The sequence below is a fragment of the Vibrio sp. MarTm2 genome (assembly GCF_027587055.1).
In the GTDB taxonomy this organism is placed as follows: Bacteria; Pseudomonadota; Gammaproteobacteria; order Enterobacterales; family Vibrionaceae; genus Vibrio; species Vibrio sinaloensis_D.
This window is the reverse complement of sequence record NZ_JAPPTK010000001.1, coordinates 516617-573017: the sequence shown is the minus strand read 5'-3', so window position 1 is coordinate 573017 and position 56401 is coordinate 516617. Positions and strand designations below refer to the sequence as shown.

General features: G+C 46.5%; 59 protein-coding genes and 5 tRNA genes (2 of these 64 cut by a window edge). 32 read left to right on the top strand and 32 right to left on the bottom strand.

Translation table 11 applies throughout. The annotated features are described in order from the left end of the window. Positions 1-161, bottom strand: the 5' portion of a protein-coding gene (locus OH458_RS02670; protein WP_269977180.1) for a flagellar assembly protein FlgT. 934 nt of this gene lie to the left of the window's left edge; the window shows 161 of its 1095 coding nt (coding positions 1-161); it begins with the start codon at positions 159-161; its stop codon lies beyond the left edge, outside the window. A 202-nt stretch (positions 162-363) separates the two neighbouring features. Between OH458_RS02670 and OH458_RS02665 the strand changes: the two genes are divergently transcribed. Both OH458_RS02665 and flgP read left to right on the top strand, forming a co-directional pair. Then, the gene (locus tag OH458_RS02665) at positions 364-999 is read left to right on the top strand and encodes a FlgO family outer membrane protein (RefSeq protein ID WP_038139387.1); all 636 of its coding nucleotides are present in this window, start codon (positions 364-366) and stop codon (positions 997-999) included. Between the two features lie 8 nt (positions 1000-1007). After that, on the top strand, positions 1008-1439 hold the full coding sequence (gene flgP, locus OH458_RS02660; RefSeq protein WP_005474707.1) for a flagellar assembly lipoprotein FlgP: 432 nt from the start codon (positions 1008-1010) through the stop codon (positions 1437-1439). A 78-nt stretch (positions 1440-1517) separates the two neighbouring features. Here the strand turns inward: flgP and OH458_RS02655 are convergent, their stop codons facing one another. The 3 genes from OH458_RS02655 to flgA form a co-directional block, all read right to left on the bottom strand. Continuing rightward, entirely contained in the window at positions 1518-1943 is a 426-nt protein-coding gene (locus tag OH458_RS02655) for a flagella synthesis protein FlgN (RefSeq protein WP_005474767.1), read from the bottom strand. 17 nt (positions 1944-1960) lie between these two features. Further along, entirely contained in the window at positions 1961-2275 is a 315-nt protein-coding gene (flgM, locus tag OH458_RS02650; RefSeq protein ID WP_005474802.1) for a flagellar biosynthesis anti-sigma factor FlgM, read from the bottom strand. A 94-nt stretch (positions 2276-2369) separates the two neighbouring features. Continuing rightward, on the bottom strand, positions 2370-3116 hold the full coding sequence (gene flgA, locus OH458_RS02645) for a flagellar basal body P-ring formation chaperone FlgA (RefSeq protein WP_269977179.1): 747 nt from the start codon (positions 3114-3116) through the stop codon (positions 2370-2372). A 79-nt stretch (positions 3117-3195) separates the two neighbouring features. Here flgA and OH458_RS02640 point away from each other — a divergent pair, with 79 nt between their 5' ends. From OH458_RS02640 to OH458_RS02570, 15 genes are all read left to right on the top strand, one after another. Next, positions 3196-4122: a chemotaxis protein CheV gene (locus tag OH458_RS02640; protein ID WP_269977178.1), complete on the top strand. Its 927-nt coding sequence runs from the start codon at positions 3196-3198 to the stop codon at positions 4120-4122. An 11-nt stretch (positions 4123-4133) separates the two neighbouring features. Continuing rightward, a complete protein-coding gene (locus OH458_RS02635; protein ID WP_005474806.1) occupies positions 4134-4961 on the top strand; it encodes a protein-glutamate O-methyltransferase in 828 nt (275 codons plus the stop codon). A 233-nt stretch (positions 4962-5194) separates the two neighbouring features. Then, a complete protein-coding gene (gene flgB / locus OH458_RS02630) occupies positions 5195-5593 on the top strand; it encodes a flagellar basal body rod protein FlgB (RefSeq protein WP_043887246.1) in 399 nt (132 codons plus the stop codon). Continuing rightward, positions 5594-6010: a flagellar basal body rod protein FlgC gene (gene flgC / locus OH458_RS02625; RefSeq protein ID WP_269977177.1), complete on the top strand. Its 417-nt coding sequence runs from the start codon at positions 5594-5596 to the stop codon at positions 6008-6010. It begins immediately after the preceding gene. A gap of 17 nt (positions 6011-6027) precedes the next feature. Then, positions 6028-6738, top strand: a complete 711-nt coding sequence (gene flgD, locus OH458_RS02620; protein WP_005474714.1) for a flagellar hook assembly protein FlgD — start codon at positions 6028-6030, stop codon at positions 6736-6738. A 43-nt stretch (positions 6739-6781) separates the two neighbouring features. After that, positions 6782-8098, top strand: a complete 1317-nt coding sequence (flgE, locus tag OH458_RS02615; protein WP_269977176.1) for a flagellar hook protein FlgE — start codon at positions 6782-6784, stop codon at positions 8096-8098. Positions 8099-8312: 214 nt separating this feature from the next. Continuing rightward, entirely contained in the window at positions 8313-9062 is a 750-nt protein-coding gene (gene flgF, locus OH458_RS02610; protein ID WP_005474764.1) for a flagellar basal-body rod protein FlgF, read from the top strand. Positions 9063-9082: 20 nt separating this feature from the next. Beyond that, complete coding sequence (flgG, locus tag OH458_RS02605; RefSeq protein ID WP_269977175.1) at positions 9083-9871, top strand: flagellar basal-body rod protein FlgG; 789 nt, start codon at positions 9083-9085, stop codon at positions 9869-9871. A gap of 24 nt (positions 9872-9895) precedes the next feature. Continuing rightward, the gene (flgH, locus tag OH458_RS02600; protein WP_269977174.1) at positions 9896-10678 is read left to right on the top strand and encodes a flagellar basal body L-ring protein FlgH; all 783 of its coding nucleotides are present in this window, start codon (positions 9896-9898) and stop codon (positions 10676-10678) included. A 65-nt stretch (positions 10679-10743) separates the two neighbouring features. Continuing rightward, on the top strand, positions 10744-11835 hold the full coding sequence (locus OH458_RS02595) for a flagellar basal body P-ring protein FlgI (RefSeq protein WP_005474791.1): 1092 nt from the start codon (positions 10744-10746) through the stop codon (positions 11833-11835). A 10-nt stretch (positions 11836-11845) separates the two neighbouring features. Then, positions 11846-12760 carry a flagellar assembly peptidoglycan hydrolase FlgJ gene (gene flgJ, locus OH458_RS02590; RefSeq protein ID WP_005474787.1) on the top strand — a complete coding sequence of 305 codons (915 nt, stop codon included), beginning with the start codon at positions 11846-11848 and terminating at the stop codon, positions 12758-12760. A 124-nt stretch (positions 12761-12884) separates the two neighbouring features. After that, on the top strand, positions 12885-14759 hold the full coding sequence (flgK, locus tag OH458_RS02585; RefSeq protein ID WP_269977173.1) for a flagellar hook-associated protein FlgK: 1875 nt from the start codon (positions 12885-12887) through the stop codon (positions 14757-14759). Positions 14760-14768: 9 nt separating this feature from the next. Beyond that, positions 14769-15962, top strand: coding sequence for a flagellar hook-associated protein FlgL (flgL, locus tag OH458_RS02580; protein WP_269977172.1), 1194 nt, complete (start codon positions 14769-14771; stop codon positions 15960-15962). Between the two features lie 360 nt (positions 15963-16322). Continuing rightward, entirely contained in the window at positions 16323-17462 is a 1140-nt protein-coding gene (locus OH458_RS02575; protein ID WP_269977171.1) for a flagellin, read from the top strand. Positions 17463-18001: 539 nt separating this feature from the next. Then, positions 18002-19135: a flagellin gene (locus OH458_RS02570; protein ID WP_269977170.1), complete on the top strand. Its 1134-nt coding sequence runs from the start codon at positions 18002-18004 to the stop codon at positions 19133-19135. Between the two features lie 136 nt (positions 19136-19271). Here the strand turns inward: OH458_RS02570 and OH458_RS02565 are convergent. The 10 genes from OH458_RS02565 to lolB all read right to left on the bottom strand — a co-directional run bounded on the left by OH458_RS02565 (position 19272) and on the right by lolB (position 24432). After that, positions 19272-19356: transfer RNA gene (locus tag OH458_RS02565), tRNA-Leu, on the bottom strand. Positions 19357-19408: 52 nt separating this feature from the next. After that, positions 19409-19485: transfer RNA gene (locus OH458_RS02560), tRNA-Met, on the bottom strand. A 78-nt stretch (positions 19486-19563) separates the two neighbouring features. Continuing rightward, positions 19564-19638: transfer RNA gene (locus tag OH458_RS02555), tRNA-Gln, on the bottom strand. A 28-nt stretch (positions 19639-19666) separates the two neighbouring features. Beyond that, positions 19667-19751 (bottom strand) — tRNA-Leu (locus OH458_RS02550). Positions 19752-19788: 37 nt separating this feature from the next. After that, positions 19789-19865, bottom strand: a tRNA-Met gene (locus OH458_RS02545). Positions 19866-20132: 267 nt separating this feature from the next. Continuing rightward, positions 20133-21224: a redox-regulated ATPase YchF gene (ychF, locus tag OH458_RS02540; protein ID WP_038133789.1), complete on the bottom strand. Its 1092-nt coding sequence runs from the start codon at positions 21222-21224 to the stop codon at positions 20133-20135. Positions 21225-21234: 10 nt separating this feature from the next. Next, the gene (gene pth / locus OH458_RS02535) at positions 21235-21825 is read right to left on the bottom strand and encodes an aminoacyl-tRNA hydrolase (protein ID WP_038133790.1); all 591 of its coding nucleotides are present in this window, start codon (positions 21823-21825) and stop codon (positions 21235-21237) included. Positions 21826-21971: 146 nt separating this feature from the next. Beyond that, positions 21972-22916, bottom strand: a complete 945-nt coding sequence (locus OH458_RS02530) for a ribose-phosphate pyrophosphokinase (protein ID WP_038133791.1) — start codon at positions 22914-22916, stop codon at positions 21972-21974. A 29-nt stretch (positions 22917-22945) separates the two neighbouring features. Next, on the bottom strand, positions 22946-23818 hold the full coding sequence (gene ispE, locus OH458_RS02525) for a 4-(cytidine 5'-diphospho)-2-C-methyl-D-erythritol kinase (protein ID WP_269977169.1): 873 nt from the start codon (positions 23816-23818) through the stop codon (positions 22946-22948). Then, positions 23815-24432, bottom strand: coding sequence for a lipoprotein insertase outer membrane protein LolB (gene lolB / locus OH458_RS02520; protein WP_038193280.1), 618 nt, complete (start codon positions 24430-24432; stop codon positions 23815-23817). Before lolB ends, ispE begins: the two co-directional genes overlap by 4 nt. 160 nt (positions 24433-24592) lie before the next feature. On the opposite strand from lolB, the gene hemA reads away from it, so the two are divergent. The 8 genes from hemA to ybaK all read left to right on the top strand — a co-directional run bounded on the left by hemA (position 24593) and on the right by ybaK (position 32672). Further along, a complete protein-coding gene (hemA, locus tag OH458_RS02515; RefSeq protein ID WP_269977168.1) occupies positions 24593-25849 on the top strand; it encodes a glutamyl-tRNA reductase in 1257 nt (418 codons plus the stop codon). 43 nt (positions 25850-25892) lie between these two features. Continuing rightward, positions 25893-26981 (top strand): peptide chain release factor 1, encoded by a 1089-nt coding sequence (gene prfA, locus OH458_RS02510; RefSeq protein ID WP_005476361.1) that lies wholly within the window; start codon positions 25893-25895, stop codon positions 26979-26981. A 3-nt stretch (positions 26982-26984) separates the two neighbouring features. Then, positions 26985-27845 (top strand): peptide chain release factor N(5)-glutamine methyltransferase, encoded by an 861-nt coding sequence (gene prmC, locus OH458_RS02505; protein WP_269977167.1) that lies wholly within the window; start codon positions 26985-26987, stop codon positions 27843-27845. A 10-nt stretch (positions 27846-27855) separates the two neighbouring features. Next, positions 27856-28239 carry a SirB2 family protein gene (locus OH458_RS02500; RefSeq protein ID WP_038133797.1) on the top strand — a complete coding sequence of 128 codons (384 nt, stop codon included), beginning with the start codon at positions 27856-27858 and terminating at the stop codon, positions 28237-28239. A 19-nt stretch (positions 28240-28258) separates the two neighbouring features. Beyond that, positions 28259-29068: a SirB1 family protein gene (locus tag OH458_RS02495; RefSeq protein ID WP_038193287.1), complete on the top strand. Its 810-nt coding sequence runs from the start codon at positions 28259-28261 to the stop codon at positions 29066-29068. Between the two features lie 43 nt (positions 29069-29111). Continuing rightward, positions 29112-29963 carry a 3-deoxy-8-phosphooctulonate synthase gene (kdsA, locus tag OH458_RS02490; protein ID WP_269977166.1) on the top strand — a complete coding sequence of 284 codons (852 nt, stop codon included), beginning with the start codon at positions 29112-29114 and terminating at the stop codon, positions 29961-29963. A gap of 488 nt (positions 29964-30451) precedes the next feature. Further along, on the top strand, positions 30452-32113 hold the full coding sequence (ushA, locus tag OH458_RS02485; RefSeq protein ID WP_269977165.1) for a bifunctional UDP-sugar hydrolase/5'-nucleotidase UshA: 1662 nt from the start codon (positions 30452-30454) through the stop codon (positions 32111-32113). 82 nt (positions 32114-32195) lie between these two features. Further along, on the top strand, positions 32196-32672 hold the full coding sequence (gene ybaK / locus OH458_RS02480; RefSeq protein ID WP_005476383.1) for a Cys-tRNA(Pro) deacylase: 477 nt from the start codon (positions 32196-32198) through the stop codon (positions 32670-32672). 50 nt (positions 32673-32722) lie between these two features. On the opposite strand, the gene OH458_RS02475 is transcribed toward ybaK, so the two are convergent. Continuing rightward, positions 32723-33967, bottom strand: a complete 1245-nt coding sequence (locus OH458_RS02475) for a uracil-xanthine permease family protein (protein ID WP_269977164.1) — start codon at positions 33965-33967, stop codon at positions 32723-32725. Between the two features lie 251 nt (positions 33968-34218). On the opposite strand from OH458_RS02475, the gene OH458_RS02470 reads away from it, so the two are divergent. Next, positions 34219-35493, top strand: coding sequence for a DUF2066 domain-containing protein (locus OH458_RS02470; RefSeq protein WP_269977163.1), 1275 nt, complete (start codon positions 34219-34221; stop codon positions 35491-35493). Positions 35494-35541: 48 nt separating this feature from the next. On the opposite strand, the gene OH458_RS02465 is transcribed toward OH458_RS02470, so the two are convergent. Genes OH458_RS02465 through OH458_RS02450 form a run of 4 tightly spaced genes read right to left on the bottom strand, consistent with a single transcriptional unit; the run spans position 35542 to position 38351 of the window. Further along, positions 35542-35970 (bottom strand): DUF2069 domain-containing protein, encoded by a 429-nt coding sequence (locus tag OH458_RS02465; RefSeq protein ID WP_005476385.1) that lies wholly within the window; start codon positions 35968-35970, stop codon positions 35542-35544. Positions 35971-35972: 2 nt separating this feature from the next. After that, complete coding sequence (gene wrbA / locus OH458_RS02460; RefSeq protein ID WP_038193298.1) at positions 35973-36542, bottom strand: NAD(P)H:quinone oxidoreductase; 570 nt, start codon at positions 36540-36542, stop codon at positions 35973-35975. Further along, complete coding sequence (arsC, locus tag OH458_RS02455) at positions 36539-36883, bottom strand: arsenate reductase (glutaredoxin) (protein ID WP_269977162.1); 345 nt, start codon at positions 36881-36883, stop codon at positions 36539-36541. Before arsC ends, wrbA begins: the two co-directional genes overlap by 4 nt. 16 nt (positions 36884-36899) lie before the next feature. Further along, entirely contained in the window at positions 36900-38351 is a 1452-nt protein-coding gene (locus OH458_RS02450; RefSeq protein ID WP_269977161.1) for a beta-barrel assembly-enhancing protease, read from the bottom strand. 235 nt (positions 38352-38586) lie between these two features. On the opposite strand from OH458_RS02450, the gene OH458_RS02445 reads away from it, so the two are divergent. The 3 genes from OH458_RS02445 (at position 38587) to OH458_RS02435 (ending at position 41962) form a co-directional block, all read left to right on the top strand. After that, entirely contained in the window at positions 38587-38820 is a 234-nt protein-coding gene (locus tag OH458_RS02445; protein ID WP_269977160.1) for a sulfurtransferase TusA family protein, read from the top strand. Beyond that, positions 38821-39891, top strand: coding sequence for an AI-2E family transporter (locus OH458_RS02440; RefSeq protein ID WP_269977159.1), 1071 nt, complete (start codon positions 38821-38823; stop codon positions 39889-39891). A gap of 199 nt (positions 39892-40090) precedes the next feature. Further along, positions 40091-41962 carry a methyl-accepting chemotaxis protein gene (locus tag OH458_RS02435; protein WP_005476358.1) on the top strand — a complete coding sequence of 624 codons (1872 nt, stop codon included), beginning with the start codon at positions 40091-40093 and terminating at the stop codon, positions 41960-41962. Between the two features lie 62 nt (positions 41963-42024). Here the strand turns inward: OH458_RS02435 and bcp are convergent, their stop codons facing one another. Next, entirely contained in the window at positions 42025-42495 is a 471-nt protein-coding gene (gene bcp, locus OH458_RS02430) for a thioredoxin-dependent thiol peroxidase (RefSeq protein ID WP_269977158.1), read from the bottom strand. A gap of 12 nt (positions 42496-42507) precedes the next feature. Further along, positions 42508-43050, bottom strand: coding sequence for a glycine cleavage system protein R (locus OH458_RS02425; protein ID WP_005476377.1), 543 nt, complete (start codon positions 43048-43050; stop codon positions 42508-42510). A gap of 286 nt (positions 43051-43336) precedes the next feature. Here OH458_RS02425 and dapA point away from each other — a divergent pair, with 286 nt between their 5' ends. Both dapA and bamC read left to right on the top strand, forming a co-directional pair. After that, positions 43337-44215, top strand: coding sequence for a 4-hydroxy-tetrahydrodipicolinate synthase (gene dapA, locus OH458_RS02420; protein WP_039482894.1), 879 nt, complete (start codon positions 43337-43339; stop codon positions 44213-44215). A gap of 54 nt (positions 44216-44269) precedes the next feature. Next, positions 44270-45298 carry an outer membrane protein assembly factor BamC gene (gene bamC, locus OH458_RS02415; protein WP_038133823.1) on the top strand — a complete coding sequence of 343 codons (1029 nt, stop codon included), beginning with the start codon at positions 44270-44272 and terminating at the stop codon, positions 45296-45298. A 72-nt stretch (positions 45299-45370) separates the two neighbouring features. Here bamC and OH458_RS02410 read toward each other — a convergent pair whose 3' ends face one another. Further along, positions 45371-46696: a Na+/H+ antiporter family protein gene (locus OH458_RS02410; protein WP_269977157.1), complete on the bottom strand. Its 1326-nt coding sequence runs from the start codon at positions 46694-46696 to the stop codon at positions 45371-45373. Positions 46697-46722: 26 nt separating this feature from the next. Then, positions 46723-47382, bottom strand: coding sequence for a ribonuclease T (gene rnt, locus OH458_RS02405; protein ID WP_038133829.1), 660 nt, complete (start codon positions 47380-47382; stop codon positions 46723-46725). A 226-nt stretch (positions 47383-47608) separates the two neighbouring features. Here rnt and motY point away from each other — a divergent pair, with 226 nt between their 5' ends. Further along, on the top strand, positions 47609-48490 hold the full coding sequence (gene motY, locus OH458_RS02400; RefSeq protein WP_269977156.1) for a flagellar protein MotY: 882 nt from the start codon (positions 47609-47611) through the stop codon (positions 48488-48490). A gap of 48 nt (positions 48491-48538) precedes the next feature. Here the strand turns inward: motY and OH458_RS02395 are convergent, their stop codons facing one another. The 9 genes from OH458_RS02395 to rsxA all read right to left on the bottom strand — a co-directional run. Next, positions 48539-48976 (bottom strand): DUF2753 domain-containing protein, encoded by a 438-nt coding sequence (locus OH458_RS02395; RefSeq protein WP_005476910.1) that lies wholly within the window; start codon positions 48974-48976, stop codon positions 48539-48541. 113 nt (positions 48977-49089) lie between these two features. Further along, on the bottom strand, positions 49090-49506 hold the full coding sequence (gene gloA / locus OH458_RS02390) for a lactoylglutathione lyase (RefSeq protein WP_269977155.1): 417 nt from the start codon (positions 49504-49506) through the stop codon (positions 49090-49092). Positions 49507-49517: 11 nt separating this feature from the next. Then, positions 49518-50159, bottom strand: coding sequence for an endonuclease III (gene nth / locus OH458_RS02385; RefSeq protein WP_269977154.1), 642 nt, complete (start codon positions 50157-50159; stop codon positions 49518-49520). A gap of 30 nt (positions 50160-50189) precedes the next feature. Further along, a complete protein-coding gene (locus tag OH458_RS02380) occupies positions 50190-50879 on the bottom strand; it encodes an electron transport complex subunit E (RefSeq protein WP_269977153.1) in 690 nt (229 codons plus the stop codon). Continuing rightward, positions 50872-51507 (bottom strand): electron transport complex subunit RsxG, encoded by a 636-nt coding sequence (rsxG, locus tag OH458_RS02375; protein ID WP_269977152.1) that lies wholly within the window; start codon positions 51505-51507, stop codon positions 50872-50874. Before rsxG ends, OH458_RS02380 begins: the two co-directional genes overlap by 8 nt. Before the next feature lie 8 nt (positions 51508-51515). Further along, on the bottom strand, positions 51516-52562 hold the full coding sequence (gene rsxD, locus OH458_RS02370) for an electron transport complex subunit RsxD (RefSeq protein WP_269977151.1): 1047 nt from the start codon (positions 52560-52562) through the stop codon (positions 51516-51518). Beyond that, positions 52562-55291 (bottom strand): electron transport complex subunit RsxC, encoded by a 2730-nt coding sequence (gene rsxC / locus OH458_RS02365; protein WP_269977150.1) that lies wholly within the window; start codon positions 55289-55291, stop codon positions 52562-52564. Before rsxC ends, rsxD begins: the two co-directional genes overlap by 1 nt. A gap of 8 nt (positions 55292-55299) precedes the next feature. Next, positions 55300-55881, bottom strand: coding sequence for an electron transport complex subunit RsxB (rsxB, locus tag OH458_RS02360; protein ID WP_038133845.1), 582 nt, complete (start codon positions 55879-55881; stop codon positions 55300-55302). Then, positions 55881-56401: the 3' portion of an electron transport complex subunit RsxA gene (gene rsxA, locus OH458_RS02355; RefSeq protein ID WP_005476911.1), read on the bottom strand. 61 nt of this gene lie beyond the right edge of the window; 521 of the gene's 582 nt are visible here — the last part of the coding sequence; its start codon lies off the right edge, out of view; the stop codon is at positions 55881-55883. Before rsxA ends, rsxB begins: the two co-directional genes overlap by 1 nt.

Here is a 56401-nt window from a genome sequence, read left to right as displayed (position 1 = left end):
AGGTTTGAAATGCTGCCAATGTCTGCCCCAGAATATTTGAATGCTTTATACAGAGCATCTTCTAAAGCGTGCACACGGGCGACTTCCTCCGAAGAAACCACCGTTGCCGTCCCCGTTACTTCGTACCAGCCAGCAGAGGCAATATGAGTGAAAGTACTCATAAATAGGCTAACTATAGCTAGGAGAAATGTTCTTTTCATATCTGTGTACCAAGTTGGTTCATTTTTTGCTTGTTAATATTTAGCTAATTTTGGTGACGCTTTTCTTAATCGTTGCACAGTTGAGGAAAGCAAAGAGCGTTCCACTTTTAGAAGAGAGCTAAAAGATCACTCGCTCGAGCCATAATGTATCGGAGATTAGAGAATGAAAAGATGGTTAATGTTAGTGCCGGTGGTGTTTTTGACCGCATGTGCCTATGCGCCAATATACAACGGTAAAGAACCTTATCCCGGTTCCCAGTTTATGTTGATGGAGAGTCCGCGTCATACTCTTGACTTTTTTATTGAAAGTATGACGGAAGACTTAATGATTTCGAATACCAGTGTGTCTGCCCGCACGCCTATTGCGGTCACCTCATTTGTTGACTTGCAAAATATGGACGCGACGAACTGGCTAGGAAACTCTGTATCCGAAGGTTTTATCCATCAGTTTCAGAGACGTGGATTCAAAGTCGTTGATTTTAAAACGACAGGGTCGATTCAAGTGACTCATCAAGGTGATTTTGCCTTTAGTCGCGATTGGAAAGATTTGGCTCAAGAGCAAGACATTCAGTATGTTTTGACAGGCACTATGCTCCGCCAAGAAGGTGGTGTTCTCGTGAATGCTCGAGTTGTGGGAATGCAGTCACGAGTGGTTGTGGCAACAGCGCAAGGATTCTTACCTGCTGATCGCATTGGTCGCGATTTGGATACGCTTAATAGCATCCGTACGCAAGATGGGGTGCTTATCCGCTCCGATCCAACCATTACTCAACCATACACCGTAATTCTACGTCCATAGGAGCTAATATGAAGAAGGTATTTCTACTCGCGATTGTGATGATGATGGTTGGTTGCCAGCCGTTGGGCACCATGCGAGCTGAAGATTGGCTTACGGCGGTCGGTTATGCCAGCATTAGTGAGCAAAAAGGGCGTAACGAAGAAGAGAAGCAAGTGCGTGCGATGCGGGCATCCAAAATTGATGCTTACCGAGAGTTGGCTGAGCAAGTCTATGGAATGCGCGTTAGCGGGCGTGCTGATCTAAAAGATCAACGATTAGGTACTGAACTTACTTCGGGAGCGGTTGATGGCGTTATCCGTGGTGCAGAGGTTGTGCGAAGCTATAAAGTTGGAGACAGCTATGTAACAGAGCTTCGTTTGGATATCCAAAAAATGAATAAACTGCGCGATTACGGCGAAGTCCAACAAGTTCCAGAAAAAAGGCAGCAAACCTTGTTTTAAAACTCTCTACCTCTCCGATCAAAAAAAGCGGCAATTTTTGCCGCTTTTACTTTTTAATGTGTGGAAGCTGTAAGGAGATCAGGCTTTAATGTTGGTACCCAGCGTCGATACATTTCTCGTTTGACCTTCCGCTGTGTATGTCATCCCAAGTTTTCCTTGCGATTGCTGCATCAAATTATTGAGTTTGTTGAAGCTAAGCTGCGCTCGTTGTAGCGCCTCACCATTTATGGCATTGGCTTGCTGACACTCAGTGATTGTCTGACGGATTTTTTCTACCAGAGGGCTCAACTCTGGATTGGTCGACAGGCTTTCAACGTCTGGGTGCTTTGCGATACGCTCATCAGTCGAGCGTAGCTGCTCGATCAACGTTATTTTCTGCTTGGCAATCCGCTCAATATCTTTAGAGATTCTATTGGTAATGGCGACTTTCTCCTTCCCAAGAAGTTGAGAAAGCTCTTCCGCGTTTTTGAGTTGAAATTCAACTAATCCTTGCAGTGCTGCCATAAAAGAAAATCTCTAGATTACAAACCACCGAGTTCTTTTTCGAACTTCATCATATTGTCAGCGAGTTTTTCAGGATCAACTGTGTAAGACCCATTTGCAATCGCTTCTTTAATCGCCGCTACCTTTGCTTTATCAAAGCTAGGCTGACTGGCCATTTGTGAGTGCATCTCTCCGACTGCTTTGCCCTGTGTACTTAATGAAACAGAGTCTTGGGCAACGGTGGATTTTTTTGCCGATTCGGTATCTGAAGTGGGTTTGTCATTTCGTACTGCACTTCGACTTGTCGACGTTGTCATCGTTTGACCAGAACGAATATTATCTATGCCTGCCATATTTGAGCCTTTTCAATATTAAAAACCTGTACCGTCCATATCGACTTTACGGGAAATAACTTTAGCGTTTTTTAAGGATGTTAGGGAAATAACGCTAGAATACAACAGTGACTTCAGATATTCCGGTTACGCGTCCTTCTATTATACGATTTGATTTGCTGTTTTTCACTCTAATCTGTTCGCCATGAGATCCATCTGTCAGTGCGACCCCTTTTGTCGTGATCACCATTCCTGACTTGACCGCTTTGATGGTGACCGTTTCATTTCGGCAGACGACACAAATATCATTTTCTTCAATTACTTCGCCGCTACGCAGATTTTTTTTTGTTTTTGCACCAATTACGGCATCTAGAGTGGAAAAGCCTTGCCGCCTATAGCGTTGCAAGTCTACCATACTAATAGTGACATCAGTGGAAGCAATGATTTGCCCCCTTGAGAGTGGCGTGGTCAAGGTTACTTGCGGCCCAGTTCTTGTGAGGCGCACTGGCACATAGACTCGCCAGTTATCGTTTTGACACTCGACCAAAACCGTAATATTGCTGGCATTTGGGTTTGTCGAAGTAGAAGAGGTTTGCAAACCAGTCGGGCAATCTGTGGCAAAGATCCTACTATCTATAGAGGCGGCTTTTGCATTTAGATTGCCGCCAACCGGGCTCTCTATGTTATCCAAGATATGTTGCTCGGCGGCTTGTTGAATGAGAGAAATTTGACTTTCTGTTGCTGATGTCGCTGAAAAACTCAAGAAAAAGAGTAAAAAGCCGATAGACTTATAAAACTTTTTATAGAAAGCTCTACAATTAGTTATGGAAAAAGAGCACAAGTGTGATTTTGAATACATCATTCTGTTTCTCTGGTTTTTTTCATGGTCTTCAGTAGACTACCATTTTTTTAGCATGAAAGTTTGAGATGGAGATGAGCTTATGACGGGTATTCTTGATTCCGTGAATCAGCGTACACAACTCGTCGGTCAAAACCGATTGGAACTGCTAACGTTTCGTCTAGTGGGGCGTCAGCGTTACGGTATTAACGTATTTAAAGTAAAAGAGGTACTGCAGTGCCCTAAGCTTACTTCAATGCCAAACTTACACCCTCTCGTTAAAGGTGTTGCCCACATTCGCGGCCATACCGTTTCGGTGATTGATTTAAGCTTGGCCGTCGGTGGTAGGCCAACCACAGATGTCGACAAAGCGTTTGTCGTTATTGCCGAGTTTAACCGTACCATTCAAGCGTTTCTTGTGACTTCTGTTGAACGTATCATCAATATGCACTGGGAAGCAATTCTTCCACCGCCTGATGGTGCGGGTAAAGCCAACTACCTAACGGCAGTGACCAATATCGACAACGAACTTGTCGAAATTCTTGACGTTGAAAAAATCCTTGCGGAAATCGCACCAGTTGACGAGACCATGGATTCAGCGATCAGCGAAGAAATTGCTCAAGTTGAAACAGAGAAAGAGATTGTTCGTCGTATTCTTATTGCGGATGACTCAACGGTGGCACGTAAACAGGTAGAGCGAGCTATTACCTCGCTGGGTTTTGAAGCCGTCTCAGTCATTGACGGTAAGAAAGCCTATGAGAAGTTGATAGAAATGGCCGCCGAGGGCAGTATTTACGATCAAATCTCACTTGTTATCTCCGATATTGAAATGCCGGAGATGGACGGCTATACATTAACTGCAGAGATCAGACGCAATCCGGATCTGAAAGATCTTTATGTAATTCTTCACTCTTCACTCAGTGGGGTGTTTAACCAAGCGATGGTCGAGCGGGTAGGCGCGAATTCGTTTATTGCCAAGTTTAACCCAGATGAGCTTGGTAATGCGGTAAAAGCTGCACTCACAAAATAAAAGAGAAATTAATGACAGCGATAACTATAAGCGATCAAGAATATCGTGATTTCAGCCGTTTTTTAGAGTCTCAATGTGGCATCGTATTGGGTGATAGCAAACAGTACCTAGTGAGAAGTCGTTTGAGCCCGTTAGTGACTAAGTTCAAATTGGGCTCATTGTCTGACTTGTTACGAGATGTCGTGACGGGACGTAATCGAGAGTTACGCGTTGCTGCCGTTGACGCAATGACGACTAACGAGACGCTTTGGTTCCGTGATACTTATCCTTTTGAAGTGCTTGCGAATAAGCTATTACCGGAAGTTGCGGCTAACAAGCGCCCAATCAAAATCTGGTCTGCGGCAAGTTCTTCTGGTCAAGAGCCGTATTCAATGGCGATGACTATTTTGGAGACCCAACAGCGCAAACCTGGCATGTTGCCGAGCACGTCGATAACGGCAACCGACATCTCTGCCAGTATGTTGGACATGTGTCGAGCGGGGATTTACGACAACCTTGCACTAGGTCGCGGCCTTTCACCCGAGCGCCGTCGCAACTTCTTTGAAGACGCAGGCGATGGTCGAATGAAAGTAAAGGATAACGTCAAGCGTTTGGTGAACTTCCGTCCTCAAAACCTGATGGACAGCTACGCCTTGCTTGGCAAGTTCGATATTATCTTTTGTCGAAACGTGTTGATTTACTTTTCGCCAGACATGAAGTCTAAAGTTCTCAATCAGATGGCTAATAGCCTCAACCCAGGTGGTTACTTGTTGCTTGGTGCTTCTGAGTCATTGACCGGGCTGACTGATCGTTTTGAAATGGTTCGCTGCAACCCAGGTATCATTTACAAGCTCAAATAAACCGACATGCAAAATTATTAAGCCCAGCCTGACGTGCTGGGCTTTTTTGTTGCTGTCGATAAATAACTTGTATACTCAATGATGACATTCCAATCTTTTAGCAATCTAAACTTGGCGTATTTTTTGCTGGATTACTTGTCGAGATCGAAGTGAAGTATCTTGTTCCTTAAAGTTGGTACGCTACTTGCTTTGTATTTCATTAGTAACGGTCAGTTCTTTATGTAGAGGTTAACATGGCTATTTCATTCGACAATGCTTTAGGTATTCACCAACACACTGTTGGGCTTCGTGAGCGCAATGCTGAGGTTATTTCAACCAATATTGCTCAAGCGAATACGCCTGGGTATAAGTCGAAAGGAATGGACTTCCAAAGGGCTTTGCAGGCGGCAACATCAGAGGCAAGCGTTGGTCTTAGCCGTACTGATAGTCGGCATATTCCTGCCTCTACTCGCGTGACAGGGGAAGTGATGTATCGTCTTCCAACCCAACCTGACACAGGTGATGGCAATACTGTGGATGTTGATTTGGAGCGTAATCTATTTATGCAAAACCAAATAAGACACCAAGCCTCACTTGACTTCCTAGGAAGTAAATTCAAGAACTTAACGAAAGCTTTAAAAGGGAGTAACTAGATGAGCTTATTCAACGTCTTCAATGTTACTGGCTCTGCCATGAGCGCTGAGTCTGTTCGTCTAAATACGACTTCAAGTAACTTAGCCAACGCAGACAGTGTGTCTAGCTCGGCCAAAGATACTTACAAAGCGCGCCACGCTGTATTTGGTGCAGAGTTAAGTAAGGCTAAGTATGGCAACGATCATACTGTGCCAGTCAAGGTTATGGGGATCGTGGAAAGCGATAAACCGCTCAGTGCGGAGTACAACCCAGATCACCCACTCGCAAATGAAGAAGGCTATATCTACAAGCCTAATGTCAATGTGATGGAAGAAATGGCAAACATGATTTCTGCTTCTCGCTCGTACCAAACGAACGTGCAAGTGGCAGATGCAAGTAAACAAATGCTGCTGCGTACGCTGCAGATGGGTCAATAGGGATAAGGGGGTAACATATGGCCGATGGCATTAACAATGTTGGTCAAAGCAGCTTGTCCTATATCGACCAGCTTAAACAGCTTCAGGACAAGAATAAGCCAAATGAGACCACGGGTAAGCAGGATCTTAAACAAGAAGACTTCTTATCTTTGCTCACGAAGCAACTTTCTCAACAGGATCCGTTTAAGCCGGTCAGCAATGACCAGATGATTGCACAAATGGCGTCATTCGCGACAGTAGACGGCATCGGCAAAATGAATAACCAGTTTGAAAGTTTGAATGCTTCGATGACTTCAAATCAAGCGCTTCAAGCCTCTTCCTTGGTTGGACGTGATGTGTTGATTCCGGGTGCTGCTGGTGTGAAAAAAGATGACGGCAGTATGGCTGCCATGGTTAAGCTACCTCAAGCCGTTGATAACTTGATGGTTCGAATAGAAGACCAAATGGGGCAGCTCGTTCGTACCTTTGACGCGGGGTCTAAGCCTTCGGGTGATAGCCGCGTCGAATGGGACGGCAAAGATTCAAACGGTAATCCATTGCCGGCAGGTAAGTACAAAGTGAGAGCTGCGGGCTTACTTGATGGAGAAAGCAAAGAGTTTGAAGTTTCGACTTATGCAAACGTCAACAGCGTTCTTCTGGGTAAAGGTGATGGTAACGTACTGCTCAATCTGGCTGGCTTTGAGTCGCCAGTTCGACTTGCTGAAGTACTAGAAGTTGGTAAAGCGTAACGCTTGTAAAAGCGACTATGCTAGCTAGATAGGAGAATTTGGAATGTCTTATGTTGCATTAAGCGGTATTTCCGCTGCTCAATTAGATTTGAATACAACCAGTAACAACATCGCAAACGCGAACACATTCGGCTTTAAAGAGTCGCGTGCAGAGTTTGGTGATGTTTACTCTAACTCACTGTTTACAAACGCTAAAACAACACCAGGTGGCGGTGTTCAAGCGCAAAAAGTAGCTCAGCAATTCCACGAAGGGTCGAGCGTTTACACGAACAATCCGATGGATTTGCGTATCAGCGGTACAGGCTTCTTTGCAGTAGCAAAAGATCGTTTAACACCGACGACTAATGAGTTAACGCGAAACGGTGCGTTTCACCTGAACAAAGACAACTACATGGTAACAGCGAACGATGAATACCTGTTAGGTTATCAAGTGAATGGCGATACGGGTGACGTTCTCTCATATGAGCCTTCGCCAATTAACATTCCAAAAGAATTCGGCAAACCAAAGCAAACGGCCAATATCGAAGTCGGTGTAAACTTGCCAGCGGGTGGAGATTTAAAAGATCCAGCCCTGTTTGACTACTCCGATCCTGAAACGTACAACCGTTCAACTTCATCGACAATTTACGACTCTATGGGTCAGTCGTATAAGTTAACAACCTACTACTTGAAGGATCAAACACAAGCGAACACGTGGCAAACCTACTACACCGTGACCGACAGTGCGGGTGAAAAGCCTGTCAACATTCTTGGTGGCGATGCAACAACGCCAACAGGTCATGTGGGTCACACAATGAAGTTCAACAACGATGGTACATTAGCCAGCCTTAACAGCGGCAATAATATCGTTTCTGGTCCATTAGGTGGTACAGGTCCTGATGATCCAAATGCGATTAACTTAAATGGTGCTGATGTTAGTCAAACGTTGTCCTTTGGCCTTGATAGTGCGACACAATTTGCCGCTCCTTTCGAGCTAACCAAGTTTGATGAAGATGGTGCAACCACTGGTTTCTTAACCAAAGTGGATTTTGATGAAAATGGTAGCGTCCTTGGCACATACTCAAATGGTGAAAATATCACCTTGGGTCGTGTCGCTATGGTTCGCGTTGCGAATGAGCAAGGTCTTGATAAGAAAGGTGGCACTCAGTGGGATTCCACTCAGTTCTCTGGTGACAAGATCTGGGGTGAGTCTAACAAAGGCTCTTTCGGTTCTATCAACAGTGGTACGTTGGAGCAATCCAACATTGATATGACCCAAGAGCTAGTGGATCTCATTACGGCTCAACGTAACTTCCAAGCGAACTCTCGTTCACTTGAAGTACATAACCAAACGCAACAAAACATCCTGCAGATTCGATAATTTCAGCGAATCTAACAAGGCTGCATCGTGCAATGATCTGAATGGCAAGCTGGTGGCAATCATCAGCTTGTTATTATTGCCGCATACCACCATCCCTATCTTTTTTTGCCTCTCTCTTCCTTTTGTATAGTTTAAGTTGTTGACTTTAAAGTGAAATTAAAGTTGGCACTACAATTGCATTTGTTGATCCGAATTGTGATTTTTGGAGCAAATTATGGATCGCGCACTCTATCTTGCTATGAGCGGAGCCAAGCAAAATATGCAGGCTTTGCAGCTTAGAGCAAACAACTTGGCAAACGTCAGTACCACGGGTTTCCGTGCTGATTTGGCGCAAGCTCGTTCGATGCAAGCATACGGAGAAGGACTACCGACTCGAGTGTTTAGCATGACAGAGCGCCCAGGGCATAATTTCCAACAAGGCAGTGTTATTACGACAGGACGAGATCTCGATGTGACGATTGAAGGCAATGGCTGGATATCGGTGCTCGATAAAACGGGCAAAGAGGGCCTGACTCGTGATGGTAACCTAAAGATTGATGTTAACGGCTTACTTGTCAGTGGTAATGGCAACTTAGTGCTAGGGGAAACAGGCGCTCCAATCACCCTGCCTATTCCTCTTAGTAAAGTTGAGATCGGCACAGATGGGACGATTTCGGTCGTACCACAAGGTGCACCAGCGGATGCCATCGAAGTTGTCGATCGTATCAAGCTGACAAATACCGACAACCAATCACTATTCAAAGATGTTAATGGCTTATTCAGAGCTAAAGATCCTAATGCGGCATACGAAGCGGATGCCGGTGTAAAACTGCTCACAGGCGCAATTGAAGGTAGCAATGTGAATGCTATCGGTGAAATGACCAGCCTGATTGACTTGCAACGCCAGTTCGAAATGCAAGTGAAGATGATGAGCACAGCAGAAGAGATGGACAAATCGTCAGATTCTCTGCTTCGTATGAGCTAATAGAGATTTAGGAGAAGATTATGCATCCGGCATTATGGGTAAGTAAAACGGGCTTAGATGCTCAGCAAACCAACATTTCAACCATTTCGAACAACCTAGCGAACGCCTCAACCGTTGGTTACAAGAAAAGTCGTGCGGTGTTTGAAGATCTGTTTTACCAAAACATCAATCAACCGGGTGGTCAGTCATCGCAAAATACCGAACTGCCATCGGGTTTGATGTTAGGCGCGGGTTCGAAAGTTGTCGCAACGCAAAAAGTGCACACTCAAGGTAACACGCAAACAACCAATAACAGCCTAGATATGATGATCGAAGGGGATGGCTTTTTCCAAATCCTCATGCCTGATGGAAACATTGGTTATACACGTAATGGTCAGTTTACTGTCAATGACGAAGGTGCCATCGTGACTTCAGGCTCGGGCTACAATTTACAGCCTGAAATTGTGATTCCAGAAGATGCCATTAGTATTACGGTGGGCACAGACGGTGAAGTCTCGGTGCGTATTCGTGGTGAACAAAATAACGTGGTGGTTGGGCAGATTGCCACGGTTGACTTTATTAACCCAGGCGGCCTTGAGCCAGTAGGTCAGAACCTTTACTTGCCAACGGGTGCAAGTGGTGACCCGCAAGAAGGCGTTCCTGGTTTTGATGGCTTTGGTGACATTCGTCAATCGATGCTTGAAACATCAAACGTCAATGTGACAGAAGAGTTGGTCAACATGATTGAAGCTCAACGCGTCTACGAGATGAACTCAAAAGTCATCTCGGCAGTCGACAAGATGATGAGCTTTGTAAACCAACAACTTTAATCTTTGACGCGAGAGGTAATTAGCATGAACCGTTTATTTGCTTTGTTCGTTGTGACTGTGATGTCGGGTTGTACGATGTTAGAGCCACCTGTTGAAACGCCGGATGTGATTGGCGGTACAACGACCGTTGATGCTGTTGAGGGTGACAAATCTGGTGATGACCAAAGCGGCATTGTGGATACTCTGCGTGGCAGAAATGATCCGGTTGCCGGAGACCCTGCGTGGGCACCAATCCACCCTAAACACAAACGCGAACATTACGCTGCAGAGACAGGTTCGCTGTTTAACTCCGCAAGTACAAGCAGTTTGTATGATGATTCAAAGCCGCGTGGCGTAGGTGACATCATTACCGTCACGCTCGATGAAAAAACCAAAGCGGCAAAAAGTGCCAATGCGGACATGTCGAAAACGAACGATTCCTCTATGGAGCCTCTATTTGTTGGTGGTCAAGAGTTGAAAGTTGGCGGCGACTACAATTTTTCATATGACCTAAACAACACTAACACCTTTGCGGGTGATGCCAGTGCCAACCAAAGCAATAGCCTATCGGGTTCAATTACGGTGGAAGTGATTGAAGTATTGGGCAACGGTAACTTGGTGATTCGTGGTGAAAAATGGCTAACTCTCAACACCGGTGATGAATACATTCGTCTTAGCGGAACCATCCGACCTGATGATATTTCGTTTGATAACACCATCGCCTCTAACCGTGTTTCCAACGCTAGAATCCAGTATTCAGGCACTGGTACACAACAAGACATGCAAGAACCTGGCTTTTTGGCACGATTCTTCAATGTATCACTTTAATCTCGCTTAACGACGCTTTTCTGGCATCGACAAGAGCGTAACCCGAGTTAAGGTAAAGGTATCCCATGAAGACGTTGATTCTACTTATCACCAGCTTAACGTTGCTATCAACACAGGCCTATGCTGCACGTATCAAAGATGTCGCGCAAGTTGCCGGTGTTCGAAGCAACCAATTGGTAGGCTATGGTTTGGTCACAGGTCTGCCGGGTACAGGTGAGTCTACGCCTTTTACCGATCAAAGTTTTAATGCGATGCTGCAAAGTTTTGGCATTCAGTTGCCACCTGGTACAAAGCCTAAAACCAAAAATGTCGCAGCCGTGATTGTAACGGCTGAATTGCCGGCTTTCTCGAAGCAAGGTCAAACCATTGATGTGACGGTATCTTCTATCGGTTCGGCAAAAAGCCTCAGAGGCGGCACATTGATGCAGACCATGATGAAAGGTCTTGATGGTCAGGTGTATGCGGTGGCGCAAGGTAACCTTGTGGTGAGTGGTTTTAGCGCAACGGGGGCTGATGGGTCTAAAATCGTCGGTAACAACCCAACCGCGGGTATGATTTCAAATGGCGCGATGGTTGAGCGAGAAATCCCAACCCCCTTTGGTCGTGGCGATTACATCACCTTTAATTTGTTAGAGTCGGATTTTACTACTGCCCAACGCATGGCGGATGCGGTCAACAACTTCTTGGGCCCTCAAATGGCTTCTCCGGTAGATGCAACCTCGGTTAAAGTCCGTGCTCCTCGTGACATTTCTCAACGAGTGGCATTCCTATCGGCAATTGAAAACCTAGAGTTCAACCCAGCCGAAGGTTCAGCAAAAATTATTGTTAACTCGCGAACTGGTACGATCGTTGTCGGTAAGCATGTTCGTTTGAAGCCTGCTGCAGTGACACATGGTGGAATGACGGTGGCGATAAAAGAAAACCTAAACGTCAGTCAACCGAACGCATTCGGCGGTGGTGAAACGGTCGTGGTTCCCGATACCGATATTCAAGTGACGGAAGAGCAAGGCAAAATGTTCAAGTTTGAGCCTGGTCTAACGTTGGATGATCTCGTTCGAGCGGTTAATGAAGTCGGCGCAGCACCATCGGATCTTATGGCCATTTTGCAAGCACTTAAGCAAGCCGGAGCCATTGAAGGCCAACTGATCATTATCTAAGGAGCTGAGCATGATTAATAACGGCAATGACATTGGCTTCATTCACGACATCGCAGGGCTAGATAAGCTTCGTAAGCAAGCGGTTGAAGGGGATGAAGGCGGCGAAAAAGCTGCATTGACCGCCGCGGCGAAACAGTTTGAAGCAATTTTCACTTCGATGCTCTTCAAATCCATGCGTGATGCAAACGCGAGTTTTGAATCTGGTCTAATGGACAGCCAAAATCAGCAGTTTTATCGCCAAATGATGGATGAGCAGATGTCGAGTGAGTTGAGCTCATCAGGCTCGCTTGGTCTTGCGGACATGATCGTTGCTCAGCTGTCGTCGGGCAGTGTTGAAAACCAGACGGCGGCGAACAAACACGTTGATTTCGAAGCCATGATGCAAAAAGTGGATCAGGTCAGAGAGTCACGTGCCAACGATGCAATGACAACCGTATCGGTTACACGTGCTCAGCCTAAGCATTCATTTGATAGTCCTGAATCTTTTGTTGATTCAATGCGACCATACGCTGAAAAAGCGGCACGTGCATTGGGCGTTGATTCGTCACTGTTACTTGCTCAAGCTGCTCTAGAAACAGGTTGGGGACAGAAGCTAGTTAGCAACAGCCGTGGCAGCAGTAACAACCTCTTCAATATCAAAGCAGATAAAAGTTGGGGCGGTGATAAAGTGGCCACTCAGACGCTGGAATACCATCAAGGTGTGCCGGTTAAAGAGAACGCGGCTTTCCGTTCTTACAACAGTTTTGAAGAAAGCTTTAACGACTACGTTCGTTTCCTTAATCAAAACCCGCGCTATACCACCGCTTTGCGCCATGGCGGCAATGATGAACAGTTTATTCGTGGGATTCATCAAGCGGGATACGCCACAGACCCTTACTACGCAGACAAAGTCTTGCGGGTAAAAGCGAAAATCGACCAAATGTAAACAGCTCACCTTCGGGTGAGCTTTTTAGTCTCTACTCTCTAAATTCTAAAAATGGCACATATATTGCTTTTAAATCATTAGATGTTCAGTTAACACTGATTTTTAAAGGTTTCTTGGGGGCAATATGGCGTCTGATCTACTGAGTTTAGGTTCACAAAGTGTCCTTACGGCTCAGAGACAACTCAACACTACTGGCCATAACATCTCTAATGCAAATACAGAGGGTTACAGCCGTCAGTCTGTGGTGCAGGGGACAAATATACCGCGTCAATACGGTGGGGAAACCTACGGTATGGGTGTCCACGTGGAAAAAGTTCGCCGCTCATGGGATCAGTTTGCCGTTAACGAACTCAATATGTCCACCACGAGCCATGCCCACAAACTGGATGACGAAGCCAATCTAGAGATGCTGTCAAACATGCTCTCTTCCGTTTCTTCGAAAAAGATTCCTGAAAACATCAATGAGTGGTTTGATGCGGTTAAGTCATTGGCCGATTCACCGAACGATGTGGGTGCGCGTAAAGTGGTGCTTGAGAAATCAACATTGATCACCCAAAACCTCAATGACTTCCACGAAACCGTTCGCCGCCAATCAGACGTAACGAATAAAAAGCTTGATTTGGGTATTGAGCGAATCAACCAGCTTGCGCTTGAGATTCGCGATATCCACCGCTTAATGATGCGTACCCCTGGGCCTCATAACGACTTTATGGACCAACATGAAAAGCTCATCAACGAGCTTTCTGAATACACCAAAGTCACGGTCACACCTCGTAAAAATGCAGAGGGTTTCAATGTCCACATTGGCAATGGCCACACGCTCGTTTCGGGAACGGAAGCCAGTAAATTAACCATGATTGATGGTTATCCTGATGTTCACGAACGCCGCCTAGCAATGATTGAAGGTAAAGGTATTAAGGCCATTACCTCAAAAGACATTGATGGAAAACTGGGTGCCATGCTAACCATGAGGGATGAAAAAATTCCTCAGCTAATGGATGAGCTCGGCAAGATGGCCGCCGCTTTTTCATACGACATCAACAAACTACAGTCGCAAGGGTTAGATCTTCGCGGTGACATTGGTGGACTCATTTTTACTGATGTGAACTCGGATATTATTGCTGAGTCTCGTGTCGTGACATCGTCAAAATCTCAGGCTGACCTTGCTGTGTACATTGAAGATACCAGTCAGCTTGTGGCGGGTGAATATTCACTGCAGTACAGCGGTGGTGACTACTACGTAACCCGACCAAGCGGTGAGCAGTTTGTGGTTCCAGTCATCGATGATGCCATTACTTTAGATGGGATTCGGATTGATATTCGTCAAGACCTCGCTGCAGGGGAACGCGTACTTATTCGTCCTACTCGTAACTCAGCGGCGCAAATCAAAATGGAAACCAACGACCCATCGCATATTGCCGCCCAAAGCTATGAAGCCTCGACAACGTTTGCTCAAGGTAGCGCGAAGTTTCGCATTGATGAGGTGGGGGACTTGCGTGAGTTCGAGGTTATCGTTTCACCAGATGGGAAGCAGTTTGCCGTTACTGACACGAAAGGCAAAATTCTTATGCAGCCGCAAGACTATCCGCCTTCTGGCCCTGTGACGGTTCAAAACACCACCTTTGAACTCACCGGTGGCGCGTTGCCGAACGATAAGTTTACGGCAAACCTTGTCCCATCTGAGGGTGACAATGGCAACTTGCTAAAAATGCAAAATATCCAGACAGAGAAAAAACTCAATGATGGTGAGTCGACCATTCTGGATATTTACCACAACTTAAATACTGACGTGGGCTTGCAGATGTCGACGGCATCACGACTAACGGACGTATCACGCTTGGAGAAAGAGGCAGCGCAGGAGCGTGTCGCATCAATCTCTGGCGTAAACCTAGATGAAGAAGCGGCAAACATGATGAAGTTCCAACAAGCTTATATGGCTTCTTCGCGCATCATGCAGGCGGCAAACGACACCTTTAATACCATTTTGGCGTTGAGATAGGAGGGGTAAATGTTGAATCGTATTTCCAGTTTTCATAACTACCAATCCGTGCAAAACGATTTGCGCCGCCAAGAAGGTAAGGTGCATCACAATCAAGCGCAGCTAGCATCGGGTAAAAAGTTAATGAAAGCGAGCGATGATCCGCTTGCGACGCATTACATCCAGAATATTGGCCAACAAAAAGAGCAGCTTCGCCAATACAGCGACGCCATTGTGTTAACTCGCAACCGCCTTGAACACCATGAAGTGATCATCTCTAACGCAGAAGAGTTTGCGGATGAAGCTAAGCGTACGGTCATGGAAATGATCAACGGTGCCTTATCTCCGGAAGACCGCTTTGCTAAACGTCGTGAGATTGAAGAGATATCAAACAACTTCCTCAATTTGGTGAATGTTCAAGATGAGTCGGGTAACTACATTTTTGCCGGGACTAAGCCGAAGAATCAGCCATTTTTCCGCGACAAAGATGCGGAAGTGGTTTACGCCGGTGATGACTATCAGCGCAAAATGAAGATTTCAAACAGTCTTGAAATGCCAATCAATGACCCTGGCAGCAAGCTGTTCATGGAGATCGATAATCCCTTTGGTGATTTCTCTCCAAAGTACGACTTACAAGAAGCCTCTGAACTATTACTAGAGCGCGCGATTAATTTGAACCCCGATGATCAGTCTACTTACAAAGTGACGTTCGTTGATATGCCAAATGGCAAGTATGGGTATCAGCTTGAACGTGATGGCTCAGTCGTACAAGCCGACACGTTTGACCCGAGTAAGGGAATCAAATATGAAGATGTCACGATTCAAGTGAAAGGTCAGATTACGAAAGGGGATGCGATCGAGTTAGAGCCGCGTCGTACCTACAGTATTTTTGAAACCTTCAAAGAGGCGATGGACTTGTCGTCTGGTTCGGTCTCTGACTCATCGAACACAGCGCAGCTTCATCAAGTGACTCAAGAATTCCACGCGGCGTTCATTCATTTGAACAAAGCGAGAACCGATGTGGGTGCTCGATTGAATACGCTAGATATTCAAGAAGAGCAACACGCGGATTTTGAAATGACGCTGGCCAAGTCGAAAAGTAACTTTGAAGACTTGGACTATGCGGCGGCGATTATCGAGTTCAATGAGAACTCGCGGGCTTTGCAAGCGTCACAACAAGCGTTTGGTAAGACAAAAGACCTAACCTTGTTCAACTACATCTAGTGTGGATGAGCGCCTTAAGTGCAATGCCTTAAGCGCAATAGCCAACCCTGACGAGTACGGAGCGATCGCTACGGCAATCAGGTGGCAAGTGAGCGGCAAAACCATTGCCGTTCAGAATGGACAAAAAACAAACTAAAGAACTAGTCGTATTTGAGTTGCTTTAAGTTGTTGATTAAACGTAATTAAATAAATTTATCGCTGTTTTTATAAACTTGGCACACAACTTGAATTGTTCTGAGTAGAGTGAAAAACACGTTTTAAGCAGTTGTCTGCTTAGCAAGGCATTTACGGTCAGTGCTTCCAAATGAGATTAAGCTGGCCGCTTCGCAAGCACTTGCGAACTCACTAGGAGAGCAAATTATGACCATAACAGTAAATACTAACGTATCGGCAATGACCGCACAGCGTTATTTGAACAAAGCGACAGGTGACTTGAATACTTCAATGGAACGCTTGTCGTCAGGCCAACAGATCAACAGTGCGAAAGATGATGCGGCGGGTCTGCAAATCTCCAACCGCTTAACAGCACAGTCTCGTGGTCTGGATGTTGCGATGCGTAACGCCAACGATGGTATCTCGATTGCGCAAACGGCTGAAGGTGCGATGAACGAATCGACGGCCATTCTGCAACGTATGCGTGACCTATCGCTACAATCTGCCAATGGTACTAACTCAGATTCTGAACGTACAGCGATCAATGAAGAGGTGTCGGCGCTACAAGACGAGCTAAACCGTATCGCGGAAACCACATCTTTCGGTGGTCGTAAGCTACTTAACGGTACGTTTGGTGAGGCGTCATTCCAAATCGGTGCGAGTTCTGGTGAGGCTATCATCATGGGCTTAACAAGCATCCGTGCTGATGACTTCCGTATGGGGGGTCAAAGCTTTATCTCTGAGCAAGGGAAAGGCAAAGACTGGGGCGTGCCGGCAAATGCGCGAGACCTCAAGCTTGAGTTCACAGGTAAAGATGGTGATCCGGTTAGTATCGATATCTTGGCGAAAGACGGTGATGATATCGAGGAGTTGGCCACTTACATCAACGGTCAGACTGATCTGGTAAAAGCGTCTGTCGATGAGGAAGGTAAACTGCAACTCTTCGCATCTCAAGCTGAGCTTAAGAGTGACCTAAGTATTTCTGGTGGTCTAGCGGGGGAGCTGGGTCTCAATGGTGGTCCTGGTGTTCAAACTACCGTTCAGAGTATTGATGTAAGAAGCGTGGGTGGCGCGCAAAATGCGGTTGGTATTATCGACTCGGCGCTACAGTATGTTGATTCTCAGCGTGCTGACCTGGGTGCGAAACAAAACCGACTAAGCCACAGTATCAACAACCTGGCTAACATCCAGGAAAACGTAGAGGCATCGAACAGCCGAATTCGCGATACAGACTTCGCGAAAGAAACAACGGCGATGACCAAAGCACAAATTCTGCAACAAGCTGGTACTTCGATATTGGCTCAAGCAAAACAGTTGCCGAACTCTGCAATGTCACTATTGCAGTAGTAGCAATATGCTTCACTAGCGTAATCCCAGACGTGGGGCTAGTGAGGAAATTGCGGCAAGCATAGGTTAGCGTTTAAGAGGCTCTCTCTCACACCCTGTCTCTCAATCGTGATGCCTATGTGACAAATAGCCAAGCTATGATCATTTCTCTCGATCTCCACATTGCATGGCTACCCTCTAGCCCCGGTTCTCTCAAAGGAAAAGGGGCTTTTCTTTACCTGTAACCTCCGTTCCTAGTGCTGTTCCCATCACTTTTCGCACCAGCGCCGACACCTGCTGCGGTCATAACCATCCATTCTTGTTCGATAATGTCACCCGACCAGTTTGGGCAAAACTTTAGCATCAAATTTCATATTTATTTATTCGATCATACTTTCAATGATATAGACCGAAATTGCCTATTTAATCCGCTTTTTGCTCTAAAGTTGAACAATTAATTGTCGCTATAGAAGTTACTTTGAGAGAACTCATTGGTTTTCCGAGACGTCGGAAAGCTTGACCGAAGTTCCGGTAACGGAAAATCAATAGGAGAGACCACTATGGCGGTTAATGTAAATACCAACGTTGCAGCGATGACAGCACAAAGACACTTGAATGCCGCGTCCACTGCTCAACAAACTTCAATGGAAAGACTATCTTCTGGATTTAAGATTAACAGCGCAAAAGATGATGCTGCGGGTCTACAGATCTCCAACCGATTGAACGTTCAAAGCCGAGGTTTAGATGTTGCCGTTCGAAATGCTAACGATGGTATTTCGATGGCGCAAACAGCGGAAGGTGCGATGAACGAGACAACGAACATACTTCAACGTATGCGTGACTTGTCACTTCAATCTGCTAACGGCTCAAACTCCAAGTCTGAACGTGTCGCGATCCAAGAAGAGATCACCGCTCTGAATGATGAGCTCAATCGTATTGCTGAAACCACGTCGTTTGGTGGCAATAAATTGCTTAACGGTACCTTCGCAACCAAATCATTCCAGATTGGTGCGGACAATGGTGAAGCCGTGATGTTGACAATGAAAAACATGCGTAGCGACAACACCATGATGGGCGGCAATAGCTATGTTGCCGCAAATGGACAAGATGCCGATTGGGCAGTTCAAAGTGGTGCTAACGACTTGACCATCACATTAACGGACAAATTTGGTGAAGAGCAAAATATCGAGATCAATGCGAAAGCAGGTGATGATATTGAAGAGCTTGCCACTTATATCAACGGTCAAACCGACTTTGTGAAAGCGTCTGTTGACGAAGATGGCCAACTGCAGTTATTTACCGATAACAACAAAGTAGAGGGTGTAGCGACGTTTGGAGGCAGCTTAGCGGGCGATCTTGACATTGGTGCGGCACAGGCAGTCACCGTGGATACCATTGATGTGAGAAGCGTTGGTGGCGCTCAGCAGTCTGTGGCGATTGTGGATGCAGCACTTAAGTTTGTTGATAGCCATCGCGCAGAGCTCGGTGCTTTCCAAAACCGATTTAATCATGCAATCAATAACTTAGATAACATTAACGAAAATGTGAACGCGTCTAAGAGCCGAATCAAAGATACCGATTTTGCTAAAGAGACAACGGCACTGACCAAGTCTCAGATCTTGACTCAAGCATCAAGTTCAGTGTTAGCTCAAGCAAAGCAAGCGCCCAACTCAGCGTTGGGGCTTTTAGGCTAAGGAAATAATCGTTAGTTATCTAAAGTCATGACTCAAAAATACAAAACCAGCTTCGGCTGGTTTTTTTTCGATATAGAGTAATTCCCAAAGTTCAAATAAGCGAAAACCCAGCTAAAAAGCTGGGTTTTCTCAATAATGGTGCGGAAGGAGAGACTTGAACTCTCACACCTTGCGGCGCCAGAACCTAAATCTGGTGCGTCTACCAATTCCGCCACTTCCGCAACAAATTTGTATTCATAGTGCTAATTGGTAAAAGCAGTATGAAATTGTAAATGGTGGCTACGACGGGATTCGAACCTGTGACCCCATCATTATGAGTGATGTGCTCTAACCAGCTGAGCTACGTAGCCACTCGTGAGCGAGACAATATAAACTGTTGCGCTCGTAGTGACAAGCCATTTTTATAATAGGCTTAACACTATCAATAATGGCAGGTCTACCTGGATTCGAACCAGGGAATGGCGGCATCAAAAGCCGCTGCCTTACCGCTTGGCGATAGACCTGCAGCATAGTCGTTGAGACTATAAAACATGGTGCGGAAGGAGAGACTTGAACTCTCACACCTTGCGGCGCCAGAACCTAAATCTGGTGCGTCTACCAATTCCGCCACTTCCGCATCTATTCCTAATCATTTTCGTAAAAATGTTTAGGAATGGTGGCTACGACGGGATTCGAACCTGTGACCCCATCATTATGAGTGATGTGCTCTAACCAGCTGAGCTACGTAGCCATACCATGTTGTGGTTCCTTTCAATCCGTAGTCGTCTTGTTGGGAACGGGGCGCATTATGCGAAGTTGAACCAATCACGTCAATAGTTTTTTTGAATAAATCGAGATAAACGGACTGTTCGATTTCTTTTTAAACAAAGAGGCGCGTTAATCATCGAAAACTGATAACAAAATGACAGCAGAACGAATACTTTATTGATGGAATATCTGAAGGAATAAAAAAGCCAGCATAAGTGCTGGCTTTTAAACTCAATGACTTGAGCGAATATTATACGTTGAAGCGGAAGTGAATCACATCACCGTCTTTTACGATGTATTCTTTACCTTCCAAACGCCATTTACCTGCGTCTTTCGCGCCGCTTTCACCGTTAAACTGGATAAAGTCATCGTAGCCAACAACTTCCGCACGAATGAAGCCTTTTTCAAAGTCTGTGTGGATCTTACCTGCCGCTTGTGGTGCTGTCGCGCCTACTGGGATCGTCCAAGCACGCACTTCTTTTACACCCGCAGTGAAGTAAGTTTGAAGAGTAAGTAGATCGTAGCCTGAGCGGATTACTCGGTTTAGGCCTGGTTCTTCAATCCCCATATCCGCCAAGAATTCTTCACGGTCTTCATCATCGAGTTCAGACAGCTCAGATTCGATTGCAGCACAAACTGCTACAACCACGTTGTTTTCTTTTTCTGCGTATTCGCGAACCGCATCTAGGTAAGGGTTGTTTTCAAAACCATCTTCATTCACGTTTGCGATGTACATAGTTGGTTTCAGCGTTAGGAAGTTTAGGTAACCAATCGCCGCCAGCTCTTCTTTCGCTAGTTCAACCGTACGAGCCATGCCGCCTTCTGTTAATACAGGGAGCAGTTTCTCCAACACAGTCAGTTCAAACTTAGCGTCTTTATCGCCACCTTTTGCTTTCTTCGCATTACGCTGAATGGCACGCTCACAAGAGTCTAGGTCGGCCATTGCAAGCTCAAGGTTGATAACCTCGATGTCTTCGATTGGCGAAACTTTACCCGCAACGTGGACGATGTTTTCGTTTTCAAAACAACGAACAACGTGACCAATCGCGTCTGTTTCACGGATGTTTGCTAGGAACTTGTTCCCTAGGCCCTCACCGCGAGATGCACCCGCTACCAGACCAGCAATGTCAACGAATTCCATTGTTGTTGGTAGAATTTTTTGTGGGTTAACGATTTTCGCTAGCGCGTCCAGACGGAGATCTGGCACAGGCACAACACCAGTGTTTGGCTCGATAGTACAGAACGGGAAGTTAGCTGCTTCGATGCCCGCTTTAGTTAGTGCGTTGAACAGAGTTGATTTACCAACGTTTGGTAGACCAACGATGCCACATTTAAAACCCATGATAATAACCTTATTCAGCTTTGAACGTGTGTAGACGATTTTGTGCTTTTGATAAGCCATCCTTAATTAGGATGTCGAGGCAACGGACGGATTCGTCAGCGGCCGCATCAAGAAGCTCTTGTTCTTTCGCAGGTGCTTTACCTAACACAAAACCTGCTACTTTATCTTTGTGTCCAGGATGGCCGATACCAATCCTTAAACGATAAAAATCTTTGCAATTGCCAAGTTTACTTATGGTATCGCGAAGGCCGTTGTGACCACCGTGACCACCGCCTTTCTTGAATTTAGCAACACCAGGAGGTAAATCCAGCTCATCGTGGGCAACCATGATCTCTTCTGGTTTGATTTGGTAAAACTTCGCGATGGCTGCGATCGATTTTCCAGAAAGGTTCATAAACGTGGTTGGGATAAGCAGGCGAAGGTCCTGACCGTTCATCATGATGCGTCCCGTTAGCCCAAAAAACTTTGCTTCATTCTTTAGAGTAATGTTGTGGACGCGCGCCAGTTCTTCTACTACCCAAGCCCCTGCATTATGGCGGGTTCTAGCGTATTCTGGCCCTGGATTTGCCAGGCCGACAAGAAGTTTGATCTGTTGACTCAAGGTTAGGATCTCTCTTGGAATCTCAAAAAGCGCCGTATGATAGCACAGATATCTCTCATCGGGCGAGATACGGATACTTTCATTGCGGCAAATAAAAAACACCCCAAAGAGGGGTGTTTTTAAATGTTTGACTAACTTGAACTAAATTAGTTGAACATCGCAGAGATTGACTCTTCGTTGCTGATACGACGGATCGCTTCTGCCAGCATGCGAGATAGGCTTAGGCAAGTGACTTTACCTGTTGCTTCCATCTCTTTTGGTAGCGTGATTGAATCGGTTACGATCACTTGGTCAAGAACAGAGTTGCCAATGTTTTGCGCTGCGTTGCCTGAGAATACAGCGTGAGTCGCGTAAGCAAACACTCGCTTGGCTCCGCGCTCTTTTAGCGCTTCTGCCGCCTTACATAGTGTGCCACCTGTATCGATCATGTCATCAACGATGACACAATCACGACCTTCAACGTCACCGATGAGGTTCATAACTTCAGAGACGTTTGCGCGTGGACGACGCTTGTCAACGATTGCGATATCGATATCACCAAGTGCTTTTGCTGTTGCGCGAGCACGAACAACACCACCAAGGTCTGGAGAAACCACAACAGGGTTCTCTAGGCCGCGAGCCTGCATATCTTCAAGCAGTACAGGTGTACCGAAGATGTTGTCTACAGGAACATCGAAGAAGCCTTGGATTTGTTCTGCGTGAAGGTCGATAGTTAGAACGCGGTCAACGCCAACGTTTGAAAGGAAATCTGCAACAACTTTAGCAGTGATTGGTACACGAGCAGAGCGTACGCGACGGTCTTGACGAGCGTAACCAAAATAAGGGATAACTGCTGTAATACGGCCCGCTGAAGCGCGGCGCATTGCGTCAATCATCACTACAAGTTCCATTAGGTTGTCGTTAGTTGGTGCACACGTTGATTGGATGATGAAAACATCACTACCACGAACGTTTTCGTTGATCTGTACAGCGACTTCGCCGTCAGAAAAACGAGAAACAGTTGCATCACCAAGAGAGATGTATAGACGATCAGCAATACGTTGGGCTAGTTCAGGTGTAGCGTTACCAGCAAATAGCTTCATATCAGGCACGGTGGAAACCTCAGGGTTGCGTCCAGTTTTTAGATAGATTGTGTGTGGGCCAAGCGGTACTTAGCCAGCGTCTCATGTAGAGGGGAGATGTTTCGCCCTTTAGCTACGAAAGCAGAGACGTTGTCAGGAAGTTTTTGGTAGATGGTTTTCGCTTCGTTTTCGCTAGAAAATTCAGCAAAAACGCACGATCCGGTCCCCGTCAATCTTGACGGCGCGTATTGTAGCAGCCATGAAAGTTGCTTATCAACCTCTTGGTACAGCATTCGAACAATTTTTTCGCAATCGTTTCCGTAATCATGGTTAAGAAGCGTTGTCAGGTCTCGTTTCGGCGTATTTCGAGTCAAATTCGGATGAGTGAATATGTATGCGGTTGCTATGCTCACATTTGGTCTTACGACCAAGTACCATTTCTCGCTCGGAGAGGCTTGAGTCAGTTGCTCTCCAACCCCCTCAGCAAAGGCGGCAAAGCCGCGCGCAAATACGGGGACATCGGCTCCGAGGTGAAGTCCAATGTTCGCCAGTTCGTCATCGGACAATCCGGTTTGCCACAGATGATTCAGTGCGACGAGCACGGTTGCTGCGTTGGAAGAGCCTCCGCCGATACCACCGCCCATCGGTAAGATTTTATCTAATTGAATATCCGCGCCAAATTTACAATCGGCGGCTTCTTGAAGTGCCCGAGCTGCTTTCCAAATGAGGTTATCTTCTAAAGCAACTCCTGGAATATCAGGCGTCAATGTGATTTCGCCACTGGAGTTTGCAGTGATGCTTAAGCTGTCACCATAGTCGAGAAACTGAAATAGAGTCTGCAATTCGTGGTAGCCATTCTCACGGCGACCGGTGATGTAAAGAAAAAGATTCAATTTAGCTGGTGAAGGCCAATGTGTCGTTTCCGTGATCATTCGTTTATTTTCCACTTAGATATCACAATATTGATCGAGGTGTCATTTTGAGTCAGTTTGAGTTTTTGTGGCAGTGGCAATGGAACGCCATCTACTTGTACATCACGATAGTTTAAGTAAGAAAGTTGCCATTGTTGGCCGTTGATTTTTTTCGTCAGTGATAAAACGGTGTTAGTGTCGCTGAGTTGGTAGTGGTCTGCCGCGGTGGGTTTGCCCAAAAGCCAATCATTTAATTGCTCAACAGGAAGCGTTAAGCCTGTCAGTTGATAGATCAAGGCTTCTGCACTCGGGGAAGAAAAACTCTGATCATCGTAGGTTTCGACAAACGCACCAGAGGGAGTAATTTTTAAGTTTAATGCTGTCTGACCAAGGAAGGTGGTCAATCGCAACTGGCTGGATTGAGCGGCGTGTTGCCATTGAAAATTGAGCGATTGACGTTGCTCTGGAGAGATATAGCCCAGTTTTCCACTGGATTGGTACTGTTCGATGGCTGCGAGTCGTTGCTGGTGAGTTTGCCATTCAACATTGGTACTGCTGGTTTCAATACTGGCACAGCCGGATAATACGACAGCGCTCAGCAAACAAATCCAAAGAGGGCGAAATTTCGTCATCATGCGGGTCTTTTGTCCAATTTAAGCCTTGCGTTGGGCGCCACTATATCACTGAAATCACGAACTAATGAAAACATATCCCTAATACCCTTTAATTAAATTGGGCCATCAAGTAAAATTCCGTCCTTATTTGTCCACATCTGATTCAGAGAACTCGCGATACATGTCTTTGCTTGCTATAGGTATCAATCACAACACGGCCTCGGTAGAACTGCGTGAAAAAGTTGCTTTTGGGCCGGAGAAGTTACCTGAAGCACTCAAACAGCTCAGTGAAAACCCTGCTGTGAACGGCAGTGTCATTTTATCGACCTGTAACCGCACTGAGATTTATTGCGATGTCAAAGGTGCGGGAAAGAGTAAGCTCATCGACTGGCTGTCTCAGTTCCATGAGGTCAGCCCAGAAGCATTGAAACCGAGTATTTATACGCATGAAGAGCAAGCGGCTATTCGCCATCTGATGCGTGTCTCATGTGGATTGGATTCTCTGGTTCTTGGTGAACCGCAGATTCTTGGCCAAGTTAAACAAGCCTATTCAGACGCGCGTGACGGCAAAGCTGTTGACTCTGCGATGGAGAAGTTGTTCCAAAAGACATTCTCTGTGGCGAAGCGAGTGCGCACTGAGACTGACATCGGCGGCAATGCGGTATCAGTTGCTTATGCCGCTTGTACGTTAGCAAAACACATTTTTGAATCGTTAGAAGATTCAACGGTATTGCTTGTTGGCGCTGGTGAGACGATCGAGTTGGTTGCCAAGCATTTGTCAGCCAATGGCTGTAATAAGATGATTGTGGCTAACCGTACGAAGGAACGTGCTTTACCTCTTGCAGAGGAGTTTGGTGCCAAGATTATAGGTTTACCGGAAATCCCTGACTATCTATCGCAAGCTGATATTGTGATCAGCTCTACGGCAAGTCCATTGCCTATCATTGGTAAAGGGATGGTGGAGAGCGCGCTTAAATCTCGCCGTTACCAACCGATGTTATTGGTCGATATCGCGGTTCCACGTGATATCGAGTCACAGGTGGGGGAGTTAAACGACGCCTATCTGTATACCGTTGATGATCTGCAATCGATCGTCGACAACAACATCGAACAACGCAAAGTCGAAGCGATTCAAGCGGAGGCGATTGTCAGTGAAGAGAGCGCGGCGTTTATGTCGTGGCTTCGTTCACTACAAGCGGTCGATAGTATTCGCGATTATCGCCGCAGCGCCAACGACATTCGAACAGAGCTATTAAACAAAAGTATGCAGTCTCTTGCTGCCGGGGCTGATCCAGAGAAAGTCCTTCTGGAGCTGAGCAATAAGCTCACCAACAAGCTGATTCACGCACCTACACGTGCGTTGCAAAGCGCAGCAGAGCGCGGCGAGCCAGCAAAGCTCGCTATCATTAGACAAAGTTTAGGTCTGGAAGATTGTTAATCTCCCCAAGACTATTCATTACGAACCTGAGTTAAATAAAACTATGAAAGCCTCGATTCTAACTAAGCTAGAAACACTGGTTGAACGTTACGAAGAAGTTCAACACCTGCTTGGTGATCCCGATATTATCGGTGACCAAGATAAATTCCGTGCATTGTCAAAAGAGTACTCTCAGCTAGAGGAAGTGACTAAGTGTTTCCAAGCTTACCAACAAGCTCAAGAGGATCTTGTTGCCGCTGAAGAGATGGCGAAAGAAGACGATGAAGAGATGCGCGAAATGGCGCAAGAAGAGATCAAAGAAGCGAAAGAAACCATCGAACGCTTGACCGACGAACTTCAAATTCTTCTACTACCAAAAGATCCAAACGATGACCGCAACTGTTTCTTAGAGATTCGTGCGGGTGCAGGTGGTGATGAAGCGGGCATCTTTGCGGGTGACCTGTTCCGCATGTACAGCAAGTTCGCTGAAAAACAAGGTTGGCGCGTTGAAGTGATGTCTTCAAACGAATCAGAACACGGCGGTTACAAAGAGATGATCGCAAAAGTCTCTGGCGATGGTGCTTACGGTGTTCTTAAGTTTGAATCAGGTGGCCACCGAGTACAGCGTGTTCCGGCTACTGAATCTCAAGGCCGTGTTCATACCTCTGCGTGTACCGTTGCTGTGATGGCGGAAATTCCAGAAGCGGAAATTCCAGAAATCAAAGCGGCCGACCTTAAGATCGACACCTTCCGTGCATCTGGCGCGGGTGGTCAGCACGTTAACACCACTGACTCAGCAATCCGTATTACTCACTTACCAACCGGTACTGTGGTTGAGTGTCAGGACGAGCGTTCACAGCATAAGAACAAAGCGAAAGCGATGGCGGTCCTTGCTGCACGTATCATTCAGGCGGAAGAAGCGAAACGTGCGGCGGAAGAGTCGGACACGCGTCGTAACCTGCTAGGCTCGGGTGACCGTAGTGACCGTATTCGTACCTATAACTACCCTCAAGGGCGTGTTTCAGACCATCGCATCAACCTGACTATCTACCGTCTTAACGAAGTAATGGAAGGTGATCTGGCAAGTTTGGTCGACCCTGTTATCCAAGAGCACCAAGCGGATCAACTAGCGGCACTTGCAGAGAACAACTGATCGATGTCGACGGAAAACAGTGTTGAAAACACACTAAAAAACGCCGTTGTTAGGCTTCAAGAGAGCGGCAGTGATTCGCCCTCTCTTGACGCAGCGGTGTTACTTTGCCATGCCCTCGACAAACCACGCTCCTTTTTACTCACCTGGCCCGACAAACTTCTAGACGCAGAACAACTTACGCAGTTTGCTTCATTGTTGGAACGTCGTCTTGGCGGTGAGCCTGTCGCCTATATCGTGGGAGAGCGCGAATTTTGGTCGTTGCCGCTTGATGTGGCACCCAGCACGTTAATTCCGCGTCCCGACACGGAAAGACTGGTTGAGATTGCGCTGGATAAAGCGTCCGACAGTGAAGGGGAGCTCCTTGATTTGGGGACAGGCACAGGGGCAATAGCTTTAGCTTTGGCTTCTGAGTTACCTAATCGCAGGGTGTGGGGCGTTGATTTAAAAGAAGACGCTCGGCAACTTGCCTCATCCAACGCTGAGAAGCTTAATATTCCAAACTGTGAGTTTCGTTCAGGTAGTTGGTTTGACCCGATTGAATCTGGTACGCAGTTTGCTTTGATCGTATCGAATCCACCTTATATTGAGAAAAGTGACCCTCACCTTTCCCAAGGTGATGTTCGATTCGAACCGTTGAGCGCGCTGGTGGCAGAGGACAACGGATTAGCCGATATCAAATACATCTCTGAGGTTGCCCGTTCTTATTTACAGCCGGGCGGTTGGCTGATGTTTGAACATGGCTATGATCAGGGAATCGCCGTTCGAGATCTATTAGCATCGCTTGGTTATGACCAGGTGGAAACATTCAAGGATTACGGTAACAACGACCGAGTAACCATCGGATTGTGGCCGAAAAAGAAATAAGAGAAACAACATGTACGAAGGATTAAAGCATTTTCATCTTCTGACCGTCGCTCTAAGTGCGACTTTATTATCGGTAAGATATGCGTTGATGATGGCAAATTCCAAATTGCTCGACAAAAAGTTTTTTAAAGTTTTCCCTCATATCAATGACACATTTTTATTAATTTCAGGTATCTACCTAATTGTGGTTACCGGTTTTATTCCGTTTACTGCCGCTGCCCCTTGGTTAACGGAAAAGATCACCTGTGTGCTTGCGTACATTGCACTTGGCTTTTTTGCACTAAAGCTTGGTAAAAACAAACTCCTACGAACGTTTTCTTTCTTTGGTGCTTTGGGGTGGTTAGCGATGGCCGGTAAAATTGCCATCACTAAAACGCCTATTCTGTTTGGTTAATACTTTTAGGTAGTCATTAATGCTTGAGTTGTTTGACGAAGACTTTGACGCAATGGAACTTGTAGAAGGTGCATTGGCATTGAATAAAGCCGTGAACCCCGCTACCGACGTACATTGGGCTGAGAATGAACTGCATAGACTACTGCAAGAAGCAGAGCTTTCATTAGCTCATGAGACCAATGAGCGGCAGAGATTTGATGCGTTATTGCGACTTTTCTACCATGAGTGGGGATTTCAGGGCGACCAAGATGCCTATTTTGACTCTTCAAACGGCTTCATTGATAAAGTACTTGAGCGCCGTAAAGGTATCCCAGTTAGCTTAGGCGCGCTTCTGCTTTACTTTGGGCGTCAACTTGGCTTTCCGGTGAAAGGCATCACGTTTCCGACCCAGTTTTTAATCAAGATTGATTGGTTCGATGAGACTTCCCAATACATCAATCCATTTAACGGTGAATATGTTTCTGAACATACGCTTGGTGCTTGGTTGATTGGTCACAGCGGCCCATTGGCGAAACTCAAACCGAGTCATTTGAAAGAAACAGACAACCCGACTGTGATTGGTCGTTGGTTGGCTCTACTGAAAAGTGCGCTGTTGCGTGAGCAACGCTATACGTTGGCTCTGAGGTGCACGGATTTAGCCCTGACGTTTGTCCCCGATGACCCGTATGAGATTCGCGATCGCGGTTTTATCTATCAACAGCTAGATTGCCATCAAATTGCATTGACCGATTATCAATATTTTATTGATCAATGCCCAGATGACCCAGCATCCGAATTGCTAAAGAATCAAGTCAACGCCATGAGTTCGACTCAGGTTGTCTTACACTAAGTCTATTCACAATGAATAGAATCAAAATTTAAGAGAGAAGAAAATGGAACAGAAAATCGTTCACGTTGGTGATATCCCTGTTGCAAACGACAAACCTTTCACCCTATTTGCTGGTATGAACGTGCTTGAGTCTCGAGACCTTGCAATGCAGATCTGTGAGCACTACGTAAACGTTACCGAGAAACTGGGCATTCCATACGTGTTCAAGGCTTCTTTCGACAAAGCAAACCGCAGCTCTGTCCATTCATACCGTGGTCCAGGTTTGGAAGAGGGCATGAAAATCTTCCAAGAGTTGAAAGATACCTTCGGTGTAAAAATTATCACTGACGTTCATACCGAAGCGCAAGCTCAGCCGGTTGCGGATGTTGTCGATGTGATTCAGCTGCCTGCATTTTTGGCACGCCAAACGGACTTGGTTGAAGCAATGGCTAAGACTGGTGCCGTTATCAACGTTAAGAAGCCTCAGTTCATGAGCCCAGGTCAAGTTGGTAACATCGTTGATAAGTTCAGCGAGTGTGGCAATGACAACATTATTTTGTGTGAGCGTGGCTCATGTCATGGTTACGACAACCTTGTGGTTGATATGCTTGGTTTTGGCGTTATGAAAAAAGCATCAAACGGTAGCCCGATTATTTTTGACGTGACTCACTCGCTACAGATGCGTGACCCATCAGGTGCGGCATCGGGCGGTCGTCGTGAACAAACGGTTGAGCTTGCGAAAGCGGGTCTGGCAACAGGAATTGCAGGTCTGTTTATTGAAGCGCATCCAAATCCAGATCAAGCACGTTGTGACGGCCCTTCAGCGCTTCCTCTCAACAAGCTAGAACCGTTCTTGGCACAGATGAAAGCACTTGATGATTTGATCAAAGGCTTTGAGCAAATTGAAATTAAATAGTTCGTACTATCTAAGTTTATATAAGCCAGCTATATCGCTGGCTTTTTTATTGGGTTTAACTAGAGTTGAATAAATAATAATCGAGTGTTTGTTAATCTAAGATAAAATAAAAACAGATTTTTATTATGTTATAACATAACAAAAGTTAGCGGCTAAAAGTGGCTAAATGACACGAAGTTTGCTGTTTGTGTTGATTAAATGGCTCAAGTCACATTTGTGGTTAAAATTGCAGTTATTCTATATAAACGTTTGCCTGTGATCTTTTATTTGCGGTGATGTAATTCCTCTCGTGTATTACATGATTAATGATTATTAAGAGTGATCTACCTATCATAAATATGAAATTCAAGTGTTACTTTAATTACCTTAATTTAAACTAGTTCAAGTTTTACTGCTCTTTCGGTGCATTTATACCGAGCGAGTCTATTCATTGAGAGCAGTAAGAAAAAGCAGTGGAAATCCCCAAAAAAAGTTCAAAAGGTATGACAATGAAGCAAGGCCTGATCGTAAAAAGCGCAATTAGCGCAGCAATTTTGGCTACTCTAGCGGGTTGTGCAACGGCACCACAGCATGAGTGGGAAGCAGACAAAACCTATAAGCTAACCGTTCTTCACACGAACGATCACCACGGTCGTTTCTGGCAGAACAAATACGGCGAGTACGGCATGGCTGCACGTAAAACGCTAATTGATCAGCTGCGCGCTGAAATCGCTGCAGAAGGTGGTAGCTCGCTACTACTATCGGGTGGTGATATCAACACTGGCGTACCTGAGTCAGATCTACAAGACGCTGAACCAGATTTCAAAGGTATGAGCAAAATTGGTTACGATGCAATGGCACTTGGTAACCACGAGTTCGATAATCCTCTAGACGTTCTAGAAAAACAGATAGAGTGGGCTAACTTCCCAATGCTTTCTGCAAACATTTACGACAAGAAGACTGGCGAGCGCATGTTCCAGGCTTACGAAATGTTTGAACTACAAGGCATCAAAGTTGCGGTTATCGGTCTAACGACAGAAGACACGCAAAAAATCGGTAACCCAGAGTTTATCGGTGGTATCGACTTCCGTGATCCTAAAGAAGAAGCGAAGCAACTGATTGCTGAGCTTCAGAAGACAGAAAAACCAGACCTTATCTTTGCTGTAACGCACATGGGTCACTACGAAAACGGCCAACGTGGTGTAAACGCTCCGGGTGATGTTGCGCTAGCACGTTACCTAGATGAAGGTTCTCTGGATATGATCGTAGGTGGTCACTCACAAGAACCTGTATGTATGGAAGCACCAAACGTTGTTAAGAAGAACTTCAAGCCTTCTGACGAGTGTAAGCCAGATGAGCAAAACGGTACTTACATCGTTCAGGCGCATGAGTGGGGCAAATACGTAGGTCGTGCTGATTACGAATTCCGTAACGGCGAACTAGAAATGGTAAGCTACGATCTGATCCCAGTGAACCTGAAGAAGAAAGTGAAGATCGACGGTAAGAAACAGCGTGTTCTTATTGAAGATGAAATTAAGCAAGACGAAGAGCTACTTGAATTCCTACGTCCATACCAAGAGCAAGGCCAAGCGCAACTAGACGTTAAGATTGCTGAAACCAACGGCAAGCTAGAAGGCGATCGTAACGTTGTTCGTTTCCAACAGACTAACCTAGGCCGTCTAATTGCAACCGCTCACATGGAGCGTGCAAAAGCAGACTTTGCGGTAATGAACTCTGGGGGTGTACGTGATTCAATCGCTGCGGGTGATGTGACGTACAAAGACGTACTAACAGTTCAGCCATTCGCGAACATTCTGACGTACACAGATATGTCAGGTAAAGAGGTACTAGATTACCTAAACGTAGTTGCAACTAAGCCAGTTGACTCTGGTGCTTACGCACAGTTTGCAGGTATCTCTATGACGGTGGCGAACGGTGAAGTTTCAAATGTATTCATCGGCGGAAAACAGCTACGTCTAGACGAGACTTACCGCTTCACAGTACCGAGCTTCAACGCAGCGGGCGGTGATGGTTACCCTAAACTATCAGGTCACCCAGGCTTCGTTAACACAGGCTTTGTTGACGCAGAAGTACTAAAAGAGTTCCTAGAAGCAAACAGCCCAATTGATGTGAACAAGTTCGCTCCATCAGGTGAGATGGTTTACAAGTAAGTTGACTCCAACTTATAGTTCTCATTAAGCTTAAACGCCACTCAGTTGAGTGGCGTTTTTTGTTGCTAATTTGGGAGGGAGTATGACTCCTGCTATTAATCTCGCTAAGAAGAAAAAAGTTCCTCATGTTATCCATCAGTATGAGCATGACCCGCGTGCTGACAGTTATGGGTTAGAAGCGGCGGAAGTGTTGGGGCAAGATCCCGCGAAAGTCTTTAAAACTTTGTTGTTTAGCGTAAATGGTGACGCAAAAAACCTAGCGGTTGCGATCATACCAGTTGCCCAGAAGTTGAACCTAAAGCAGGCAGCCAAAGCAGCAAAAGCGAAAAAAGCGGAAATGGCGAACCCTGATATAGCACAGAAAACGACTGGCTATGTGGTGGGAGGAATTAGCCCACTTGGGCAGAAGAAAGCCTTGCCAACGTTTATCCACAATAGCGCAGAAGCGTTAGAAACCATGTGCGTCAGTGCAGGCAAGCGCGGGTTAGAAATCGAATTAGCCCCAAAAGATTTAGCGGCGCTCACTCGGGCTCAGTTTTGCGAGTTGTGTCTGGATTAAAAAAAGGGTTGGCGTAGTGCCAACCCTTTTTGCTATTAAACGAAGAGAAACTACTTCGCTTCTTCTTCCATTTGGGCGTTATCAACAACGTGGTTTTCACCAAGTTCTTTTGGCAGGATAAGGTTGAGCATAATCGCCACGATGCCACATAGGCTCACACCTTGTAGGCTAAACTCACCAATACCAAATGCCATGCCGCCAATGCCAAATACAAGCGTGATCGCAACAATCACTAGGTTGCGAGATTTGTGTAGGTCAACATTGTTTTTGATCAGAGTATTTAAACCAACCGTCGCAATGGAACCAAACAGCAAAATCATAATGCCGCCCATGACCGGCATTGGAATGGTTTGCAGTATCGCACCAAGTTTACCAACCAAAGCCAGGACGATGGCAGTAACCGCAGCCCAAGTCATAATCACTGGGTTGAATGCTTTCGTCAGCATGACGGCACCAGTAACTTCTGAGTAGGTAGTATTTGGTGGAGCACCGACCATAGAAGCGGCAATTGTCGCCACACCGTCACCGGTAATAGTGCGATGTAAGCCTGGTTTCTTGATGTAGTTTTTACCTGTCACGTTAGAGATGGCCAACATGTCGCCCACATGTTCTACTGCAGGGGCGATTGCGACCGGAATCATAAATAGAATCGCGTTGATGTTGAACTCAGGCATGGTGAAGTTTGGTAGAGCAAACCATGCTGCTTCTTTTACTGGAGTAAAATCAACGATGCCGTAGCCCAAGCTTAGGCAGTAACCCACAACAATACCGCCAAGAATTGGCGTCAGTTTCAAAAAGCCTTTTGCAAACACGCTCAGTACGATGGTCGTAAGCAGTGATGCGATAGAGATAACCAGCGACGCATCAGCATCAATCACTTGTGCGCCATCGACTTTACCCAAAGCCATGTTGACCGCGACCGGAGCTAAACCAAGGCCGATCACCATAATTACTGGACCAACCACGACGGGTGGCAACAGCTTGTGAATAATCTCCACACCGCGCACTTTGATTAATGCTCCCATCGCCACATAGACGAAGCCTGCAGCCATCAAACCACCCATGGTTGCAGGAATGCCCCATGTTTGAACACCATAAAGAATAGGAGCAATGAAAGCGAAAGATGAGGCAAGGAAGATTGGAACGGTGCGGCGAGTAACAAATTGGAAAAGAAGGGTACCGATACCAGCGCCGAACAGGGCAACACTTGGGTCGAGGCCAGTTAACAATGGCACAAGGACGAGGGCACCAAATGCGACGAACAGCATTTGAGCACCTTGGATGGCATTTTTCATATTGTTATTCCTTTGGGTGGCGGTAAGTAGTAATTACTCTACAGAAAATAAAATTCGCGGGATTTTATCACCGTGCCAAACGATTGCAATCTGAACTGGATCAAATATTTTGGTTTTTATTCATAGATGACCAAAATGCAAGCGAGAGTTGGTGATTACGTAGGACGGGATTACAGAGAGCTTTAGTTGCTCCATTATCAATAGTTGCTTATCATCGACGTTTAAAGTGAAAACTGGATCCTAGGAAGAGTATGCGTCATTTAGCTTTATTGGCTTTAAGTTTGGTCGGATTGCCTGCAATGGCTTTAACCACTGTTGATTTGTACCGTTCAGAAGTGATTCTGGACCAAGCGGTGGACAATGCCGACGCCAAAGCACGTGTGGAAGGCATGAAAGAGGTCATTGTTAAGGCCTCTGGCGATCGTAATGCCATCAGCAATCAGGTTGTACAAAAAGCCTTGAAACAAAACGGTCAATACCTGACTCAGATCAGCTATGGTGACTTGAATGGTTCGCAAACACTTAAAATGGGCTTCAGTGCACCGCATATCCGCTCTTTGTTAAGTCAAGCGCAGCTACCCGTTTGGCCAGCAGATCGCGCTAACTTGTTGGTCTGGTTGGTTGAAGAAGGGCAAGCAGAGCGCAATATTGTGTGGGAGCATGCAGATTCTTCCGTGTTGACTCAGATGAAGCAAGAAGCCGATAAACGCGGACTGCCTTTGACAGTTCCTGTTGGCGATTTTGATGATATTACCGGTTTGAGCGTGTCTGATTTATGGGGAGGGTTTGCCTTACCTGTGGGTCAAGCCAGTCAGCGCTATCCGGTTGATGCTGTGTTGGTGGTGAAAGCGCAAGGCAACAGCGTCAGATGGACCTTGTATGATCAAAAGCCTGCGACTGTGGGTGTAACGCGTCAAGCGCCTATTACAGGCTCGAACAATGGTGCGGATGCAGCAAGCAAAATGGTCAATCAAATTAGCGATTACTACGCTAAGAAAAGTGCCGTTGTTGTGGCGAGTGAATCGTCCGAAACCCTGAAAGTACGTTTTACAGAGCTCAATGATGCGGTTGGCTTTTTTACGCTGGAGAACAAGCTAAAAGGGCTAAGCTCAGTGGCTGCGATTGATATCTTGAAGATTCAAGGTAATCAAGTGACGTTCAACATTCACTTGCTCTCATCGCAAGCGGAGTTCGAACAAGAAGTTAAACGTGTTGCCCCTGTTGTGCAATTAGAAAATGCCATTGAACGTGAGGTTGTGCCGCCAGTAACGGCGGAGACTGATATCTCTCGTTCTCAAGATGTAGCGGTTATGAATACAGAATCAAACGACGCAGAAGCGATTCAACCTGTCACAGTCGAGAGCCTGCCAGAAGTAATTCCTGCGGAGTCTATCTTGCAGTTCGAGTGGCAAGGCAAGCCGTATGTCTACACTGCGCCGGTTGAGGTTCTACCTGAAGATGCGAACGACGTATCGAGCGACATTGAAGGGGAAGCCTTGGATAGCTCAACGAGTTCCAACGGCTAATAAAACGAGAAAGGGCTGCATTTGCAGCCCTAATTGTTTCAGATGATATTAGTTGTCTGATTCGAAACGCGCTTTTTCTTCTTTCTCAACTTTTGATAGTCTTTTTAACTTCAAGCCTAACTCTTTTCCTCGTGCTCTGGCGTAGAGAATATTGCCAAAAAACGCACTTGTCGCAAGAAGCAGCTCTACAACAGCTAGCCAGCGCTCTCCACCATCGACATAAAGGATGGTCAAACCGTGTAGAAAGTAAAACATGAGAATGAAGTTCGCCCAAGCATGGGTATAAGGTTTTCCTGCCAAAATCCCGGGTAGCGGCAGTAATAGTGGGATAGCCCAAGCGATCGCGAGAGTGGTGCTACTGATGTGCGGGTGCGGAGATAAACTCAGTTGCCACAAGGCAATCCAAGCGAGTAACGCCAAATTGCCAAACAGAGCAAGCATACGAAACCGCTTAGTTTGAGGCTGCATCTCGTGCATGGTTATGATTCCTTCATTTTCAGTGCCGTCGAGGCGAGGCGTTTTCCAAGTTGTTGCGCCAGTTCGATTTCATCTGCGGTCAGTCCCGCAGTACCGGAACTGACGGTTGTTGCACCATATGGTGTTCCGCCACTTGTCGTGGTGTGCAGCTTTGGTTGTGAATAGGGGATACCCAATATCATCATCCCATGATGCAATAATGGCAGCATCATAGTTTGCAGCGTTGTTTCTTGTCCGCCGTGTAGGCTTGAAGACGCGGTGAAGACGCAGGCAGGCTTATCTATCAGATCACCTGATACCCAAAGCGCGGTGCTCTTATCCCAGAAATGCTTTAAAGGTGCCGCCATATTGCCAAACCATACTGGACTACCCATGGCTAAACCGTGGCACTGCTTAAGTTCATTGAGCGTAATTATTGGGTCGTCTGCTTGGTCCGAACCGTCAATCTCTTCAACGGTTCTCAGCAAGGCCTCGCAACCCTCGACAGATTCAATACCGCGTGCAATTTGCCTCGCCACCGCTCGCGTAGAGCCGTGGCGACTGTAATAAAGAACAATGATTTGGCAGATCATAGAATCTCAAGTACTTGCTCTGGCGGGCGACCATGACGCGCTTGACCGTTATTCACAACGATAGGGCGCTCGATGAGTTTTGGATTGTTCGCCATCGCTGAGAACAGTGTCTCGTCATCGGCTTCTGCTAAATCGAGCTCTTTGTAGAGCGCCTCTTTGGTGCGCATCATGGCACGAACATTCTCAACACCCAGTTGAGTGTAGAGCGTTTTTAGTTCTTCAATACTCAGTGGTGTATCTAGGTATTTAACCACTTCCGGTTCAATACCTTTTTCTTCTAGTAGAGCAAGGGTTTGGCGACTTTTAGAGCAGTGTGGGTTATGAATAATCACGACTGACATAGGTGAACTCCTGTTTTTATTGTAATGCTAAGAAACGCTCTCGTTGGACCATAAGCTGATCAATACGAGCATCGTATCTGGCTTGTTTCAAACTTCCTAACTCCGCGAGTTGGCTCGCTTGAGTGTAATATTGAATGGCTTTATTCCAGTTTGCTTTTAGGGCGAGAATTTCGGCGCGCGCCGCTAAATCTTCATCACTACGACCAAGATGAATGCTGGCTTCCGAAAGCAGGTGCCAGCCATTTACGTCATTTGGATAGTCATGTGTATAACGCTGCAATACTCGAATCGCTTCTTCGTTCTTCTCTCGTTTGATCAATACGTTGGCATAATTGATGGTGATCACCGCATTGTTTGGTGTTGCGGCCATCGCTTTTTCAAGCATCGACTGTGCGAGCTCTGGTTTCTTCTGTGCGATATAGAGATCGGACATCGCGTCCAGATAAAAGTGATTGTTGCGATCGCGGCTTAGCAATTCTTGTAAGATTTTGTCCGCTTCTTCAAGCTCGTTGTTATCGAGGTGAACCAGCGCTTTCCCGTATTGAAACGCGACTTTGATGCTTGGGTCTGCTTTCTTTTCCGTACGCTTAAACCAGTCTTGAGCAGATTTGGCTTGTATCCCTGCATATCTGGCGACGATTCGCGCGCGCGCGAGGTTGTAATCGAGCGAGGGCTGAACGCGAGGTTCAGGGTAGTTTTGTGCTCTTGCCCGGCTGTCGGTGATACGGTCTTCAGGGAGCGGGTGAGTCAGCAACATCGGCGGCGGTGTGCTGGCGTAGCGATACTCATCTGCGAGGCGGCCAAAAAACCTTGGCATGGCTTTCGGTTCAAACCCTGCCTTGGCTAAGGTGGCGATACCAAAGCGATCGGCTTCTTTTTCATTGCTGCGGGTGTAGTTAATTGTCCCTTGCATACTACCAGCTGTCGTTGCGGTGATAGCTGCCATCCCCGCCTGTGGAGACGCGATGGCGAGCAACAATGAACCTGCTAGTGCGGCTAACGTAGCAGGAGAGCGCCGCGCTTGATCTTCCATGCTTCGCGCCAGGTGGCGCTGCGTGACGTGGGCAATCTCGTGGGCAACAACTGAGGCGAGTTCACTCTCGCTTTGTGCATGCAAAAATAAACCAGAATGGAGCGCAATGTAACCGCCAAAAAACGCGAAAGCATTGATGTTTCTGTCACGAATCATGAAAAAGGTAAATGGGGTTTTTACGTCGTCCGCGTTCGCAACTAATCGGTGGCCTAAGTTACTCACGTATTCGTTTAAAACGGGGTCATTGACGATGGGCTGACTCGAGCGCAGCATCCGCATGTAAGCGTCACCGTAGATGAGCTCTTGATCAATCGTGAGAGTGCTACTGGCCGTCGTGCCGATGTCTGGAAGCTCGATACTGTTTGCACTAATCGAAGGTGCAACGAGTGCGGCAGAAACACAGAGGCAGACCAAAGAACGCGTACGTTTTAACATAGATTTCAGATGATACTCCATTGATAACATTGTCAGATGTTGGATTTGATTGACTGACAGGTACCTTTTTGACACTTCATCATTGAGATGGTTTCGTCACGCAATCCAACTCTTATATTGGACTGTAGGTCTGATAAGCCAGCGGCGTGTGAAAGATCTTCGTCGCTAACTTTTTACACTGACGCGTTTAAAAAAACACTATACAATGCTTCCATGATAAGCATCGAGCGAAAGAATGGAACCTAATATTTTGGATTTACGCCAAGAGCGGTGTCCGCTGGCACTGTTACTTGCTAAGCGTCACACTAATCTATTAAAGGTTGGTGACTCCTGCTGCATTCTTATTCGCGAATCGAGCTCTAAAAGTGATATTCAAAAATTTCTTCAAAAGCAACATTTTGACCTGTTGATTGAAGAGATGGATGACCACTTCCGAATCCACGTGAACAGAACTAAGGAAATGTGTTGAATGTTTGAAATGGTAAGCCGTTGGTATAAGAGACGTTTTTCAGACCCGCATGCGGTGAGTCTTGTTGCCATTCTCCTATTTGGTTTTATTACCATCTATTTCTTCGGCAATTTAATCGCACCTTTGTTAGTTGCCATTGTTCTTGCTTACTTACTGGAGTGGCCAGTTTCTCAACTGTCTCGTTTAGGTGTTCCTCGTACGTTAGCGGTCATACTGGTGATACTTGGATTCAGTAGCTTGATGCTGGTGGCTGTATTCGGCTTAGTACCGACCATCTGGCAACAAGTCGGGAACCTAATTAATGACATACCAACCATGTATGTCGGTTTGCAGAGCTTCATCGCTGAACTTCCTCATCGTTATCCTGAACTCGAAAACTTCCAAATCGTCGAATCTTTGGTGACGAATGCGAAAAACCAAGCAATCGGCATGGGTGAAACGGTAGTAAAAGGATCATTAGCGTCTTTGGTTAGCCTTGCAACCTTAGCGGTGTATCTAATCTTAGTGCCACTGCTTGTTTTCTTCTTGCTGAAAGACAAACAAGAAATGATTGAAATGGCGAGCGGCGTGTTACCTCGTAATCGCCGTTTAGCGAACAAAGTGTGGCATGAGATGAACGAGCAAATCTCAAACTACATCCGCGGCAAAGTGATGGAGATTCTCATTGTTGGCGGTGTTAGCTATGTGACTTTTGCCATTCTTGACTTGCGATACTCGGTATTACTTGCCGTAGCGGTTGGTCTGTCTGTACTGATTCCCTATATCGGTGCGGCGGCAGTCACGGTTCCTGTGGCGATGGTAGGTCTATTTCAATGGGGACTCACCCCGCAGTTTTACTGGCTATTGATTGCTTACGGCATTATCCAAGCGCTAGATGGCAACGTGTTAGTACCGGTCCTGTTTTCTGAGGCGGTTAATTTGCACCCTGTTGCAATTATCGTCGCGGTGTTGGTATTTGGTGGCTTGTGGGGCTTTTGGGGGGTGTTCTTCGCCATTCCTTTAGCAACCTTGGTAAAAGCAGTATGGAATGCACTGCCTAGCCACGACGAGGAAGTGCACCCAAACACATAACATCACTTGTTACTCTCGCTGATAGATAAAGCCTCAAACAAAAGTTTGGGGCTTTTTTTGTCGGTTTTCGCAATCTTCTCGTAAAATTACATTTACACACGTAAGATTTTGTAAGAAATTTCTCAAGTAAACGTTAGTCAGGGCGATAACAAGAATATTACAACAACTATAATTATTACTGACAAATTTGAGGGAAGATATGAAATTTAGCCAGAAGATCGTTGCGGCCTCATCTGGATTGCTGCTAGTGACTGTTGCTCTGTTGTCTATTCAGCAGTTGAGCACGGTTAAAGAAGAGGTGGAAGCACTCGTCGATACCAGCCTGACTGAGATGGTAAACGGGGTCAAAAATACCGTTGTCTCAGAGATGGAAAGTAAAAAAGGTCTAGCAAAATCGATGACCGAAGTGATTGAGCTAGCACCAAACGACCAAGTTTACGTCAAAAATATTCTTGAGAAACCAACACTGAAAAGCAGCTTTCTCGCAGTAGGTTTTGGTTATGAGAGCAATGGTTTCGTGATTGAAAATGATGATGGCTGGGAAGCTGGACCAGATTACGATCCACGTGTGCGTCCTTGGTTTATTGATGCCAAATCGAAAGGCCAATTGGTGGTTACTGCACCTTACGTAGACGTCTCCTCTAAAAAAGTGATTATCTCCATCGGTACCCCGGTCAAAGAAAACGGTCGTTTTATTGCGGGCATGTTCTATGACTTAGAACTTGGTGGTCTTGCTGACTTGGTCAACAGTGTTAACTTACTTGATGCAGGCTACTTATTTATCGTCACCGCAGACGGCACGACGATCGCGCACCCAGATGCTAAAAACAACGGCGAAAACCTCTCTTCATATCTGCCTAAAGCCACGGTGAGCGAAGGCAATCAACGCTTTGAAAAAGACGGCGTGAACTACCTTGTCCACTTTACCAAAGTGCCGTCTGAAAACTGGTATATCGGTGCGATTGTTGACGAAGACATTGCGTTTGCTGCCATTGATTCTATGCGCAGCAGTTCGATGATTTATGGCATTATTGGCGTTGTACTGAGCGTTCTGATTTTGACCTTCTTGATTCGTGTGTTGATGCGCCCTCTAGATGTGCTTAACGCGGCGATTCAAGATGTTGCGTCTGGACAAGGGGACTTAACTAAGCGTCTTGACACGAACACGGACAAAGAATTTGCTCAGTTAGCAGAAGGCTTCAACACCTTTACCGAAACGCTACAAAAGCAAATTCAGCAGTCTAAAGCGATTGGTGCGGAAATTCTTCGTGGTACAGAAATGACGGTCCAAGGATCGCATGAATCTGCAGAGGCGATGCGTAGCCAGTTGCAAGAGCTTGAACAGCTTGCCACGGCAATGAATGAAATGGCGGTCACTGCAACCGAAGTCGCGAACAATGCGCAAGGCGCTGCTGCAGCGGCTCGTGAGGCAGATGAAGCTACTCAAGATGGTTCATCGGTCGTGAGCGATACCACAATGTCAATCGACACCTTGTCTGCTCGTATTGATCAAGCGGTTGAAGAAGTGCAAGGTCTTGAATCAGCGACGGCGAACATTGAAACCATTTTGAAAGTAATTAACGATATCGCAGACCAAACAAACTTGCTGGCATTGAATGCGGCGATTGAGGCTGCGCGAGCAGGGGAGTCTGGTCGTGGATTTGCGGTGGTAGCTGATGAAGTTCGTACATTGGCTCAGCGCACACAAGAATCAACCACTGAAATCCGCAGTATGATCGAACAATTGCAATCGGGCGCAAGCTCAGTTTCTGCCGCAATGAACGAGAGTAAAAATACGGCGGTTGATGCAGTAGATAAAGCTCAAGCGGCAGATGGCGCGCTGCAACGTATTCGTGATGCAATCCAACGTATTACCGATATGAACATGCAGATTGCTTCTGCGGCAGAAGAGCAAAGCTTGGTGGCGGAAGAGATTAACGCAAACACGGTCAAAATTAAGGACCTGTCGACTCAGGTAGCGGATGCGGCTGAAAACGCCAACATCGCGATGCAGGTTCAAACCGAAAATGTTCGAGAGCAAGACAACATCTTGAACAAGTTTATTGTTTAATCAGAGTAAAACAAAACGCCAGCGAAGTCGCTGGCGTTTTTTTATTCGTTTGGAGCTATCGCTTATTTATTTTCGTTTAGATAATCCAATACCACCTCGTGGTGTGTCTTGGTTTTAAACTTATTGAACACGTGCTCGATAACGCCTTCTTCATTAATCAAAAAACTGATTCGGTGCAGTCCATCATAGACCTTACCCATAAATTTCTTCTCGCCCCACACTCCAAACTGCTCTGCAACTGCGTGGTCTTCATCAGACAGTAGAGTGAAGTTTAGCGCGTCACGTTCGATGAACTTACCAAGACGCTTTACAGGGTCGATACTTACACCCAATACCACGACATTGTGCGCATCGAGTTCGGCTTTGACATCACGAAGTCCTTGGGCTTGTACCGTACAACCTGGTGTCATCGCTTTTGGGTAGAAGTAAAACAGCACTTTTTTGCCAGCAAAGTCACCGAGTGATACGGTGTTGCCATCTTGATCCAATAATGAAAATGCGGGTGCTGGCGAGCCTGCAGTTAAAGTGTTCATTGTTCTTCCTTTTTATAGACTGTTTTTAATGAAATTAAGTGAGCCTTGTACGGCTAATTTCTGGCAAAGTTCATCAAACTCTTCTTGTAATTGCATGATATTGCGTTCGGAATCGACACTGGCCGTAATAGCGATATGGAACTGATTAGATTCACTGCCCACTTTTTCTTTGCTAATGGTTTGAGCGCTCAATGAAGCAAGTCCAATCTCTTTCTCGGCAAAAAATTGCGTGAAGTGCTCTGTCAATCCTGGCTTGTCTTCAGACTCAACAAACACTTCCATCGTGTAAGAGGTATCAAGCGGCGCATGAGTTGAGGTGCGCTTCATGATGGTGATGAGGTTATGCTCTTGACCGAGCAAAGGTAATGTCGTTTCGACGCGAGTGACGGCTGCATTGTTGCCAGAGAGCAGCATGATTAGGGTGAACTCATTGCCAAAAAGTGCAATGCGACTGTCAACAATGTTGCATCCAGACTGAGTGACCAGGTGAACAACTTGGTTGCACACACCCGGGCGATCGGTTCCGACCGCAGTAATCACCAAATGTTGAGTCATAGTCTCACTTATTATCTTGTTAGGATTATTAATTCGATAGCTTAGCACAGATGGCGATGATAGAAATGCTAGTGCTTCGCTTTAGAATTAATTTTATACAATTGAATCGATGGTTTGATTTTCCTTACTCGATACTGACATTAAGACAAATAAAAGGCGTAATTTGCCAAATATCTAACATCTGATAAATATTCATTCATTTAGGTGATTTAAGCGCAGTTAATCGCTTGTCTTTTTCAATCGCCTTACAGTACCATGCAGAAAGTAACAAATGAGGGAGAAGGACATGTTTTCAGGAAGTATCGTAGCGTTAATTACACCGTTTAATCATGATGGCGAAGTCGACTATGTCAGCTTAAAGAAGCTTGTTGACTACCATGTAGCCGCGGGTACCAATGGTATCGTTGCTGTCGGCACCACAGGTGAGTCTGCAACGCTAACTATTGAAGAGCATGTCAAAGTCGTGTTGAAGACGGTGGAGTTTGCCGATGGCCGTATTCCTGTGATTGCAGGTACGGGGGCAAATGCAACCCATGAGTCTGTCACGTTTAGCCGCTTGCTAAATAACTCTGGCATTGTTGGCTGCTTAAGTGTCACTCCTTACTACAACAAGCCAACGCAAGAAGGGCTTTTCCAGCACTATAAGGCGATAGCTGAAGAGAGCGACGTTCCTCAGATCCTATATAATGTCCCAGGTCGCACTGCGGTAGATTTAAAGCCTGAGACAGTTGCACGCTTAGCGGAAATCGATAACATCGTGGCATTGAAAGATGCAACGGGCGATCTTGGACGAATTGCAATTCATCGTGAACTTTGTGGCGAAGATTTTATCTTACTAAGTGGCGATGATGCGACGGGTCTTGAATTCGTTAAGCAAGGCGGCCAAGGCGTGATTTCTGTCACGAACAATATTGCCGCTGAAGATATGGCGACCATGTTCCGATTGGCCAAAGAAGGCAAGTTTGACGAAGCGGAAATCATTAATCAGCGATTAATGGCTCTTCACAAGAACTTGTTTATTGAGTCTAGCCCGATTCCAGTGAAGTGGGCCGCGCACAAACTTGGTCTTATCACAAACGGTGATTTGCGCCTTCCTCTGACCGAGCTGTCAGAAAGTGCGCGCCCGATTGTGGCTCAAGCAATGACAGAAGCCTGCATCTACTAATTTAAGAAAAATTGCCGAAGACCACTCTTCGGCATTTACTTATCAGGAGTTTCAATGAAATTGTCTCACCAGCTAGTTCTCAGTTCGCTAGCTGTTTTTGTTTTAACAGCATGTTCTGGTAACGCGACTCAACGCCGTCAGGCGAAAGATGACTTCGAGTATCTTGATACTCCAGCGTTAGAAGAATGGAAGATGGCTGAAGGTGCGGAGCCTCAGTTTTATACCAACTATCAAATCCCTCAGGGTGATTACGCTGGTGGCATCGGAAAAGAGGTCGACATTCGCCCACCTCAGCAAGTGCTTGAGTTAATCCCTGGAGCTCGAGCAGAACGTAAGCAAGGTGAAACAACCCTATGGTTGCTCCGAGAGAGTGAGCTCGATACTGTTTGGGCGACTGCGATGAAAATGCTTCAAGAGCAAAACATCGGTATTCGTGAGCAAACCGCGACACGTGTCGAGACCGATTGGGTGACTTGGTCATCGGAAGATGAAGACGTTGAACTTGGCGCTCGTTATGAAATCGATAGAGTGAAAGCGGGCGGACGTCACGGCTTTAAAATTGCTCTAATCGACTGGAAAGAAGCAGGCAAAGAGATGCCTGTCACTGCGCTAAATAAAGAGCGTTACAATGCCTTGATGACTAACTTGGTGACGGCGCGTTACGATCTTGACCTTCGTGAAGAAGCACAGCGCAAAGCGCAAGAATTGGTTAAGCATATTCCAATTACCATGGGCTCCGACCGAAGCGGTTTCCCTGTTATTATTGCTCGTACGCCTTATAACGTGCTTTGGCAACGCTTGCCGCGATTACTGCCAAACATGGGCTTTACGATTGAAGAGCGCAATCAGTCTCAAGGTACGATAAAAGCGAAGTATGCTTCGCCAGACGATGAGTTTTGGACAGAAATCGGCGTTAAGCCAATTGGTTTAAGTTCAGGTACTTACACCTTCTTGTTTGGTGACTTGGGTAACCGTACGTCAATTAACGTAACGGATTCCTCAGGTAAGCCAGTGGAAGAAGAATTACTGAAAGATATGGTGCCTGTATTGAGCGCTGTAGCTGGTAAAAACAACCAAGAGTAATTTACCGTTACGCTGAGATAATAAAAAAGCTGACTTATCACTAAGTCAGCTTTTTTTGTTTCTAGGTGAACGCTATAGAATCATTGCGGCAATCCAGCCAAAAATGATAAGAGGGATGTTGTAGTGCACAAAGGTGGGAACGACGGTTTCCCAAATATGTTCATGCTGGCCATCCGCGTTAAGTCCTGATGTTGGACCTAAGGTTGAATCTGATGCCGGTGAACCTGCGTCACCAAGTGCCGCCGCTGTGCCCACAAGGGCAATGGTTGCCATTGGTGAGAAACCAAATGCCGCCGCCAAAGGAACGTAAATCGTTGCGAGAATTGGAATCGTAGAGAACGAAGAACCAATGCCCATAGTAACCAACAAGCCTACAACCAGCATTAATAGTGCTGCCATTGGTTTGTTGTCACCAATGCTGGTTGATAATGCTTCAACCAAAGATTCGACACCGCCTGTCTGCTTCATTACTGCGGCAAAGCCTGCTGCGGCAATCATGATAAAGCCAATCATAGCCATCATGTGAACGCCCTTGGTAAACACGTCGTGCGTCTCTTTCCATGCAATCACACCACCGAAGGTAAAGACCATAAAGCCAGCCAAACCGCCGATAATCATTGAGCCCGTTGACAGTTGAACTGACAAAGCAGCAACAATACCCGCTGCGGCAACCCAAATATTCTTTTTATTAATGCCTTTGGGAGTTTCTTCAATATGAGTCAACTCAGTTTCTTTATACTCACGTGGCTTACGGTAGCTGAAGAAAATGGCTGTAAGTAAGCCAAAAATCATGCCCGCTGCAGGTAGTAGCATTGCGACAGGAACCTGACTAGCAACGACATTTTCTAGACCATTGTCATGCAAGTTCTTTAACAGGATATTGTTTAAGAAAATGCCACCAAATCCGACTGGTAAAACCATGTAAGGAGTGACTAGGCCGAAGGTGAGTACACACGCAATCATGCGGCGGTCTAGCTTCAGTTTTGCGAACACGCCCAATAGAGGTGGAATCAAAATGGGAATAAAGGCGATATGGACAGGCACAATGTTTTGTGAAGACATGGTCACAAGCACTAGTGCAATAAGTACAGCATACTTAAGGCCTGTAGAGGCTGTACCATTTTCTTGGCCGTGAATGCGTTTGATAACGCTGTTGGCAAGAAGGTCGGTAATACCAGATTTTGAGATAGCGACGGCAAAAGTACCAAGCATGGCGTAGCTTAGTGCGATCGTTGCACCGCCCCCAAGACCGCTTTCAAAAGCAGCAATAGCGTCGTTGAGGCTCATGCCTGCTACTAAACCACCGACAATCGCACTGAATGTCAGGGCAACCACGACATTCACGCGCATCAGTGCTAGGAGCAGCATGATACATACTGAAATAACAACAGGATTCATAGTTTTCTCTTTGTTGTGTTTACTTATTAATTATTGTTCTCGGCATCAGCGTCAATGAGTGGCCAACCCCCTAGGGCTTTCCATTTATTGACGATGCCGCAAAAAAGCTCTGCTGTTTTTTGTGTGTCATAGAGAGCAGAGTGGGCTTCTTTGTTGTCAAATTCCATCCCAGCAGCTTTGCACGCTTTGGCTAACACAGTTTGCCCGTAAGCGAGACCGCTTAGCGTTGCGGTGTCGAAGGTTGCGAAGGGATGGAAAGGGACTCGTTTAAGCTTGCTACGGTCACTGGCTTCCATGACGAAGCTGTGATCAAACTGAGCATTGTGCGCGACGATGATGGCACGACTGCAATCGGCCGCTTTTTGCTCTTTGCGTACTAGCTTGTAAATTTCTTTGAGTGCTTCTGACTCGGGAATTGCCCCACGAAGTGGGCTAAAAGGGTCACGAAGACCGATAAAGTCGAGCGCCTCTTTTTCGATATTGGCGCCTTCGAATGGCTCAACATGAAAGTGAATGGTCGATGCGGGTTGGAGATCGCCGTTGTCATCCATTTTTAAAGTAACGGCACAAATTTCCAAAAGTGCATCGGTTTTGGCGTTGAACCCTGCAGTTTCAACATCGATAACTACGGGGAAATAGCCGCGAAAGCGTTTTTTAAGCGTCAATGCTTCGTTTTCTACAGTCATGTTGGCTTATAATTGTGTGACAAGGGCAGCATTATTGCAGATTCTTTGATCAAGAAAAACCGCATTGTCGAATTTAAAGTCAATCGTAATTGATAGTTTTATTTTTCCTTGTGTGATGGAGAAGGAATGCCACCTTGGCGAGATTTTTGCATTGTATCTACTGTCTCAACTGAGCGCGGCAATATTCCGCCTCAGCCCATGCTGTCATTAAGAGAAGTAACACACTATGAAGAAGCGGTTTGCAACAGGACTGACACTCGCCTTAGCGACGATTGCACACAACAGTTGGGCAATGGATGTGCGCTACGTGGCTTCGCCACAACAGTCCCAGTGGCAAATGATCACCAATACACCGCTAGAGTGTCGTTTGGTCCATCCCATTCCGAATTATGGCGATGCCGTGTTTTCTTCTTTTGCCAGCAAAAAGATCAATCTTGATTTTGAGTTAAAAATGAAGCGCCCAATGGGGAAAACACGTGATGTTTCCTTAACTTCTATGCCACCGGCGTGGCGTCCGGGGGAAGGTGCTAACCGAATCACCAACATCCGATTTTTCCAGCAGTTTGACGGTTATGTCGGCGGGCAAACGGCGTGGAGTATACTCAGCGAGTTGGAAAAAGGGCGTTACCCAACATTTAGTTATCAAGAGTGGCAAAGTCGTGATGAGCGTGTGGAAGTCGCGTTGTCATCAGTACTGTTCCAGAATTCCTACAATGTGTTTAGTGACTGTATCGCAAATTTATTGCCGTATAGCTTTGAAGATATCGCCTTCACGATTCTTCACTATGACCGAACCAGTGTTGAGTTAAACAAGCAATCACAGAAGCGTTTGGCGCAAATCGCGGAGTATATTCGTCATAATCAAGATATTGATTTGGTGTTGGTGTCCACTTACACCGACGCAGAAGACAGCAAGAGCGCCAGTCAAAATCTTTCAGAGCGACGAGCTGAAGTGCTGCAAGATTACTTTAAGTCGTTAGGTTTACCTGAAGATCGCATTCGAGTGCAGGGCTATGGCAAACGCCGTCCTGTGGATGATAACGCGTCACCGATTGGGAAAGACCGAAACCGAAGGGTGGTGATTTCTCTGGGGCGAACTCAGGTCTAAAGCCAAAATAGCCAGCATGTCGCTGGCTATTTTGAGCAGGATCGGTGATTAGTTTAAACGGAACTTAGCAATAAGATTGCAGTTGGTCGCGGTGTCGATATCTTGCACCAGCTGGGCAATTTTAGGATTTGGATGGCGCTTCATAAACTCGATCAACGCTTTTTTACAACACCCCATCGAATCGATAAAGGCGTCACAATCACTGTTTGGACATTGTGGAACCAAGGTTAAAACTTTTTCAGATGCGAGTTGAAGGTATTTAAGCTCGTAGGGTACATCACCCATCTGGCGCCAGAACATCGCCATATTGTGACAAGATATCACCGAAATCATTAAGCGATCTTCGACGTCAACGTCATCGGCATCTCCGATACGCTCACTGAGTGTTAATGCTTGTTGATAGTGAAGAATACTCCGTAAGTGATCCTCTTCATTCATTGCCATGTCTGCGAGCAATGTATGTTTCTCCCACTCTGCAATACCCATGATCTCATTCTCCTCGTGATTAGTAGAGTGAGATTAAATGATAATTATTATCAAGTAAAGGTTAAAAAATAAGACAGCGTGTTGCTGCCTTATTTCATACTTGATTCGGTCGTTTAACCTTCTAGCCCCGCTGTGGCCGATTTGTTCTGAATAAGCTCGATCATGTAGCCATCAGGGTCTTTCACAAAGGCAATATGTGTTGAACCACCTTTTACTGGGCCAGGCTCTCGGGTCACGTTGCCGCCTGCCGCTTTGATTGCGTCACAAGTGGTGTAGATGTCGTCGACACCTATTGCGATATGGCCAAATGCGGTGCCAAGGTCGTACTCTCTCGTACCCCAGTTGTAAGTTAACTCAATCACGGCACCTTGCGATTCATCACCATAACCTAAGAATGCAAGCGTGTATTCGTACTGCTTGTTTTCATTGGTGCGAAGTAGAGTCATTCCCATGACTTCGGTGTAAAACTGGATCGATTTATCAAGATCACCTACGCGAAGCATAGTGTGCAGAATGCGTCCGTTTGACATTGTTCACTCTCCTAACTTTCTGGATAGACTTTTTCTTTGAATTCACACAGGTCTTCAATAATACAGCTTCCGCAGCGCGGCTTGCGTGCCACACAAGTATAGCGGCCATGAAGAATGAGCCAGTGATGGACATCCAATTTGAATTCTTTAGGTACGACCTTAAGCAATTTCTCTTCAACTTGGTCGACATTTTTGCCCATAGCAAATTTAGTGCGATTGGATACGCGGTAGATGTGGGTATCGACGGCAATGGTAGGCCAACCAAAGGCAGTATTGAGCACCACATTCGCCGTTTTACGCCCGACACCCGGCAAGGCTTCTAGTGCCTCGCGATCTTCTGGTACTTCACCGTTGTGCTTTTCCAATAAGATCTGACACGTTTTAATCACGTTCTCAGCTTTCGAGTTAAACAAGCCGATGGTCTTAATGTACTCTTTGACACCATCCACGCCTAAATCAAACAATCCCTGAGGGGTGTTGGCAACAGGGTAGAGCTTATCCGTTGCTTTGTTGACACTGACATCGGTGGCTTGCGCTGAAAGCAGGACCGCAATCAACAACTCAAAAGGGGTACTCCAGTTGAGCTCGGTTTGCGGGCTTGGGTTGTCTGCTCTCAGCCGTTCTAATATTTGACGGCGTTTATCTTTGTTCATTTGAGGCTGCTTTCCAGTGTTTTTTTATTGTTAGTTTGTTACTCGCGCTCGTTCTATCGTTGGTTTTTCTTGTTTTGGTTGGCGAGCTTCAAGTTGTTTATCGATAATATTTTTGACGGCGATGAGTAGCCCCACACCAATAAAGGCACCCGGAGGGAGAAGGGCAAGCAAGAAGCTGTTATCAAACTGAAAGACTTCGATTCTCAGCGCTTTGGCCCATTCACCGAGTAGTAGGTCTGCACCTTCAAATAAAGTGCCATTGCCTATCACTTCACGCATTGCACCGAGAACGACTAACACGCTTGTCATGCCCATTCCCATCCAAAAACCATCTTGCGCAGACGGTAAAACATCATTTTTAGAGGCGAAGGCTTCTGCGCGGCCAATGATGATGCAGTTGGTGACGATCAGTGGAATGAAAATCCCAAGCGACAGGTACAAACCGTAGGCGTATGCGTTCATTAATAGCTGAACACAGGTCACCAGTGCGGCAATGATCATTACAAACACTGGGATACGCACTTCTTTTGGTACGTAGTCGCGTACTAGAGAAACGGTGACGTTGGATCCGACGAGAACCAACAGCGTGGCGATACCCAGTCCAAGTGCGTTGGTGACAGTGGAAGAGACCGCCAACAGTGGACAGAGCCCGAGTAGCTGCACCAGTGCGGGGTTGTTGTCCCACATACCATTTTTAATCAGCGCTTTGTGTTCACTCATTGTTGCCTCCGCAGTTTAGAGGTTGGTTGAGAATTTGCTCACGATGTGTGTTGACGTAAGAGACGGTATTCTTGACTGCTTTTACGACAGCACGCGGTGTAATGGTTGCCCCGGTAAACTGATCAAATTGCCCGCCATCTTTACGCACTTTCCAGGTTGATTGATTTTCTTCGGTTACCGTTTTGCCCGAAAAACTCAATATCCAATCGCTGACACGCAGGTCAATCTTGTCACCTAAGCCAGGTGTTTCTTGATGGCTTAGAATACGTGAACCAAGAACTTCTCCGTTTTGTGCGATGCCAACAATCAATTTGATCGCGCCATTGTAGCCATCAGGTGCAATGGCTTCGATGGCCAATGCAGACGGTTGTCCTGCGATTGACGCCATATAAACCGGCATAGGTTGTTCGGTGCCTAAAGCAGAGTCACTGACAAATGTGCAGGCTTGATATAGGTCGTTGTCATGCAACTCTTGAGGAATCACTTGGTTGAGTACTGACAACAGCTGAGCTTGCTCTTGCTGGTGGATCTGGTCTTTGGTTAAGTAGTGCGTCAACGCGACTAAGCCTGTGGAAGCACAAGCAAATACGGCAAGGACAACACCATTTTTACGAATTGCTTTTAACATGCTGCTCCTTAGTGTCCATAGGTACGTGGCTTAGTGTAATAGTCGATCAGAGGGACGCACATATTGCCTAAAAGAACGGCAAAAGCGACACCGTCTGGGAAGCCGCCCCAGCTTCGAATAATAAACACCATCACACCAATGAAAGCACCGAATATCAAACGTCCCTTAACCGTCGTTGACGCAGAGACAGGGTCAGTTGCGATGAAAAACGCGCCTAGCATGGTTGCGCCAGAGAGCAGGTGCAGTATTGGTGAAGCGGTTTCACCCGGAGCTAATAATAGGAACAGGCCACTTGCCGCCGTTAGACCCAGTAAAAAGCTGACGGGAATATGCCAGCTAATGATGCGAAGTTTAATTAATGCAAGACCGCCAATCAGATACGCTAAGTTCACCCATTCCCAGCCAATGCCAGCAAGAGCGCCAAATTGTGGCTGAGACATCGCTTCGCTCGCGGTATTTCCGGTAAGAAGGGCTGTCTTAAACGCATCCAGTGGCGTTGCCATCGTAATTCCATCGATACCCGAGCGAATTTGTTGCAGCGATAGGCCATCTAAGTTGAATCCGGTAAAGATGAGCGAGAATGCATCCCCCATTGAGATAGATGTCGCTTGCAGCTCATTCGGTGATACCCAGCTTGTCATCTGGACAGGGAAAGAGATGAGCAAGACGACATAAGCGACCATGGCAGGATTGAATAGGTTCTGTCCTATGCCGCCATACAAGTGCTTTGCGATGACAATGGCAAAAATAAGACCGATGACAACGATCCACCATGGAGAGAATGGTGGAATGGCGATCGCAAGCAACCAAGCGGTTACTATGGCGCTGTTGTCGCGCAGTGCCGACATCGGAGAGCGCTTGCGGCAAACCATCACTAACGCTTCTAGGCTTAAGCCGACAGCTAAAGCGAGTATTAGCTGAATTAGGGTTCCCCAACCAAAGAAGTAGGTTTGTGCTGCCAAGCCTGGTAGTGCACATAATGCAACCCACTTCATTAGGTCAGGAGTGCTTCTGCGACTGTGCGCATGGGGTGAGCTGGCAATAAAAAAGGCCACTACTCTTTCTCCTCAGAATTTTGTTGTTCTTTCGCTTGTTGTTGCGCAGCTTTGCGCGCTTTAGCTCGTGCAATGGCAGCCGCGACAGCAGCTTTTTTTGGATCGTCCGCTTGTGCAGGCTCAGCCTCGGTTTCCTCAACTTGCGGCTTCGCTTCTGGTTGAGCTTGCTCCGCTTCTTGCGCAGCTTTACGCGCTTTAGCTCGCGCAATGGCAGCAGCAACAGCGGCTTTTTTTGGATCGTCCGCTTGTGCTGGCTCAGCCTCGGCTTCCTCAACTTGCGGCTTCGCTTCTGGTTGAGCTTGCTCTGCTTCTTGCGCAGCTTTACGCGCTTTTGCTCGGGCAATGGCAGCAGCAACAGCGGCTTTTTTCGGATCGTCCGCCTGTATAGGCTCAGCTTCGGTTTCCTCAACTTGCGGCTTCGCTTCTGGTTGAGCTTGCTCTGTTTGCTGTGCAGCTTTACGCGCTTTTGCTCGTGCAATGGCAGCAGCGACAGCGGCTTTTTTCGGATCGTCCGCTTGAGCAGGTTCAGCCTCGGCTTCCTCAATTTGAGGCTTCGCTTCTGGTTGAGCTTGCTCTGTTTGCTGTGCAGCTTTACGCGCTTTTGCTCGTGCAATGGCAGCAGCGACGGCGGCTTTTTTCGGATCGTTCGCTTGAGAAGGTTCAGCCTCGGCTTCCTCAACTTGCGGCTTAGTTTCCTCTGCTCCTTGCGCGGCTTTGCGTGCTTTCGCCCGTGCGATGGCAGCAGCGACAGCGGCTTTTTTCGGGTCGTCCGCTCGAGCAGGTTCAGCCTCGGCTTCCTCAACTTGAGGCTTCGCTTCTGGCTGAGTTTGTTCTGCTGCCTGCGCGGCCTTACGTGCTTTCGCTCTTGCTATCGCATCGGCGACTGCAGCTTTTTTATCGCTGGTAGGCGCGTCGCTGTTTGTTTGTTCGGCTTTCTTAGCTTTTGCTCTAGCGATTGCAGCAGCAACAGCGTCTTTTTTGTCTGAGCTGTCAGCACTATGCTCTGAAGGCGATTGTTGAGCTTTTTGTGCTTTTCGCTCACGAGCTTGGCGTTTGCGTTCCTCACGCAACTTCATCATTTCGGAATTGTCGGGTTCGCTACTGCCTGAATTTTGCGCAGCAGCCTGTTTAGCCTTCGCTTTGGCTATGGCAGCGGCAACCGCAGGTTTTACCGTATTTTCAGTAGGTGCTTTGTCCGATTTCTGCGCTTTTACGCGTGCGATGGCGGCGGCAATCGCGTCATCACTGCCAGACTTTTTCATCTCTTTGCGACGATCGTCAGCCGCTTTCTTGAAGCGATTTTCTCGTTCGGCTTTATCTCGCTCCATGCGCGCTTTTTTCTCTTCAAAGCGTATTTTCGCGCGCTCTGCTGCTTCCGCCTCTTCTTTACGAGTGCGAATTTCTGCTTTTGCTTGGCGGTAGTATTGAACAAGTGGAATTTCACTCGGGCAGACAAATGCACACGCCCCACATTCAATACAGTCTTTTAGGTTTAGCTCTTCACACTTATCGAACTCTTCAGCTTTGGCGTGCCACTGGAGTTGTTGAGGAAGCAATGACGCGGGGCAGACTTCTGCACACTGACCGCAACGAATACACGCCATCTCATAGTGATCTGGTGAGATCTCTTTGCGAGTCGGTGCGAGGATGCAGTTTGCGGTTTTGGTGACGGGCACATTGGCATGTGGCAAGGTGAACCCCATCATAGGGCCCCCCATAATTAGGCGAGGCAGTTTTTTATCGGCTTTGTAGCCAAATTCATCGAGTAGCGCTTGCACAGGAGTACCGATTCGCGCCCAAACGTTTCTTGGCTGCTTAAAGGTATCGCCTGTTAACGTAACGATGCGCTCGATGAGTGGTTCGCCGTCGCAAACCGCGCGCTTGATAGCCTGTAGCGAGCCGACATTTTGCACCAGCAAACCAATATCTGCAGGTATCCCATTTGCTGGCACTTCTTTATTGGTAAGAATTTTGATGAGCTGTTTCTCACCACCAGAAGGGTATTTGGTCGGAATCACTCGGATGACAATGTCTTTATTTAGTGCCGCGTGTTGTAGAGCCGCGACCGCGTTTGGTTTATTGTCTTCAATGCCAATGATGGTCAGTTTCGGCTTGAGAATATGCTCAACAATTTCGATACCTTGGATGATTTCGTCGGCATGTTCTTGCATCAACATGTCATCTGCGGTGATGTACGGCTCACACTCCGCCGCGTTGACAATCAATATATCGGTACGTGCTAAGCCAGATTGAATCTTCTTCGCCGTCGGGAAGCCTGCGCCACCCATGCCTGAAATACCCGCTTGGCGGATAATTTCAATCAGTTCATCAGGGGAGGATTGGCGATAGTCTTCCACGCATTCGCGATCTATCCAGGTATCTTCGCCATCTGGATGAATGACAATGCACAGCTCGGATAATCCTGAAGGGTGAGCAGTTGTTCTATGCTCTATCGCTACAACCTTGCCGGAGGTTGGAGCGTGGATAGGTAGCATAAAGCTGGTGTCGTATTTGGTCAGTGCTTCGCCTTTTTTGACCTCGTCACCCACATTCACTGTTATCGTACCCGGCTTGCCAATGTGCTGTTTGACAGGCAAGACAATCTCGCTAGGGAGACTGGCACGCGCGATGGGTGATTGAATGGACTGTCGCTTGTTTTCTGGTGGGTGAATACCGCCTGGAAAATCCCAGAGAGCGCCCGTTCTAATTTGTTCGATTAATGACAACATACCAGTCCTTAATTCACACTTTTCTGCTTGGCTGCAGAATCGGTAATATCAACAACAGGAATGGCGTCCAGTTGCCATTTCCAGTTCGCTGTAGTGGTTTCTACAGGAATCATTTCAATACAATCTGTCGGACAAGGCGCGACACACAGGTCGCAGCCTGTACATTCATCTTTTATAACGGTGTGCAGTGCCTTGGTGCCACCCACGATGGCATCGACAGGACAAGCTTGGATGCACTTAGTACAGCCGATGCACATATCTTCGTGAATAAAGGCAACAGTCTTAACATCATCCAGTTCGTGGGCTGACTCTGTGGCTTCTACGCCCATTAAATCTGCCAGTTTTTCAATCGTGGCTTGCCCGCCTGGAGGACATTTATTGATTGCATCGCCGTTCGCGATCGCTTCTGCATACGGGCGACAGCCTGGGTATCCACACTGACCACATTGAGTCTGAGGTAAGATGTTGTCGATCTGGTCTACGATAGGATCCGCTTCCACTTTAAAGCGAATAGAAGCAAAGCCAAGAATCGCGCCAAATACGGCAGCCAATGCTGCTACGGCTAATACCGCAATTAGAATCGAGCTCATTACAATTTCACCAACCCAGTAAAGCCCATGAATGCCAGCGACATAAGTCCTGCGGTAATCATTGCGATAGATGCACCTTTAAAGGGAGCGGGTACGTCAGCCGCGGTAATACGTTCACGCATGGAAGCAAACAGAATCAGCACTAACGAGAAACCGACCGCAGCACCAAAACCATAAATGATGGATTCAATAAAGTTATGGTTTTCATTGATATTGAGTAACGCGACACCCAGAACCGCACAGTTGGTCGTGATAAGGGGTAAGAAAATCCCCAGTAAGCGGTAGAGTGTTGGACTGGTTTTGTGGACCACCATTTCCGTGAACTGTACGACAACAGCAATCACTAGAATGAAGCTCATGGTCCTGAGGTACTGAAGACCAAGAGGCGCTAGAATGTAGTTTTCAACAAGGTAGGCACACACGGAGGCGAGGGTTAAAACGAACGTTGTCGCTAACCCCATTCCGATTGCTGTTTCCAGTTTTTTGGACACGCCCATAAATGGACATAAGCCCAAAAACT

Excerpts from the sequence above, each read along its gene's own strand:
- OH458_RS02665 (WP_038139387.1), top strand. The coding sequence starts at position 364 with ATGAAAAGATGGTTAATGTTAGTGCCGGTGGTGTTTTTGACCGCATGT.
- flgP (WP_005474707.1), top strand. The coding sequence starts at position 1,008 with ATGAAGAAGGTATTTCTACTCGCGATTGTGATGATGATGGTTGGTTGC.
- OH458_RS02655 (WP_005474767.1), bottom strand. The coding sequence starts at position 1,943 with ATGGCAGCACTGCAAGGATTAGTTGAATTTCAACTCAAAAACGCGGAA.
- flgM (WP_005474802.1), bottom strand. The coding sequence starts at position 2,275 with ATGGCAGGCATAGATAATATTCGTTCTGGTCAAACGATGACAACGTCG.
- flgA (WP_269977179.1), bottom strand. The coding sequence starts at position 3,116 with ATGATGTATTCAAAATCACACTTGTGCTCTTTTTCCATAACTAATTGT.
- OH458_RS02640 (WP_269977178.1), top strand. The coding sequence starts at position 3,196 with ATGACGGGTATTCTTGATTCCGTGAATCAGCGTACACAACTCGTCGGT.
- OH458_RS02635 (WP_005474806.1), top strand. The coding sequence starts at position 4,134 with ATGACAGCGATAACTATAAGCGATCAAGAATATCGTGATTTCAGCCGT.
- flgB (WP_043887246.1), top strand. The coding sequence starts at position 5,195 with ATGGCTATTTCATTCGACAATGCTTTAGGTATTCACCAACACACTGTT.
- flgC (WP_269977177.1), top strand. The coding sequence starts at position 5,594 with ATGAGCTTATTCAACGTCTTCAATGTTACTGGCTCTGCCATGAGCGCT.
- flgD (WP_005474714.1), top strand. The coding sequence starts at position 6,028 with ATGGCCGATGGCATTAACAATGTTGGTCAAAGCAGCTTGTCCTATATC.
- flgE (WP_269977176.1), top strand. The coding sequence starts at position 6,782 with ATGTCTTATGTTGCATTAAGCGGTATTTCCGCTGCTCAATTAGATTTG.
- flgF (WP_005474764.1), top strand. The coding sequence starts at position 8,313 with ATGGATCGCGCACTCTATCTTGCTATGAGCGGAGCCAAGCAAAATATG.
- flgG (WP_269977175.1), top strand. The coding sequence starts at position 9,083 with ATGCATCCGGCATTATGGGTAAGTAAAACGGGCTTAGATGCTCAGCAA.
- flgH (WP_269977174.1), top strand. The coding sequence starts at position 9,896 with ATGAACCGTTTATTTGCTTTGTTCGTTGTGACTGTGATGTCGGGTTGT.
- OH458_RS02595 (WP_005474791.1), top strand. The coding sequence starts at position 10,744 with ATGAAGACGTTGATTCTACTTATCACCAGCTTAACGTTGCTATCAACA.
- flgJ (WP_005474787.1), top strand. The coding sequence starts at position 11,846 with ATGATTAATAACGGCAATGACATTGGCTTCATTCACGACATCGCAGGG.
- flgK (WP_269977173.1), top strand. The coding sequence starts at position 12,885 with ATGGCGTCTGATCTACTGAGTTTAGGTTCACAAAGTGTCCTTACGGCT.
- flgL (WP_269977172.1), top strand. The coding sequence starts at position 14,769 with ATGTTGAATCGTATTTCCAGTTTTCATAACTACCAATCCGTGCAAAAC.
- OH458_RS02575 (WP_269977171.1), top strand. The coding sequence starts at position 16,323 with ATGACCATAACAGTAAATACTAACGTATCGGCAATGACCGCACAGCGT.
- OH458_RS02570 (WP_269977170.1), top strand. The coding sequence starts at position 18,002 with ATGGCGGTTAATGTAAATACCAACGTTGCAGCGATGACAGCACAAAGA.
- ychF (WP_038133789.1), bottom strand. The coding sequence starts at position 21,224 with ATGGGTTTTAAATGTGGCATCGTTGGTCTACCAAACGTTGGTAAATCA.
- ispE (WP_269977169.1), bottom strand. The coding sequence starts at position 23,818 with ATGATCACGGAAACGACACATTGGCCTTCACCAGCTAAATTGAATCTT.
- lolB (WP_038193280.1), bottom strand. The coding sequence starts at position 24,432 with ATGATGACGAAATTTCGCCCTCTTTGGATTTGTTTGCTGAGCGCTGTC.
- hemA (WP_269977168.1), top strand. The coding sequence starts at position 24,593 with ATGTCTTTGCTTGCTATAGGTATCAATCACAACACGGCCTCGGTAGAA.
- prfA (WP_005476361.1), top strand. The coding sequence starts at position 25,893 with ATGAAAGCCTCGATTCTAACTAAGCTAGAAACACTGGTTGAACGTTAC.
- prmC (WP_269977167.1), top strand. The coding sequence starts at position 26,985 with ATGTCGACGGAAAACAGTGTTGAAAACACACTAAAAAACGCCGTTGTT.
- OH458_RS02500 (WP_038133797.1), top strand. The coding sequence starts at position 27,856 with ATGTACGAAGGATTAAAGCATTTTCATCTTCTGACCGTCGCTCTAAGT.
- OH458_RS02495 (WP_038193287.1), top strand. The coding sequence starts at position 28,259 with ATGCTTGAGTTGTTTGACGAAGACTTTGACGCAATGGAACTTGTAGAA.
- kdsA (WP_269977166.1), top strand. The coding sequence starts at position 29,112 with ATGGAACAGAAAATCGTTCACGTTGGTGATATCCCTGTTGCAAACGAC.
- ushA (WP_269977165.1), top strand. The coding sequence starts at position 30,452 with ATGAAGCAAGGCCTGATCGTAAAAAGCGCAATTAGCGCAGCAATTTTG.
- ybaK (WP_005476383.1), top strand. The coding sequence starts at position 32,196 with ATGACTCCTGCTATTAATCTCGCTAAGAAGAAAAAAGTTCCTCATGTT.
- OH458_RS02475 (WP_269977164.1), bottom strand. The coding sequence starts at position 33,967 with ATGAAAAATGCCATCCAAGGTGCTCAAATGCTGTTCGTCGCATTTGGT.
- OH458_RS02470 (WP_269977163.1), top strand. The coding sequence starts at position 34,219 with ATGCGTCATTTAGCTTTATTGGCTTTAAGTTTGGTCGGATTGCCTGCA.
- OH458_RS02465 (WP_005476385.1), bottom strand. The coding sequence starts at position 35,970 with ATGCACGAGATGCAGCCTCAAACTAAGCGGTTTCGTATGCTTGCTCTG.
- wrbA (WP_038193298.1), bottom strand. The coding sequence starts at position 36,542 with ATGATCTGCCAAATCATTGTTCTTTATTACAGTCGCCACGGCTCTACG.
- arsC (WP_269977162.1), bottom strand. The coding sequence starts at position 36,883 with ATGTCAGTCGTGATTATTCATAACCCACACTGCTCTAAAAGTCGCCAA.
- OH458_RS02450 (WP_269977161.1), bottom strand. The coding sequence starts at position 38,351 with ATGTTAAAACGTACGCGTTCTTTGGTCTGCCTCTGTGTTTCTGCCGCA.
- OH458_RS02445 (WP_269977160.1), top strand. The coding sequence starts at position 38,587 with ATGGAACCTAATATTTTGGATTTACGCCAAGAGCGGTGTCCGCTGGCA.
- OH458_RS02440 (WP_269977159.1), top strand. The coding sequence starts at position 38,821 with ATGTTTGAAATGGTAAGCCGTTGGTATAAGAGACGTTTTTCAGACCCG.
- OH458_RS02435 (WP_005476358.1), top strand. The coding sequence starts at position 40,091 with ATGAAATTTAGCCAGAAGATCGTTGCGGCCTCATCTGGATTGCTGCTA.
- bcp (WP_269977158.1), bottom strand. The coding sequence starts at position 42,495 with ATGAACACTTTAACTGCAGGCTCGCCAGCACCCGCATTTTCATTATTG.
- OH458_RS02425 (WP_005476377.1), bottom strand. The coding sequence starts at position 43,050 with ATGACTCAACATTTGGTGATTACTGCGGTCGGAACCGATCGCCCGGGT.
- dapA (WP_039482894.1), top strand. The coding sequence starts at position 43,337 with ATGTTTTCAGGAAGTATCGTAGCGTTAATTACACCGTTTAATCATGAT.
- bamC (WP_038133823.1), top strand. The coding sequence starts at position 44,270 with ATGAAATTGTCTCACCAGCTAGTTCTCAGTTCGCTAGCTGTTTTTGTT.
- OH458_RS02410 (WP_269977157.1), bottom strand. The coding sequence starts at position 46,696 with ATGAATCCTGTTGTTATTTCAGTATGTATCATGCTGCTCCTAGCACTG.
- rnt (WP_038133829.1), bottom strand. The coding sequence starts at position 47,382 with ATGACTGTAGAAAACGAAGCATTGACGCTTAAAAAACGCTTTCGCGGC.
- motY (WP_269977156.1), top strand. The coding sequence starts at position 47,609 with ATGAAGAAGCGGTTTGCAACAGGACTGACACTCGCCTTAGCGACGATT.
- OH458_RS02395 (WP_005476910.1), bottom strand. The coding sequence starts at position 48,976 with ATGGGTATTGCAGAGTGGGAGAAACATACATTGCTCGCAGACATGGCA.
- gloA (WP_269977155.1), bottom strand. The coding sequence starts at position 49,506 with ATGTCAAACGGACGCATTCTGCACACTATGCTTCGCGTAGGTGATCTT.
- nth (WP_269977154.1), bottom strand. The coding sequence starts at position 50,159 with ATGAACAAAGATAAACGCCGTCAAATATTAGAACGGCTGAGAGCAGAC.
- OH458_RS02380 (WP_269977153.1), bottom strand. The coding sequence starts at position 50,879 with ATGAGTGAACACAAAGCGCTGATTAAAAATGGTATGTGGGACAACAAC.
- rsxG (WP_269977152.1), bottom strand. The coding sequence starts at position 51,507 with ATGTTAAAAGCAATTCGTAAAAATGGTGTTGTCCTTGCCGTATTTGCT.
- rsxC (WP_269977150.1), bottom strand. The coding sequence starts at position 55,291 with ATGTTGTCATTAATCGAACAAATTAGAACGGGCGCTCTCTGGGATTTT.
- rsxB (WP_038133845.1), bottom strand. The coding sequence starts at position 55,881 with ATGAGCTCGATTCTAATTGCGGTATTAGCCGTAGCAGCATTGGCTGCC.